A 57,127-nucleotide genomic window follows, 5' to 3' on the forward strand; every position below is an offset into this window, starting at 1 on the left:
GCTGACACGGCCGACCTGGGCGACGGCGACAACTGGGTCATCGGCGACAGTGGCGAGATCGTCCGGACGGATGCCGTGGACGTCTCGCTAACCACGACCTCACCGCAGATCGGAGGCGACGATGTCATCGATACCGGCACCGGTAACGACGTCATCATCGGCGGTGCCCGCAGCGACACCGTCCATGCCGGCGACGGTCAGGACGTTCTGCTCGGCGATGCCGGTGCCTATACACGCTCCGCCAGCGCCGATGGTGGCACGGTGGCCAGCGAGCAACTGACCTTCGGCGGCAATGACCGCCTCTTCGGCGGCGGCGGCAACGATCTGATCATCGGTGCTCTCGGCGACGACTATATCGATGTTGGAAACGGCGACGACGTAGCCCTTGGCGACGACGGCATCCTGACCTTCACCAATCAGACCGACCTGAAGACGCTGGAACTGACCAATCTCGAACTGGGCGGCAAGGATACGGTGACCGCGCTTGACGAGACGGGTGAGAACCTTCTGATCGGTCAGGCCGGTGACGACCTGCTGATCGGCGGCCTGTCGGACGACATCATGATCGGCGACCTCGTCACCATGTCACTCTACGACTATGGCAATCCGTACAACGCGCGCTCGGCCGTCGATCGTGTCACCGGGATGACCAGCATCAGGCCGGACATTCATGGCGACGACATTATGGAAGGCAGGTCCGGCAACGACACCCTGATCGGGGGCTTCGGCGCCGATACCCTGCGCGGCGGCGACGGCGCCGACATCCTGATCGGCGACACCATCATCTACTCGCGCATCTATGCCCTGACGACCGCGGCTCAGGTCAAGGGCACGATGAAGCTCGAGACCAACTTTGCCTTCACCACCGGCGGCTACGACCGGCTCTACGGCGACGACGGCGCCGATATCATGATCGGATCGCTGGGCAGCGACATCTTCTACGGCGACACCGCTTCCGACGTGCTGTTCTCCGACAGCTATGCCGGACTGTTCCGCAGGATATGGACGGATGACGGGTCGGTCAGCAAAACCGACCACTGGTATCTCATCCAGTCGAACTTCCCCGGCACCAATCCCGTGGATCTGGTCTCCACGGCCCAGCAGGGCGATGCGATCGGTGCCCCCCTGTGGCATCTTGAGGACGAAAAGCTCTCCAGCCTCGATCTGCAGTCGCCGCCGGTCGACCACCAGCCGCAATTCGATGCCGCCCCGAACCACGAGGTGCCGCTTGTCGACCGGCTGCTGTCGATCGTCAGCAGCGACAGCTTCGTTCAGACCGTGGCCCAGCTCGTGGCCATGCATGTTGATGAAGACATTCTGCGTACCTCCATCATCAACGCGATCAAGCAGGAACTTGGATCAGGAAACATGGAAACCCTGGCTGCAGAGCAGCTGATCCTTCTCATGACCGACCTGCTTGTCGACCGGGTTCTTTGCGAAACCCCCGCCTGCGTCAGCAAGCCCGAGGGTGGCGCCGCAGCGGACCTGTTCACCGAACTGCCGATGGCAGCCCAATAACCTCAACGGAAAAAGGCCAAACATGAGCACGAACGCAAACACAACTCCGATCTCCTCGCAGCAGGACCAGACACCGACGCAGACGATGAATGGCGTCAAGCTCAACTGGGACGACAGCGACATGGAAAGCCTCTATGCCAATATCGGCACAGCGACCGCCAACCGCGAGGAATTCTTCCTGCTGTTCGGGACCCACCAGCATTGGCGCGGATCGGTCAAGGACACGGCCGAGGTCAATGTCAAGCTCGCCAACCGCATCGTCATGAGCCCCTATGCGGCCAAGCGCCTCGCGGTCATTCTGAGCCAGTCCATCAAGGCTTACGAAGATCAGTTCGGAAAGATCGAAGTCTGACAGCACCATGCTTCGTCACTTGAGTGCACTCACCCGTCTCGCGCCGGGTGGGTCAACCCCCGATATTGTCTTCGGCACCCTGCCTCCCGGTCTCGACCTCCTGGCACTGGCCGAAGGCCTTTCCGACAAGCCGCTTCTGAAGCGCGCGGGCGAGCACCTCTTCGTGCTCGTTCCGCGGGGAAAGGCCGGCTGGATCGGCTGGCTTTTCGACACCGTGCCGCCGGTAACGGAATTGCCGGGTTTGCTGGAGATCCTCTCCGGCCTGTCTGCGGCCTTCGACAAGGGGGCGGCCGCGGCTTCCATGCCGCCGACCGCCACAGCCGCCGGGCAGGAGCGCATCGCGCGCGTGCTGGCGGACATGGCGGGCCTCGGTCCGCTGAAGAAGAAATCCCAGCTGCAGGTCCTGGCAAACAGCATCTTCAAGCAGGAGCTGGCGCGCGCGGCCGTCTTCGTTGAATGCAGGGCCCGGGGCGGCAGCTTCATCACCGCCTCCGACCGCAAGCTTGCAGCATCTGCCGACGAGTTTGTCCGTGTCAGCCAGCTGGAGCGTGCCGACGAGGACCGCATCATCCATCTGCGCGCTCAATCGATGGACGACGATCGACTGGAATCCGCACTTCTCGCCGAGTCGCTGGGAGCCGCAGGCATCGTCCTGGCGCTGCCGGCCAATGGCATACACGGCATGGCCCTCTTCCTTATCGATCCCGCGCCGAATATCGCAAATGAGATCGGGATGCTGTCCCACCTGGCGTCCATCGCCACACAATGCCGGGCCCACAAGGATGACAAGAATAACACGCTCTGGAAGGGTGCGGCCCTTGCGGCGGTCGTGGCCGCTGCAGTTGTCCTGGCCCTGCCCGCCGACCTCATCGTCACCGCCTCCGCGCTCAGCGCACCGCAACAGTCGGTGGTCGCCGCCCTGCCATTCGACAGCTTCCTGCAGAGCATGACGGCGGATGTCGGCGACACCGTCACCGCGGATACAGATCTTGCGACACTGTCCGCTCCCGATATCGAAGCCAAGCGTTCCCAGGCGCAATTGCAGATGTCGGTGCAGCAGATCACCGCGACCGCCGCCCTGGCGAAGAATGACTACGGCAACTACAAGCTCGCCACCCAGAGGATCGAAACCTACAAGGGCCAGGTCGATCGCTACGATCAACAGCTCGAGCAACTGCATCTGAAAAGCCCGGTTGCCGGTACGGTGATCAGGACCATCGGCCGTGACGGCCTGGGGCGCTTTGTCCCGGCTGGACAGGAGATCGCGGTGATCCAGTCGAATGACGAATTTGCGGTGACCCTGACCTTCTCCCGTGTCGATGCAACCCTGATCAGGCCGGGGCAGCCGGGCGAGGTCTATTTCCGTGGTCTCAATGGCCGTCCCTACGCCTTCGTCGTGGAGACCCCGATCTTTGAAGAGCGGGCGTCCCGCGACAGTGATGAAACACATCTCGTGGCGCGCGCGCGGATAGTCAAGGCCGGCAAGGGAGAGCTGATCGGCGGCCTTTCGGGCTTTGGCCGTGTGGAGGCAGGCAGGGCGCCGCGCATCTACGTCCTGTCACGCCATGCCCTCGAATATCTAAGGATCAAGGCATGGATCTACCTCGGCTTACACTTCTAAGGCAGGTCGAATTGCACGCGTCCTCGGAGGGCAGGCGTGCCCTGTTCCTGGCGCGGGACCGTTCGAACGGCAAGATCTTCACGATTCCCCGGGCGCTTGCAGCCGGCCTGTGCAAGGCCAAGGTGGCGATGGGCCAGCCGGGAGCACCTCCGGACCTGTCGAACGCGGGGGCCCGCGACATCTACGGCTTCCTGCACATGCTGGAGAGTGTGCGCAAAAGCGAGACGGCCGGGCACCGGAAATTCAATCCCGTCTTCATGTCCTTCTCTCTCCTGGACCTCAGCGCCTATCAGGCACGGCTAATGCCTCTGGCGCAATTGATCGTCGCGCCGGGCTTCCTGTTGTTCTTCCTCTGTCTCGCGATCTTCAGCGGCTATGTCGGCACCCAGAACGGCTGGCAGGCCCTCGAGAGCTTCAAGTCCGTCTTTTCGCTGGAGGCAATCCTCACCTTCGGCCTGTTCGCACCGCTCCTGAAGGTCATCCACGAGCTGGGCCACGTACTGGCCGCCACCAGATACGGGGTTCAGGTGCAGAACGCCGGCGTCAATCTGATTGCCTTCTACCCGATGCCTTTCGTCGATTGCACGGATGCCGATTTCAGTGCGCGGCGGCGGCATCGCGTCATCATCAGCCTTGCGGGCATCGGCGTCGATCTCACCATCGGCATGCTTGCCTTTATCGCCTGGCATTTTACCGAGGGCAGCTATGTCCAGACCCTGCTCGGCAATGTCTACGTCTTCTGCACGCTCAACTCGATCCTGTTCAACGGCAATCCGCTGGTCAAGCTCGACGGCTATTTTGCCTTCGCCGACGCGATTGGAAACCGCAATCTCTATACAAGTGCGCAGGCGCGCTTTTCCGGTCTGCTGAAATACCTCACAAGCTTCGGCGCCATCGGAACCCTGCCCGGCAGCGGCACGAATGCCTTCCTCGCCTGCTATGCCGCCGCCACGATCGTCTACCGCATCCACATGCTGACCAATATCGCCTGGGGTCTCGCCCCGCGGTATCTGGGCGGCGGCACTTTCCTCGTCGCCTGGGCCGCAATTGCCATGTTTCACACCCCTGTCGTCGCGCTAGCGCGAAATGCCATCCAGAAGCCCTTGCCGCAGGCCCGCAGCGTCTGGCTCAAGCGCGGCCTTGCCCTGGGCGCCGTGATCGCCTTCGCCCTGCTGGTCCCCCTCCCCTTCAACACCGTGGTGCCGGTGTCGATCGCGGCAGCCGAAAACTACTCCGTTACCGCGGCGAGCAATGGTTTCCTCGACTATGCTCGCGACAGCGGCAACGTCAGGGCCGGTGACCGCCTGTTCAGCCTGACGAGCCCGCAGCTGCAGGATGAGCATGCCGGCCTGGTGCTTGATGTTCGGGAGGCTTTGCTGGCATTCCAATCGCTGCGGGGCGACGATCAGAGCAAGGCACAGGCGGCCCTGCGTCAGATCTCCGACCTCAAGGCGCGGCTTGACATCGTCGAGACCTCGATCTCGCAGCTATCGATCCATGCAAGCCGGGACGGCATATTCGTGCGCACGACCAAGGCCAGCAAGGGTGAACAGCTGATAGCCGGCGCACCCCTCGGCCAGCTGCTGCCCGAACAGGGACACTCGGTCTTTGCCGGCGACTTTCCGGAACAGTATGTCGCCAAATTCCAGCAGGGTCTGACCGGCGCGGATCTGCGGCTCGACACGCGCCATAATGCCATCGACCCGGCGACGGTACATCTGCAACAGATCATGTCCTATGACCAGGCTTCCGGCACCCGCTCCTACCGCATCCAGTTCCCGCTTGCGATGGCGCCGGCGGCGATTGCAGGAGCGCCCGGCGATATCAGACTGAGCTTCGCCTCGGGCACACTCTTCGATCATGTCCGCTTCGCCTTCGACGCGCTGATTGCCAATTACCGACAGGCGCAGCTGTCCGATCAGCATAAATATCTGCAGGACTGAAGGTCGGCACGGCGCAGCCGGCCGTCCGGTTGACGCCGGCCCCGGCACCTTCGTGGCGAGCGTCAACGGCACGCGTTCAGAACCGCAAGCCAAGTGCCGCAACGATGGCGTTCCGGCTGGACCCGCCGCCGAACTGGCCGGCATAGGCCAGCCCCAGCGTTGCGTTGTTGCTGAGCGACAGATCGCCCCAGATCCGACGCCCCCTGTGTCGGTCGCGATCGGGGCGCTGACGACGGTGAAGTCGCTTCCGGCCCCAGAGCACGTCCGGTAAACACGAGCTCACCTGACCTTCTCTGGTTTGTTGTTTTTACGCCTGTCCGGACGGAAACCGCGACGACACTTTTCCTGGAAAGGCTCCAGTTCGGACGTCATGGAGATGGGAACGGGTCTCGACCCGTCTGGCTATTCCGCAAATCTGCCATATCGCGGAAGGCAGTGAGCCATGCGGACACGCGGGGGGGTGAAGTATCCGCATGGCTCACCAGGGGTGGCACGATACGCCGGAGCGTGTTGCCAGAACTCATCCCTACGCGGCTTCAAACAGACAGGCGACAGGGATATCGCCTGGGTTGCACACGGTGACAACAGGCCGGCACGCAAGGGTCGGAAAGCGGGTGTGAACGGCCTCAGGCAGCCGCTTTGACGTTCCGAAGGCCTCGCCGAGAGCAAAGCGGCCGGCGCATCCGGTGCCCTCGCAACAGCTGGGGCTATCGGTCATCAGCCTGTTGCGGCCGGCCCGCCAAGTTTGCGGACCACCTCGGCCTGTATGTCGAGGCACAGGCCGTGGAACATATGCACCATTTCGCCGGGTGGCCGCCGATGACGCCTCAGATTGTCGATGGTGATCGCAGCCAGCGCATATTGTTCGAAAAGTGCCGCAATCTCGCGGCCCTCGGCGTTGCGCAATTGCGCGCGGTGGCGCGGAAGACTGAGCGCCAGGCGGGCCCGTCCACTTTCGGCTAGCGACATGCGATCGCCTCCTGCCGCCCCTGCGCCGCGCAAGCCGGCATTACCGGGCCATGATCCTGGATGGGGAGGAGAAGACCCGCACCCCTTTTCGGCGTCGCTTCGGGTTCAAAGACCGGGGCAGGCCTGTTCAAGGCCACGACGGGTCGAAATTCACCCGGCACCGTCATAACGGCACCTGCATATGGCCATGCCGAACGCCACGAATCCGATACCGTTCGTCGAAATGAATCCGGACAGATAACATCGAAGACGTGGCGCTGAGAGTGAGGCTCATTCTGGCATCAGGCATTGGCTGAAATCAATTTTAGTATGCGATCATCTCCGCACGCGGTCCTGCCGATGGCAAGAACGGCACCTCGAACCCTGCACTCTCGGCCATGTATCCGACACGGAGTGACAAGGAAGGGCGAACGCATACGGTCTCTTATCGGTGTCCTCGCCATTTCGGACAGCGCCGGATATCGCGGCAGGGAGGCCGCTGCCCCGCCTCAGGCAAACAGGGAGGGCTTGTCGCGCATCAGTTCCTTGATGCTCTTGAACACCTCGCGCAGATGATGGCTCATATGATCGACGGCAACTTCGACATCGCCGGCCCCGATTGCCTCGCATATCGCCTCGTGCTGCACGTAAAGCTGGCTGACGTGACCGGGGTGGGGAAGGCTCAGATAGCGCACGCGATCCAGTTGGCCCTTGACGTTCTGGATGACCCGCCAGCCGCGCGGCAGGTTGCAAAAGTCCGACATGGCATGATGGAAGAGCTCGTCGAGCTGCATGAAATCGGCCAGCCGCTCGTCTGCCACCGCGGCCTTCTGCTGCGCAAGATTGGCAACAAGCCGCGACTTGAATGCCGAATCCGCCGTCTGCGCCGCCTTGCGAACGACCGCGGTCTCCAGCGCCTCGCGGATGAACTGCGCCTCGATCACCTCGGGCATGCGGATCGGCGATACATAGGTGCCGCGCTGGGGAAAGATGTCGACCAGCCCCTCGTCGGCAAGCTTGATCAGGGCTTCGCGGACCGGCGTACGGCTGATGCCGAATTTCAGCGACAATTCCTTCTCGCTCAGCGCCTCGTTCGGCTTCAGCTCCAGGGTCAAGATGGCGCGCTTGATCCAGGCATGCGCCTGAACCGCGATCGGAAGTTTCAGATCGATCGCCGACGTCCAGTCGGCCGTGTCCATATTTGCCACGTTCCTGTCCCCTTGCATCCTGCGAGCAACTCCCTTTCGGTCGAGCCGCCCGTTTCCGGCCATCACCCCATGCGCAAGCGTGATGCGCCTGCGCTCCTATCACACCCGGCATCCCTTGCCAGAGGCTAACATCAAATCCGTTTGACATGCTACCATGGTAGTGAAATAGATAGCAACCAAATGGATGTCCGGTGACGCGCAATGGCCCTTGTCGCGACGTTCATTGCGCAAACATCCCGGTCGGCCGCGAGGAGCCTGGCCACATCGGGGAAAGATAGCAAAACAGGGAGGAATACCGATGACATCACTCATGAAGACCTTGATGGCGGCAACCGTTGCCACCGCCATGTTCGGCCTCGCAACGGCCAATGCCGCCGACGTGACGCTGAAGCTTGGCCACCTCGCCAACGAGGACAATATCTGGAACAAAGCTTCGCTTTATTTCGGCGAGCAGGTGAAGAAGCTTTCCGATGGTCGCATCGAGGTTAAGGTCTATCCGAACGAGACACTCGGCAAGGAAATGGACCTGATCAACGGCATGCAGCTCGGCACCGTCGACATGACCATCACCGGCGAAAGCCTTCAGAACTGGGCACCGAAGGCGGCCCTGCTTGCGGTCCCCTACGCCTATTCCTCTCTCGAGCAGATGGACAAGGTCGCCTCCGGCGAGGTCGGCAAGGAGATCGAACAGCAGATCATCGAAAAGGCCCGCGTCCGCCCGATCGCCTATTTTGCCCGTGGCCCGCGCAACCTGACCTCCAACAAGCCGATCAAGACGCCAGACGACCTCAACGGCCTGAAGATGCGCGTGCCCAACGTGCCGCTGTTCGTGGATACCTGGCGTGCGCTCGGCGCCAATCCGGTACCGATGGCCTTCTCGGAAGTCTTTACCAGCTTGCAGAACGGCACCATCGACGGTCAGGAAAACCCGCTTGCCCTGATCAAGAGCGCCAGCTTCGCCGAAGTGCAGAAATACGTGAACCTGACCCAGCACGTTCGTTCCTGGATCTATCTGACGATCTCGGAAAAGACCTTTGAGGGCCTGTCCGAGGAAGATCAGAAGGCGGTGCTCGAAGCCGGCAAGATGACCCAGGCCTATGAGCGTGACCTGTTTACCAAGGATGAGGAACAGCTGCGCAAGGATCTCGAGGCTGCCGGCATGACCTTCGTCGATGTCGATCAGGCCGCCTTCAAGGAAAAGGCCAAGCCCGCCGTCCTGAAGAGCGTGCCTGAAGACCTTCGTCCGACCGTCGAAAAGCTGTTCGCCGAATAACGCCACCCCCCGGCAAGTCCGCATCCGGCCCTTCCCGAAGGGTTGGGTGCGGCGCCATATGAGGCACACCCGTGAAGCGCATACTTTCCGTTCTCGTCATCGTCTGCCGGCTGCTTGTGCTGGCCTCGATGCTCGTGCTGATGGGATCGGTAACGATCCAGATCCTGTCCCGCACATTCCTGCCGACATCGCCGATCTGGACCGAGGAGCTGACCCGCTATGCGCTGCTCTACATGGTATCCTTCGGCGTCGGCCTGGCGCTTCTCACCGGTGATCTGGTCAATGTCGATCTGGCACTGGAACTGCTCTCCGAACGCTGGCGGCGCTGGCTGACGGGGCTCAGCCTTCTGCTCACGGCGCTGTTCGCCGCTTTGGTGATCAAGCCCGCCTATGACTTCGCCGCGATCGGCGCCTGGCAGACATCGCCGTCCATGGGCATCAGCATGAGCTGGGTCTATTACACGATGCTCGTGCTGCTGGTTCTTCTCTGCATCTTCGCGCTGGTGGCGGCTGTTCGCATCATCCGCGGCGAGCAAGTGTCCCTTGGAAAGGCAGAGGACTGATCATGGCGACCATTCTCCTCTTCGTCACCTTCATCGCCTGCCTGATCGTCGGTGTGCCCGTGGCCGTGACGCTCGGCCTCTCCTCCTTCGTCTACATGGTGCTGAGCGGCATTCCGATCGTCGCCATCCCGCAGAAGATGTATGCCGGCATGGACGTCTTCGTCCTGCTCTGCATTCCCGGCTTCATCCTGGCCGGCAACCTGATGAACGGCGGCGGCATCACCGAACGCATCATCCGTTTTGCCAGTGCGCTGGTCGGCTGGATTCGCGGCGGGCTCGGCCTCACCAATATCGCCGGCTCCATGCTGTTTGCCGGCATTTCCGGCACGGCAGTCGCCGACGCCGCCTCGATCGGCAGCGTCATGATCCCCGGCATGAAGCGTGCCGGCTATAGCGGCGCCTTCGCGGCAGCCCTCACCGCTGCTGCCTCGACCGTTGGTCCGATCATTCCGCCGAGCGTGCCGATGATCATCGTCGGTTCGTTGACCGGCGTCTCGGTCGGGCGCATGTTCATGGCCGGAGCCATTCCGGGCCTGCTTCTCGGCATCGGGCTCATGGTGACCTGCTATGTCATGGCCCGCCGCAACAATTTCCCGCGCGAACCCTGGCGTGGCGCGCGAGAGCTGTGGTCGGCCTTTCTCGATGCCTTCTGGGCATTGCTGATGACCGCGCTCATCATCGGCGGCCTGCTGAGCGGTCTGGTCACCCCGACCGAAACGGCTATCGTCGCCTGCCTTTACGCCATTGTCGTCGGCCTTTTCATCTATCGCGGCCTGACGCTTTCCAGCATCGTCACCATCATCATCGACAGCTCGGTGAGCGCCGCGGGCATCCTTGTCCTGGTCGGCTTTGCCAATGTCTTCGGCTGGATTCTGGCCGCCGAGCAGATCCCCCAGGCAATCAGCTCGGCCGTACTTGCGATCACCGACAACCAGATCCTGATCATCCTGATGATCAACCTCCTGCTGCTGATCGTCGGCATGTTCATGGAGACGATCGCCGCGCTGATCATTCTGTTCCCGCCGCTGCTCGCTGTCGCGACCGCCTCGGGCATCGACCCGATCCACTTCGCCACCTTTGCCGTGTTGAACCTGATGATCGGCCTCACCACACCGCCGGTCGGCGTCTGCCTGTTCCTCTGCGCCAACATCGCCCGCGTACCGCTGTCGAAAGTCGTCGTGGCGATCGTGCCGTTCCTGTTGACCAATCTCTTCGTTCTGGCACTCGTCTCCTACATTCCCTTCCTGTCGACCTGGCTGCCCAATGCGGTCTTCGGTCATTGAGAGATGCGACCATGAACAATCCCCTGCAAAACGCCGTCTGCCGGCTGCATGCCGCCCATGATCTGCGCGTCGAACAGATAGCCGGCGACCGCCCCGGACCGCAGCAGGTGCTGCTGCGGATGCAGGCCGGCGGCATTTGCGGCTCCGACCTGCACTATTTCCTCGACGGCGGCTTCGGCCCCGTGCGCGTGCGCGAGCCGATCATCCTGGGTCATGAAGCCTCCGGCATCGTCGAGGCGCTGGGCGACGGGGTTTCGACCCTGGCGCTCGGGACCCTGGTCGCGGTCAACCCCAGCCAGCCCTGCGGCCATTGCCGCTTCTGCAACGAAGGCCTGCCGATCCATTGCCTGGAGATGCGCTTCATGGGCAGCGCCATGCGCCTGCCGCACGAACAGGGCATGTTCCGCGAGACGCTGGCCGTCAACGCGGCGCAATGCTACCCGATGGGCGATCTGGTCACCCCCGGTGAAGCAGCCTGCTGCGAACCGCTTTCGGTCTGCCTGCATGCGGTCAACCAGGCCGGAGACATCAGGGGCAAGCGCGTGCTGATCACCGGCGCCGGGCCGATCGGCGCCCTCACCGCCGCTGCCGCACGCCAAGCCGGTGCCGGTGAAATCATCGTCACCGACCTGCAGGATTTCGCCCTTGCGACCGCTATGGCCATGGGCGCCGACCGGGTCGTCAATGTCGGAAGCAATGGCGATGCACTGGCCGACCTGCAGATCGACAAGGGCATGATCGACGTCGCCTTCGAGTGCTCCGCCGCCCCTTCCGCCATCCGCAGCGCAATCGCTTGCGTCCGTCCACGCGGCACGATCATCCAGGTCGGTGTCGCAGGCGACACGTCGGTACCGCTGAATGCGATCGTCGGCAAGGAGATCACCTATCGCGGCACGCAGCGCTTCCACGCGGAATTCGCCGAGGCCGCCAGGCTGATATCGACGCGGACGGTCGATGTGCGGCCGATCATCTCCGGCGTCTATCCGCTGGAGAAGGCCGACGAAGCCTTTGCCATCGCCAGCGATCGCAGCCGTGCCTGCAAGGTGCAGCTGACACTCGGGCAGTGACGATCCCATCGTCGCACAGAACAACTATCTGGAATTTGGAAGTACCCTATGAGACAGACATGGCGCTGGTTCGGGCCAGTGGATCGGGTGACCGTCAAGGATGCGGCACAGGCAGGGGCCGAGGGCCTTGTCAGCGCGCTTCATCACGTGCCGACGGGCACCGCCTGGAGCGTCGATGAGATCGAGAAGCGCCAGCGGGAAGCCCGGGCCGGCGGCCTGGACTGGGAACTGGTCGAAAGCATCCCGATCTCCGAGGCGATCAAGACCGGTGGTGGCGAGGCACGCACCCATCTTGCTGCCTGGAAGCAGAGCCTCGAAAACCTCGCGCGCTGCGGCATCCACACCGTCTGCTACAATTTCATGCCGGTGCTCGACTGGACCCGGACGGACCTGCGCTGGGAAACACCTCTCGGTGCCCGCGCCATGCGATTCGATCTCATCGATTTCGTCGCCTTCGATCTGTTCGTCCTGAAGCGCGAGGGTGCGGCCAGCAATTATCCCGAGGCAGTTCTCGCAGCGGCCGAGAAGCGTCACCACGCGTTGGATGACGCGGCCCGTGCCACCATCGCGGCCAATGTCAGCGCCGGCCTGCCGGGCTCGACGGAGAGCTACACCGTCGATGACCTTCGCCGCCATATCGCCACCTATGCCGAAACGCCGGCGGCAACCCTGCGGCAGCGACTGATCGACTTCCTCGGCGAGGTCGCACCACTTGCCGAAAAGCTCGACATGCGTCTTTGCTGCCATCCCGACGATCCGCCATGGCCGCTGCTCGGCCTGCCGCGGATCATGTCGACGGAGAGCGACTACCGCGCCGTGCTGGACGCGGTCGACAGTCCCGCCAGCGGCATGACGCTGTGCACCGGTTCGCTCGGCGCGCGCGCCGACAACGACCTTCCCGGCATGATCGACCGCCTCGGCTCGCGCATTCATTTTGTCCACTTGCGCAATGTCACCCGCGAGGCCGACACCCTGCCCTGCTCCTTCTTCGAGGACGAGCACCTGGCCGGCGGCACGGACATGGTGGCGGTGATCGCGGCCCTGCTGCGCGAGGAAAAACGGCGCCGGTCGGCCGGTCGCGCTGATTGCGAGATCCCCATGCGGCCCGACCATGGCCAGGAGATCCTGGACGACATCACCCGCGGCGCCCAGCCGGGCTATCCGGCCATCGGCCGGCTGAAGGGGCTGGCCGAACTGCGCGGCATCCTGCAGGCGCTGAGCCACCCGACCTACGGCCAGCGCTGACACCGCATCCGAAGGCAACGCGACGCAGCAAGGGCCGCGCCCGGACCGGCGGAAGCCTCAGCCGATCCGTTGCGTCGTCTCGGGGTCGAAAACGACGGCCTTGTCGAGGTTGAGATTGAAGGCGAATTCCTCGCCGACCCTGACCGGCAATTCCGCCCGCACGCGGCCGGTAAAGGCCTGGCCGGCGAGGTCGGCCGCAACGAAGGTGTCCGACCCGGTCGGCTCGACCATGGTGATCTTCGCCTTGACCTCGGCGACCTTGCCGGCATGCGGATCGATCAGGCTGGCATCGGTGACGGCTTCCGGGCGCAGTCCGACCAGCACCGTCTTGCCTTCGGCAAGCGATGCCGCTTCCGGTAGCGCCACCTGCACGCTGTCGTTGAACAGCGCGATATGCGGATTCTCGCTGCCGCCGACCACCTTGCCTTCCAGCATGTTCATTGCGGGCGAGCCCATGAAGTCGGCGACGAACAAATTGGCCGGCCGGTTGTAGATTTCCGACGGCGTGCCGACCTGCTGAACCGTTCCGGCCTTCAGCACGACGATCTTGGTTGCCAGCGTCATCGCCTCGATCTGGTCATGGGTGACGTAGACGATGGTGGCGCCGGTGTTCTGATGCAGCGCCTTGATCTCGGCACGCACCTCGACGCGCAGCTTCGCATCGAGGTTGGACAGCGGCTCATCGAACAGGAAAACCCGCGGCTGGCGCACGAGCGCGCGTCCCATGGCGACGCGCTGGCGCTGGCCGCCCGAAAGCTGGCTCGGCCGGCGGTCGAGCAGGTGGTCGATCTGCAGGGTCTTGGCGACTTGCGCCACCGCCGTCTTGCGTTCTTCCTTCGAGACGCCGCGCATCTCCAGCGCAAAGGCGATGTTTTCCTCAACCGTCATGTTCGGATAGAGCGCATAGGACTGGAACACCATGGCGATATCGCGCTTCGACGGATGCAGGTCGTTGACCACCTGGTTGTCGATGATGACATCGCCCGAGGTGATCGGCAAAAGCCCGGCAATGGTGTTGAGCAGGGTGGACTTGCCGCAGCCGGAAGGCCCGACGAGCACGAGAAAGCCGCCTTTTTCCAGCTCGATATCGATGCCCTTCAGCACCTCGGTATTGCCGATCTTCTTAGTGAGTTTGTCGATCTTCAGAAAGCTCATGGGTCTTTGATCCTGCTTTGTCGCCCTTAGCCCTTCACGGCGCCGGCCATCAGGCCGCGCACGAAGTAGCGGCCGGCCACGACGTAGACGAAAAGGGTCGGAAGGGCGGCGAACACGGCGGCTGCCATGTCGACATTGTATTCCTTCACCCCGGTAGAGGAGGAAACGAGATTGTTGAGCGCCACCGTCATCGGCGAAGCCTCGCCGGACGAGAACGATACGCCGAAGAGAAAGTCGTTCCAGATATTGGTGAACTGGTAGATCACCGTCACCACGATGATCGGCCCGGAGGTCGGCAGCAGGATCCGCCAGAAGATGCGGAAGAAGCCTGCGCCATCCATCATCGCCGCCTTGATCAGCTCGTCCGGGAAGGCCTCGTAGTAGTTGCGGAAGAACAGCGTGGTGAAGCCGAGGCCGTAGCAGACATGGACAAAGACGAGACCCGTCGTGGTATTGGCGATGCCCATGATGCCGAGCATGCGGGCCATCGGGATCAGCACCGCCTGGAACGGAATGAAGCAGGCAAACAGCATCATGCCGAAGATAAGCTTGTGGCCGGGAAAGCGCCATTTCGTCAGGATGTAGCCGTTGAGCGCGCCGAGCACCGTGGAAATCAGCACGGCAGGCACGACCATCTTGATCGAGTTCCAGAAATAGCCCTTGATCCCCTCGCAGGTCACCCCGATGCAGGCCGTGCCCCAGGCCTTCGCCCAGGCATCGATCGAAGGCGCGGTCGGCAGCGCCAGCATGTCGCCGCCACGGATCTCGCCGAGCGACTTCAGGGAGGTCGTCAGCATCACATAGAGTGGCAGCAGATAGATCAGCGCCAGCACGATGAGGGCGCCGTAGATGACGTAGCGTGCGCCCTTGGCCTGGCCGGCGCTCACGGTATCGCTTGCAGTCGACATCAGCGCTTCTCCCTGAGTTCGGAATAGAGATAGGGAACGATGATCGCCGTGATCCCCATCAGCATCATCACGGCACTGGCCGAACCGACGGCCATCTGGCTGCGGGTGAAGGTATAGGAATACATGAAGGTCGAGGGCAGTTCGGTCGCATTGCCGGGGCCGCCGCCGGTGAGCGCGATCACCAGGTCATAGGACTTGATCGCCATGTGCGCCAGCACGATGAAGGCCGACAGAAAGACCGGGCGCAGCAAGGGAATGATGATCCGCCGGTAGGTCGCGACCGTCGTCGCCCCGTCGATCTGGGCGGCCTTGATGATCTCGCCGTCGATGCCGCGCAGCCCTGCCAGGAACATCGCCATGACGAAGCCGGAGGCCTGCCAGACGCCGGCGATCACCACCGTGTAGATCGCCATGTCGGGATTGACCAGCCAGTCGAACTTGAAATTGGTGAAGCCCCAGTGATGCACGGTATTTTCCAGACCGAGGCCGGGATTGAGGAACCACTTCCACGCCGTGCCGGTAACGACGAAGGACAGCGCCATCGGATAGAGGAAGATCGGCCGCAGCACGCCCTCGGCGCGGATGCGCTGATCCATCAGGATCGCCAGGAAAAGCCCGATGGCGATGCAGAAGCCGATATAGAGAATGCCGAAAATCGCCAGGTTCTCCATCGCCACATACCAGTTGGGTTGCGACCAGAGCCGGAAATAGGCATCGAAACCGCCCCATTTGTAGACCGGCAGGATGCGCGAGGTGGTGAACGACAGATAGACGGTCCACAGGATGAAACCGTAGACGAAGATCAGGGTGATGGCGAAGGACGGTGCCAGCACCATCTTGGGCAGCAGCGTGCGGACCCTGTCGGCGAAAGCTGGGCCGGGTCGCTCCGGTTCGACAAGCGGTGCGGGCTCGATATTCGTCATGGCGGAAGTCTCCGATCGTGGCGGCGGATCAAGGCTGATGCTCCGGCCGGCACACCGTCAGGCAAGGATGCGACCGGGAATGTCCCGGTCGCCTGGTTTTGCTTGGAGCAGATGGGCCGGGGCCCGTCTTACTGCGCGGCAGCGACGGCTTCCGGCAGACGCTTCAGCGCCTCGTCGGTGGTCAACTGGCCGTTCAGGTGCTGGGTCACGACGTCGAAGATCGCTTCCTTGACCGAAGACGGCTGGGCGTGACCATGGGCGAGCGAACCGGCCAGCTTGCCGCTTTCGGCCGCTTCCGCCAGATCCTTCATCCCCTTCTTGCCGCAATCGTCGAACTTTTCGTCCGAGACGTCGGTGCGGGCAGGGACCGAACCCTTGACGGTGTTGAAGGCGACCTGGAAGCCCGGATCCTCGACGGCCTTGGCCATCTTCATCTGGGCATCGTGCTGGTCGTCACCGACATCGAACATGACGAACTGGTCGGAGTTGAACAGCACCGAGCCCTGCGTGCCGGGGAAGCGGATGCAGACGAAGTCCTTACCCGGCACCTTGTCGGCGCGCAGGAATTCACCCTTGGCCCAATCGCCCATTTCCTGGGCGCCGGCCTTGCCTTCGATGACCATGGCCGATGCCAGGTTCCAGTCGCGGCCGGAGAAGTTGTCGTCGAAATAGCCACGCAGCTTGGTCATGTCGTCGAAGACCTTGCGCATGGTGTCGCCCGACAAGGCGTCCGTGTCGAGATCGATGATCGCCTTCTTGTAGAAGTCCATGCCACCTTCCGAAAGCACCACGGCTTCCCAGAGGGTGGTGTCTTCCCAGGGCTGACCGCCATGGGCGAGCGGGGTGATGCCCTGCTCCTTGAACTTGTCGAGCATGGTGAACAGCTCGTCCATGCTCTTCGGCGGCTCCATGCCGGCCTTGTCGAGGGCGGCCTTGTTGATCCACAGCCAGTTGGTCGAGTGGACGTTGACGGGTGCCGCGATCCAGTGGCCGTCATACTTGGAAAATTCCTGCAGGGCTGCCGGGATCACCTTGTCCCAGTTGCCTTCCTTGGCAACGTCGTCGAGATTGCCGACCACGCCCATTTCGGCCCAGTCCTTGATGTCGTAGCCGAGCATCTGCACGGCCGTCGGCGGATCGCCGGAGGTGACGCGCGCCCGCAGCGCGGTCATCGCCTGGACGCCGGAACCGCCGGCAACCGGCATGTCCTTCCAGTCGACGCCTTCCTTCTTGAGGTTGTCCTTCAGCACGTTGAGCGCCGCGGCTTCGCCGCCGGACGTCCACCAGTGCAGAACCTCGACCTGCTCTTCGGCCGCAGCCGAACCGGCCGTCAAACCGATAACGGCAACAGCCGTCGCCAAATGCGATGCAATACGAAATGCCATTGTAGCCTCCCTGTCAAAAACCGGCTCTCCTACCGGCTGTGCCCATTTATAACGTTATACATGGGAGCGCTGTCAAGCACGTCGATTGCCACCCAAAGAAAATGCTACCGCCTTAAGTCAATGAAATAACGCGCCTTTCGGAAAAGCCGAGTTTGGCTCGCGCCTCTCAGTGACCTTGCAAGATTAGCGGATTGAATTTATAACGTTTTAAATCAGCGACTTGCAAAGCGCTGCCGGACAAGGAGGAGTTGTCCGCTGGAGAACCGACATGAACGATGAGCAGCCTCGCGGTTTGCCGCCGGAGCACGCCCCCGCCCGCAAAGCTGGCGGCGCGGCAAGCGCAAAGCCGACACTGAAGACCATCGCCGAAATCACCGGCTTTGCCGTCACCACGGTGTCGCGGGCGCTGGCAGACGCACCACAGATCGCGCTGGAAACGCGGCGCAAGGTGCGGGCCGCTGCCGATGCCATCGGCTACCTGCCGGACCGTGCCGCACAGCGTCTTCGCACCGGCCGCACCAATGTGATCAGTCTGGTTCTCGATCCGCATGAGGAAATCCTCGGCTATGCCACCTCGGTCATATCCGGCCTGTCCTCGGCGTTGCGCGGCACGGCCTATCACCTGGTCATAACACCGCATTTTTCCGACACGCCGGACGCCGATCCGGTGCGCCATATCCTGCGCAACCGCATGGCCGACGGCATGGTCTTCAGCCGCACCGAACCCCAAGACGAACGCATCAAGCTGCTGAACGAAAACGGCTTTCCCTTCGTCTGCCATGGCCGCACCGAGCTTGCCTCGCCGCATCCTTACGTCGACTACGACAATTTCGGCTTTGCCTATCAGGCGGTGAAAAAGCTGATTGCCGCCGGCTGCAACCGGCTCTGGACCCTGCTGCCGCCGGAACGCTTCACCTTCTGCCATCACATGCGCCACGGCTTCATGACCGCGGTGCGCGAGGAGGGCGTGGCCTTCGAGATCGCAAGCGGCATCACGCTGGACAACAGCCCGCACGAGATCCAGTCCTGGCTGCTGCAACGCCTGGGCCAGGATGACCGTCCCGACGGACTGCTCTGCGGCGGTGAGACCTCCGCCATGGCGGCGATCGCCGCGGTCCACGATCGGGGACTGACGCTCGGCCGGGATATCCACCTCGTCGCCAAGCAGACATCCGGGATTTTCGACCAGATCCGCCCGGCCGTGCCGGTTGTCTACGAGGACCTGGAAGCCGCGGGGCGCCTGATGGGCGAAATTCTTCTCAAGCGCATCTCAGGCGTCACCGACATGACCGAATTGCAGGTCGTGCAGCCGGCGGTCTGAGCAAGCGGCGGCCGCGGCGGGCACGTGCCGACCGCGCCGCACTTCGCTATTCACCTGGACATCCGGCTCAATTCGTCAGCGGCTCGGAATTGGGATCGACAAACAGCGTATCCTTTATCTCGGCGGGTTTCGCCTTGGGTCTACCGGCCGCACTGATGATCTCGACCGGCGCACTGACGGTCGCCGCCGCAACGGTGCCGATGCCGTTGGCGGTGCCGGCGATGACGGCAGTGATTCCGTCGCCGAGCGTGATATCCTGATCGGTCAGCGTTTGTCCGGTCACCAACCGCTTACCGATCAACTGCACGATCTCGGGGCTTTCGGCGAACTTTCCATGGTTGAGGCTGTCTTCCGTGCGGACCTGCGTCAGGTCGATCGCGGTGATGCCCGCCTGCTCCAGTTGCGACCGATAGGGCTCGGTTGCCGGATTGATCGCGCCGACCCTGAGCACATTGCCGGAAATCAGCCTTGATGCCGCGAGCGCCTTGTCGTCCTGGGATACGAAGATGGTGAACTTCGGCTTCGGCGAGCCCATCTCGACATACTGCTTGGCGAAGACGTCGATATCGATATCGGGCGAGGCAAGCACGACATTGTGGATCTTCAGATGCACATGCCCTTCCCGGATGCCCATCTGCCGCAGGGATTCCATCGTCAGCCAGGTGCCCATGGAATGGGCCAGAATGGTGATGTCCTTCACATCGGGGTCGTCCCCCAGCACCCGCAGCGTCCGCTCCAGCGCCGTGCGGGAATAGTTCGTGCTTTCCTTGTCGTAATTATAGGCCAACAGTTCGGCCCGCGACGGCCAGGTAAACAGGATCGGCGTCGCCTCGGCCTTGGAATCGTGGACGATCTGCGCAAGGCGGAAGACCGAGTCTTCGTAGGTATTGTTGAAGCCGTGGACGAAGACGAGCGCGTGACCGCCGGCGATGTGCTGGCGAAACCATTGCCGCCCCTCGGTTGGCGTATGGATCTGCGCGACCTTGGTCACGGCAAAATCTGTGGCGGGGTTGGGCGGCAACCGTTTCGGCCACTGCACGGTGCCGCTCTGGCGCGCCGTCTCGGGCGGGATCGAAATGTCGATGGCGGTGAAATAGGGCATGGCGCTGCGCTCACCGGCAAACAGTGTCGCCGGATCCCCCGACGGGGTGCGGGTGGTGGCAACGAGCATGCCGACCTTGGACGCAGCAGGCGGCGGGGCGGCGGCGACCGGCACCATGACGCCTTTGGGTCGCCCGGCGCATCCGGCAACGAGAGCGACGACGACGAGCAGGGAGAAAGCCCGGCTGACCAGGGGGACACGAAGTATTTCAGGGAGAAAATGCACCATATGACCCTCGGCCGACTTCAACGATCCCCACATCGACACATGGCTTGCGACAGAAGCATACTGCCTGCCCCAGCCGGCACATGCCGCAACCTGCAATAATGCGTCAGCCGGACAGAAACCTGCTGACCGACCGGGCAAGGCCTAGACGACGCGGGCAGGACCAGACCAACCAGTCCCGCCTGAGCCGTACCCCGGCGCCCCGCGTTAAACCACAGGCTGCCGTCTCGATCGCCTTGCTCTTCAGCTGGCATTCGACATCTCTAAGACCAGCCGTCGCGATGCCCGGCCTCATCAGGTGCCTTGGCAATCTACCAAAGGTTGCTGATCGATCATAGGTGTATTCTTGGTCGATCTGTTGTGCCGACGGATCGGCGTAGCCTTGCGCTTGTCCTATTGACGGCGTGCAGCGTCGCGTCGATCGGCCGGCGATCGATGATCCGCGCAACGGGTCGTCTTGCCTTGGACCAGCCCGGCAGCGCGATCCCGGTTGGCCACGGACGCGTCCATGCGCTATGACGTCATCGACGGCCACGCGGGCGGACCCGGCACTATGCCGTTTACCGCAACGTGGCGACCTCGTGCTGACCGCAGATCCCTATGGCCCCTTTGCAAGACATCAGCCTCATTGCCCTGCGCTATTTCGTGTCGGTCGCGGAGGAGAAGAATTTCACCCGCGCGGCCCAGCGGATGCACATCGCCCAACCGGCGCTGAGCCGGCAGATTTCCAAGCTGGAAGCGGCGCTGCAGACACCGCTTTTCCTGCGCTCCTCGCGCGGCGTGGACCTGACGGAGGCAGGCGAGGTGCTGCTGACTCGGGCCTACACGATCTTCAATCAGATCGAGCAGACGGTCAACGACGTCACCAGTCAGTCGCATTCCCCGCGCGGCGTGGTGACGGTCGGCCTGCCGCCGACGCCCGGTGAACTGATCGCGCCGCCGCTGCTCGACTACATCAGGAAGAACTATCCGGATATCGAGTTGCGTTTCCGCGAGGGCTTCAGCGGCGACCTGTTGCGCATGCTGAAGCAAAACGAGATCGGTGTCGCCGTCATGCATGATGCGCCGCCGGAGGACATGTTTATCAGCACTAATCTTCTGCGCGAGCATCTTTGGGTGATCGGCAAGGCCGGCACCATCGACCGGCCGAGCTACACCCTTGCCGAAGCGGTCAAACTGCCGCTGGTCATGCCGAGCCGCCCGAATTTTCTGCGTTTCCTGATCGACCGCCATGCCGAGCAGCATAATCTCCAACTCAACGTGATCCATCGTTCCGACGGCATCTGGATCACCAAGGCGCTGGTGCGCTACGGGCTCGGCTACACCATCCTGACCTATGGTGGGGTCCTGTCGGAGATGCAGCATGGAACGGTAGATGCCGTGCCGATCACCGATCCGCAGATCAACTGGACGCTGTGCACCACGATCCACCGGGACCAGGCAAACAAGCCCGCACCGCAACTGGTTATCCGGGCGATCAAGACGATTGTCGACGATCTGGTGGCACGCGAAATCTGGAAGTAGCCATGCCGAAACGGTATCGCGACCATGCCCAATTGATATTTGCGGCATTGGCGTAATTGCGTTTAGCTGCTGGCACCCTGAGGAGGGGCCAGAATTATCTAGCAAGGGAGGATTACCTTGATGGCTTTGAAAAAGCATCTCGCCGGTGCCGTATTTGCCGTTGTCGGCGCAACGGCCGCGTTCGCCACCGCCACACAGGCCGAAACCTACAAATGGATCACCTTCAAGCCGCAGGGCGCAGGCGACGCCCAGGCGCGCTCGACGCAGTGGTATGTCGACGAATTCAAGAAGCGGACGGGCGGCAAGGACGAGATCCAGGTCTTCTGGGGCGGCAGCGTCGCCAAGACCGGAGAGATCCCGGATGCGCTCGGCGCCGGTCTCGGCGATTTCGGCGACATCATCACCCCTTATTTTCCTGACCGTTTCCCGCTCAACAATGCCGTCGGCTTCTTCATCCCGCAGCCAAACGGCCCGCTCAAGATCGCCGAACTGATGGCGGAATGGCATGAGAAATATCCGCAATTCGAAGAGGAGCTTGCCAAGGCCAATATCAAGGCCGTCGGCTACCGACCGCTCGAAAGCTACGGTCTGCTCTGCACCAAGCCGGTGAAGACGGTGGAAGACCTGAAGGGCCTGCGCATCCGCAGCTACGGCTTTGCCTATCCGGCCCTGTTCGAGGCGCTCGGTGCATCGCCGGTTTCGATCAACACGGCCGAAGCCTATGACGCGCTTTCGCGCAACATCATCGACTGCACGCCCATCGGCCCGGCGCTCGCGCGTGGCTGGAAGTATGACGAAGTCGCCAAATACTATATCGAGCTGCCGCTCGGTGCCTCCTTCGGCCACCTGATCGGCATGAATCTCGACACCTACAACAACATGGACGAGGCGACCCGCAAGGTGGTCGACCAGCTGAACCACGACTACTCCGTCACCTACAACAAGATGCTCGAAGACGACATCAACGCGGTGCGCGAAGCCTGGAAGAAGGACGGCGTGACCGTCATCGACTTCGACAAGAACGCACTCGACGACGTGGTCAAGTCCGATGCCGTGCAGGCCGTGCGTCAACAGTGGATCAAGCGGGCGGAAGCGGCCGGCGTCGAGCCTGACGAGATCGTCAAGCAACTGCAGCCGTAAGCTCCACCGAACCTCAAGAAGGGATGCCGGCCCCCTGCGCCGGCACCCCGCTGCTGCGTCGACTGTCCATCGATCCTGGGGAGGATGTCATGTCCTATCTGCTTCGCTTTCGTGCGCTCTACGGGCGCCTTCTTTTCGCCTGCGGCGTGGCTGCCGGCATCACGACCTTCCTGATGATGGTGCTGGTGGTCGCCAATGTCGCCGGGCGCTATCTCTTCAACGCCCCGATCGACGGCACGCTCGAACTCACCGAGTCGATGCTGACTGTGCTGATCACGCTGTCCTTCGCGCTGACCCAATATGAAGGCGGTCACATCCAGGTGGTCCTGCTGACCAAGAATTTCTCGCCCCTCTGGCGCCAGGTCGCGTCGACGCTCGCGATGCTTCTCGGCTTCATCTTCTTTGCGTGGTGCACCTATGCGGTCTTCCAGTTCGCGATGAAGTCCTACGCCTTCGACGAGCACGAATGGGGCAGCATCCAGTTCCCGCTCTACCCCGTGAAAATGGTCTGCGCGTTCGGCGTGCTGCTGATCACCATCCAGTTCGCCATCGACACCGTGTTGACCGCCGCCGGCGTCGACCTGCCGGGCCACGATATCGACGGCGTTTCGCCGGAGGAAGCAATCTGATGACCGGACTTGAATTTGGACTGATCGGCGCCGTCCTGCTGTTTGCCGCGATCCTGCTCGGCGTCAATGTCATGGTGTCGCTGGGACTGATCGGTGTTGCCGGTCTTGCCGCGATCGCCGGTGTGGCGCCGGCCACCTCGATCCTGAGCACCGTCTTCTACGACACCACCCACAGCTTCCATTTCAGCGTCATCCCGCTCTTCCTGCTGATGGGCTATTTCGCCATGCAGGCGGGGCTCGGAGAAGACCTGTTCGAGGCGACCACCAAGTGGCTGGGCAACCTGCCGGGCGGCCTTGCGATCTCCACAACGATCGGGGCGGCAGCCTTCGGTGCCGCATCGGGTTCCAGCGTCGGCACGGCCACCGTCTTCACCAAGCTCGCTCTGCCGCAAATGCTCGATCGCGGGTATGACAAGGGACTGGCATCCGCCTCGATCGCGATCGCCGGCACGCTGGCCGTGATGATCCCGCCAAGCTCGCTGGTGGTGGTCTACGGCATCCTCACCAATTCCAGCATCAGCGGACTGCTGATCGCCGGCATCATTCCCGGCCTGGTGTTCGCGCTGCTGCTCTGCATCGCCATCTACATCACCGTCAAGCGCCACCCGGAAAAGGCGCCGGTCGAAATCGCCCATTACAGCTGGAAGGAAAAGCTCTATTCCCTGCGGCTCGCCGGTCCCCTGGTGCTGGTCATCGTGGTGATCATTTCCGGCCTCTATATCGGCGTCTTCACCCCGACCGAAGCCGGCGGCATCGGCGCCATGCTCACCTTCGTCCTGGCAATCATCCGCCGCCGCGGCATCCGCAATATCGACCTGATGAATGTGCTGCTCGATACGGTGCGCACCTCTGCGATGATCTTCGGCATCATCATCTGCGCGCTGATCTTCTCGAAATTCCTTGCCTTGAGTGGCGTTGCCAATGCCGCCGGAGGCTTCCTGACCGGCCTCGACGTCAATCGCTGGATCATCGTGCTGATCATCGTCGGCATCTATCTGGCGCTCGGCATGATGATGGACGCTCCGGCCCTTCTGGCAATTACGCTGCCGATCACCCATCCGGTGATGATGAAGCTCGGCTTTGATCCCATCTGGTTCGGCGTCTTCGTCGTGCTGCTGGTGGAAATCGGCGCGGTGACGCCACCCGTCGGGATCAACTGCTTCGTGGTGCAGGCATCCTCCAACGGACGACTGCAGTTGGAGGACGTGTTCAAGGGCCTGGTTCCCTTCGTCCTGGCCGGTTTCGTCATGCTGGTCCTGCTCTGCCTCTTCCCGCAGCTGGCACTTTTCCTGCCGCAATCGATGAACTGAACGGAAACGCTGGAATGACCGAATTGCACCGTGGGCACCTCCCGCCGGAAACGGCGGGCATGATCCTCCGCACGACCCTGACCTCGCCCTTCGGCCGCAAGACGCGGATCGCCGCCAGGCTGCTCGGGCTGGAACGGATGATCACCATCCTGCCCGCCGACACGCTCGACGAGGATGACAGCCTGCGCCGGCAAAACCCGCTAGGCAAGATGCCGACCCTGATCCTGGCCGATGGACGGATCCTGTTCGACAGCCGGGTGATCCTTGACTATTTCGACAGCCTAGCGCCGGCGCACCGTCTGGCACCGGCGGACGGGCTCGATCGCTATCTGGCGCTGACCGCGGCAACCATGGCCGACGGCATCGCCGATGCCGGATTGCTGATGGTCTACGAGGGGCGCTTTCGCGAGGCGGAGAAAATCTCCGAGCGCTGGCTCGCGCATCAGCGCAGCAAGATCTTCCGCGCCCTCGAGGTCTTCGTCCGCGAGCTGCCGGATCCCGCCCGCACCGACCTCGTCACGATCAGCCTTGCCTGTGCACTCGGCTATCTCGACTGGCGCAAGCCCGTGGCCTGGCGCGATGCCTACCCGGAGATCGCCGCCTGGCTCGATGCCTTTGCCGACCACGAACCCGCCTTCAATGCCACCGCCAGACCGGAGGACACGTGACATGGCCCGCCTTTCCCCGCCCGACTTCGACAATCTGAGCGAGGCCCAGCAATCCGTCTATGAGCAGATCGTCTCGGGTCCGCGGGGTCGCGTGCGCGGCCCCCTGGCGATCTGGCTGCACCGGCCGGACCTTGCCGATCGGTCCCAGGCGCTCGGCCGGTATTGTCGCTATGACACCCTGCTGCCGCCGATCCTGTCCGAGCTTGCGATCCTGGTGACGGCACGCGTGTGGAACTCCGAATTCGAATGGCAGGCGCACAAACTGATCGGCCTGAAGGCCGGCCTGTCCCCCGAGATCGTCGACGCGATCCGCGATCGCCGGCAACCGCAATTCGACGCCGACGACCAGGCCGTGGTCTATGATTTCGCCCTTGCCGTCCAGCGCGACCGCAAGGTCAGCCAGATCGTCTACGAGCGGGCGATCGCTATCCTGGGCGCCGAGGCCGTGGTCGATCTGACCGGCTTGCTTGGCTATTACGGCCTGATTTCCATGACCATCAACGTGTTCGAGGTCGACCCGCTCGATCCGGATGCCTGCGAGATGAACTGAGACAGATCAGAGGAATGATTTCATGACGACAGGCGCGCAGACCTATGTCGACACCCCGTCGAAACCGGCCATCAAGCTTCCCGCTGGAGCTTGCGACACCCATTGCCACGTCTTCGGTCCGCTCGACCGCTTTCCCTATGCGCCCGAGAGCAAGTTCAAGCCCGGCGCGGCGCCGAAGGAAAGACTGTTCGCACTCCACGACATGGCCGGCATCGAGCGCTGCGTCGTCGTGCAGTCGGGATGCCACGGCTTCGACAATGCCGTCACCGCCGATGCGATCGCGGCGCGGCCGGGTCGCTATCTGGGTGTTGCGCTTCTGCGGCCCGACGTCTCCGACGCGGAGATCCGCCGTCATGACGCGCAGGGCTTTCGGGCGATCCGTTTCAATTACATGGGCCATCTGGCACCGGGTGCCACCATCGACGAGCTCAGCGCGCTGGCCGCTCGTCTCGGCGATTTCGGCTGGCATCTGCAGATCCATATGGAAGCCGGGCTGATCGCCGAAATGGCGCCGGTGCTGGCATCGCTGCCGGTGCCGGTAGTGATCGACCATATGGGTCGGGTCGATGCCTCCCTCGGCCTGGATCAGGCACCGTTCACGGCGCTGATGCAGCTGCTCGAAAACGATCATGTCTGGGTCAAGGTCAGCGGCTGCGAGCGATCGTCGCGTCAGGATGCGCCCTATGCGGACGCCCTGCCTTACGCGCGCAAGCTCGTCGAAACCTATTCGGAGCGGGTCCTCTGGGGCACCGACTGGCCACACCCCAATTTCCGCGCCGATCCGCCGGATGACGGCGTGCTGTTCGACCTTTTGCAGGCGATCGCGCCGACGCCCGCCCTGCTGCAGGCGCTGATGGTCGACAATCCGATGCGGCTCTACAAATTCACGGCATAAGGAGGAACGGCCATGTCAGCACGGCTTCAGGATCGTATCGCCATCATCACCGGTGCCGGTTGTGTCGGGCCCGGCTGGGGCAATGGCCGCGCGGCAGCGGTGCGCTTTGCGCAAGAGGGCGCCAGGATCTTCGCGGTCGACATCAGCAAGGACGCCTTGCAGGAGACGATCGAGCGGACCCGGGCAGCGGGCGGCGAGATCGTCGGCCATATCTGCGACATCACCGACACCAATTCGGTCAAGGCGATGGCCGATGCCTGCGTCGAAACCTTCGGCGGCATCGACATCCTCGTCAACAATGTCGGCGGATCGGCCAAGGGCGGCCCGGAGGCGATGGACGAGGAGACCTGGGAGCGCCAGGTGCGCTTCAACCTGACCAGCGTCTACTATACCTGCCGGCATGTGCTGCCGCATATGCGCGCGCGCAAAAAAGGCGCCATCGTCAACACATCCTCGACCTCCGGCATGCGCTGGACGGGCGCTGCCCAGTCGGCCTATGCGGCGACCAAGGCCGGGGTCATCCAGTTCTCCCGGGTCGTGGCGGTCGAATATGCGCCGCATGGCATCCGGGTGAATACCGTCGTTCCCGGACAGCTCCACACGCCGATGGTCGAAACCAGACTTGCGGGCCAGCGGGCCGGGGGCGATGTCGAAAAACTGCTGTCCGAACGCCTGGCCCGCATTCCGCTCGGCTTCATGGGCGACGGCCGCGACACGGCCAATGCCGCCCTCTTCCTCGCCTCCGACGACGCCCGCTTCATCACCGGCACCGAACTCGTCGTCGACGGCGGCATGACCGCGCGCTGCGACTGACCTTTTCGGGCTCCGCCACCGCACCATGTACATGCGCCTTTTCTTCTTTGCTCACGGTTCGCATTGAAAAGAACCGTCAACAGATCCGCAAAGATCCCTTGCGCGTCGTCAAATACAACTTCGCAGCGACCGAAAACCCCACAAAGTTGCGCCTGGTTCAATCGATCACCTCCGATATTTGCGCGCGCTGCCATCACACCATCAGCAAGTTGCCCGACTTCGCCAGATATCAAAGGTGATTGGCCTGGTAATCCCCCCGTTCTTAACGGGGCTCGGCAGTAGAATTCACGCGGCCATTTTCAGTTTCTGCGCGGGTGTGATGCCGCCGGTCGCAGGCGTGGGCGGGAAGTGGCAGGCGTGAGCGGAGCGGATGTCGGCTTTGCGGTGGGCTTGGGGCATGCTCGACTTCCTCTTCTCATCGTCCCAGACGGGCAAGATCATCCCAGAGCATCAAAGTGTAGTTTTAACTCGGCCAGCACTTCGCGTGCGTTGTCAGGTGTGATCGACCATCGCTCGCATGTCAGCCTCCCAAATGACGGCGCAGTTTCTCGGTAATCTCGCTGAGGTTGGAAGGCGTAACGTTCCAGCGCGCAGGATTGTCGTATTCGAAGTCGACGTTGTATCCATTGCTCGACCGATTGAACTGGACGAGCATTTTGATGAGCGCCTTGTCGTTTTCCCGCTTCAGCCAATCGCGATAGGCAGCAGCCTCCTCGCGAACAAGCCGGGGGCGAATAGCGATGGCTTCCCAATCGCCGTTGGCATCATAGGAATATCCGTAGGTCTCGCTCACTCTGTCATCCTCGAAAGCGATCACAAGTGAGAATTCTTCCCAATTCTGCGGCTCAACCTCGTCAGAAGTGATTATCGCGGCAACCAAGGTCCCAACGAATTCTGTTTTCTCGGACATACATTACTCCACGCTTCTAAACGGCACGCGGCTCAACATCTGACCAGCTTGGTTTTTGAAATCCGGCCGGGACGAAGACACCCACAGATCTGGCCGCCATAGAGGTTGCACCAAGGCACGATAGTTATTCGGAATTGGGGGATGCTCTCAGGGTCAACTCTCCGCGCCTATTGTGGGGTCAGATCCCTTGCCGAAACACAGTTTAAAAGGCAGTATTGTCCTGATGCTCGAAAAACTCGAAGCTGGAACCGTCGTAGCGGAACGCATGACGGTTGGTCGCAATCCAGAGCACGTCATCAGAAAAGCTGTCGAGGCAGATGATAGGACTACGCTCGTTCAGCTTGCCGCTGGTGATCAACTGTGGCCGCCCGTTCGCGAACACATAGAGCCCATGCGTCGTGCCGAAATAGACCTTGCCCTGGAACACGCGCACCGACCAGATGTAGTTCTCCGGAAAAAACTCCCCCAGGCTCTGGAAGCCAGACCGCACATTGCCGCGAAGGACGGCTCCGTATTGTCCGACGACCCAGACTTCATCCTCCGACACGCAATGAATGCCTGTCAGCACGCCGTCGGTGCCGGTCTCGATCTTGCTCCACGATACACCGTCGAAGTGGAAGAGATTGCCGCCCAACCCGCACACGTATACGTCGTCTTCGCTGGTGCCATCGATCTCGATGAAATTCGGCGCCTCGCGCATCGACTGGGTGAATTGCCGAAGGATGTCATCGGTGAGGGTGGCTTCGTCCGGTAGCGGCAGGTCTTGCACACTGCGTCCAAGCGCCACCAACTCTTCATCGATCGCAGTCCAGCCACTCGCATCACGTCGATAGACCTGGCCATAGTCGCCACAGACAAAGAGGGTCGTGCCGATCTCGCGGATACAGGTCACGTTGCCAAGTTCGCGTCCATCGGTGAGGCCGACACCTGGAATCTGTTCGAATTTGTCCCCGAGTGAATTGGCAATGCGTACCCAGCCTTTTTCAGATAGTGCACACGATGCTCGCGGTCTCTCCGCAGTAGCCTTCCGGACACAAATCGACACCGCTTGATGGCCTGGCCAGTCGCGATAGGACCAGAGATCCTGACCATTTGGCGAAAGAAAATATATCCGGGTGTAATCGGCCTCTTCTTCGAGACCATCTGGGATTGTGGATATGATGAAAACATCATCGGCACCAGCGCATGCTGCAACAAAACTGACCGGAACAACCATTTTTTCTATCCTCAGAACGGATCCACATTCGGATTATTGCCAGAGCCGCTGCCAACTGCGCTAGGGTCGACGGAAGTCGTTCCGCTCGGGTCGGCGCGAAAGAGGGTGGAGCCTGAAAGCTTGCGTTCGTTGCGGTGATAGTTCCGCAACTGACGTAATAGGTCGGCTGGATCGCAACCAGTAACAACCGCTGCTGATACGACGCCTACTTTTTCAAGATTTTCAAGCTTTGCCGTGCCTGGTGGCTCGCCCGCGGCACCGAGCTTTTTCTCACCGTCGTTGTAGATACTGTGAATGACACCATGCTCATTGAGTTTTGGCCCTTTAAAGACGGGTGTCCCGCCGTCGACGCAGATGCAGTATCCATCGGCATGCGGAACCCCGCCCTTGTAGAGGGCCCCATTTTTACCCGGCGCTCGAAACGCGCGATCCGCCACAACATGATGCGGCGTCGAGTAGGGTGCCGCGTCCGCGCATCCCTTCTTATAAGGTCTCAGCCTGCAATTTCGGCGGCGTCGCCGTCTATCCTTGGTAGACACATTGTTCGGCGTCCGCCCTGCGGGTTCCGGCGGCGGTGTGAGTGTGTCAAGCTCCGTCTGTTTCTCCTTGGTGGCCTGATCGACCATATATTGCAACTGAAGACGTTCCTCAGCAGATGGATCTGCCGCTATCTCATTAGCGTAGTCTGTTATCGTGCCCGGATACCAGCGGCCTAAGTCGGTATTCTTGAAATTGGAATTGACGTTCGAAGCAATAGCCTCCGGCGTGCGTCCCTGGTTTACGAGATCTTGGTGATGGGCCTCCTCCAAACGCTTCGGCATTCCGGCTAGCCGATGAAAAGCCTCCTCTATCAGGGCAATTTCGGTCATCAGTCCGATCTTCCACCAGCGTCGCCACCCGCTCCCCGGCTCCGTCGCGGGAGGCTTGGGTTCCGTCGGCGGCTTGACCTGGGGCGGCTTGACGTCGGGTGGGGGGAGCGGCGCCGGGGGCTTCGTTGTCGGGCTGGATCCGGGTCCGGTAAAGCGGCCGTTCTGGTCCAGGTATGCATATTGCTGGCCGGATTGGAATGCGAAGGGAGTGGCATCGCTCATCACGAGACGCTGGCTGGAAGAGGTAGATGCCTCCGTCGGCTTTTCCTTCAGAGGCGGCGTCGGTTCGAATGTCAGATGGTGCTTCGGCCAGCTGAGCTTTCCCACCGTGTTCTTGTTGTTCATCCACCATTCGTCGTCATGACGCGTCGCCCACTCTCCCTCGATTCGCACGGTCTGGGAGTGCGTCTTGCGCTGGCAGATGGAGGAGACCGTTCCCGATTTGACCCCGAGCCCTGTTCCGGGCTCGTCGCCCATCGATCTCGTCACAAGCGAATTCTGCTTGTGGGCGCGTTGCCCGGTCAAAAATACGGACGAGGCCGTATTCGCATCGTCGTTCTGATAGGCAATGATCGTATATGGCACAGGCGCCACTGGAGAACGGCATACGTCAGGGTATTTCGAGATGATAATACCTTCGGGCGTTGCCCGGCTGCCTTCGCGTGGCGGTGGCAGGCTCATGGCGGACGCCCCTTGGCCTCTTCGTATAAGGCCGAGATCGACGAACCCAGTCTCGCCATCAAAATGCGACTAAAACCTTCCATTCCCTCATTGAATGTCAGTTCGATTACGCGCGCGTTCTCCAGGAAGAACGATACTCTTCTGTCACCGGCTGCGATCGCGGAGGGACTTCCGCGTGCAATATTGTCAGTCAACTTTGTGACTACGCTATCAAGTGTCTCGCCCTGCGGATCGAGTGAGAAGGGCATTGATGCCGCGGCGTCACCCGTGGCGCGCTGGAGCACGATATCCTCGGGAATGCCCGCGCCCGTCCGCGGCAAGATTTCGAATGTCAAAACCCATCCATGCGATCTGATTGCACCCCGACCGTTGCGAATGTCATCTACGGCGGGAGGGACTTGCTTGAGGAAATTCTGCAACCTATCAATCCATGCTTCATTGCCGCATGTCCCGATCCGTTCAAAGAGTTCATCGCCAAAAGACATTACGTCACCGCCGATCACCCGTTGCCTGGATAGCGAACCCGGTCCCAGCTCTTGCCATCGAAACGAACGATCTCCTTGTGGCCGACGGCGAGCAGCATATCCTCGGTGGCGCTGAGCCAGGAAAGGCCACCGATCTCGCGGTCGAGACTGGTCTCGACCCGGGCGAGGCGGCCATTGTCGCAGACAAAGAGCCCGCCGCTACCGCCGCTGGCGGCGAGGTAGACCTTTCCGGCAAGAACCGCCATGCGGCGGAAGGTCAGGTCGGACGGCAGCCGGGCTGCGGGCCGAAAGCCGTCGCGATGATTGCCGATCAGCAGGACCTGCTCACCGCAAACCAGGATCCGGTCCTCGTCCAGCACGGCGATGTCGAGCAGCCGGGCTTCGGTCTCGAGCGGCAGGCGCCGAAAGCCGCCCTCGTCTGTACGAACCGCCAGAAGTCCGTCCTTTCCGCATACATATACCTCATTTTGATGCGGCCCGTTGATGCCGTAGATCAGATCGTCGCGATAGACTTCGGTGAGACGCTCCGCCCATCTATCCGTAATGTCAGGATGTTCTGCCAGATAGTCTGTTACAGAATAGCCCTTTGCGATCCAGTCAGCCGGAATGAATTCCAATTGCCAGTTCGGGTCGATTTCCGGCCGGAAGAAAGCCGGGTCGAGCGGTTCCCAGGCGCCCTTGGCGCGGCGGTAGGTCTGGCCGCCTTCGCCGGCCGCATAAAGCTCGTCACCGATCTGACGCAGCCGTGTCAGCCGGCCGAGCCGCAGCCCCTGCTGCCATGACCGCCCGGCATCGACCAACGGCTCGTCGGCAAAATCCGGATCGGCGGATGCCACCAGGCCCGGTTCATCGAGCACTCAGAGGATCCGTGCATCGACCTTGTCCCAGAAAAACAGGCTCATGTCGCTGACGACAAAGGGATACTCGTCAAAAGCCCAGTCACGCCCCTCGCGTTGCTGACCTCGGGCATATTGCAGCACTGCCGAGAAGGGTGCGAAGGGCTCGGCGTCGTCACGGCAGCCACAGACATAAAACACGTCCCAGGATACGGCCTGGCAGCAGGTAAAACTCAGTTTCATCGTTCTGCCATGTTGTTGAAGGGTCAGGCTTGCAACCTGCTCCGGACGGTGCGGCATCCCGAGTAGCTCGGCAGGATTACGCGCCACCGACGGCTCAGTTGGCGTCCGCTCAGCGGCGGCTTTGCACCAAGACCCTTGCTCTCCAGTCAGTTGGTTCGTTGCTACACTTTCCGGCGTGACGCTATTGCGGCCCGAGAAGGCGTTTGGGAACCGGTCTGCGCAGCGGATTGTCGGAATTGTTGGGATCCTTCTGCCAGTCTCTCAGCGTGGCGGGCCCAAGTTGCAGGTGGAACAGAAGGTGCTCGACGAGACCCACCTTGCGCATGTCTTCCGGATAGCCTTCCCCACCCATCTGGCGAGACGGGAAGAAGCCGAAGATCTCGCCGGGTTCCAGCAGGCCAAACCGGTTGGATGCCGAGGAAAAAAGGGCATAATCCGAGTAATCGTCGTGCATGTCACGGCTAAGGGAATATCCTTTGACGCGGATAGCGTGGCCGAGGGCGAAATCTGGGCTCATTTCATTTCCCCAGCCGTCGAGAATGGGCCCTTCTGGCTCAGCCGACACGGTTCTCTCAAACCCGGCTAAATCTATGTATGTCAAATGGTATTTAGGGCTCCAAGCCATAATCCGACCGTCATAAAAGTACGCACAACAATCAAAATCATCGGCAGAGAATTCCGGGTCACCCTCGAACACCGCCTCCAGCACGGGCTTGAGCAGATCGGGATCACAAATCCAGAGGTAGCCCTTAAGCAGCGCACCGCGCCCATGCTGCAGCCAGAACTGGATCATACCGTCAGGCAGCCGACCTCGGTATTTCTCAACCTCAGCTTCAGTAAGAGGCGTGACATGGGTCATCGGCCCAAGAATATCGGCAATATCGTGAAATGGTCGTTCCCGATCCGTGAGCGGAACGTCATGAAGCTGTTCGTAAGTGAATTCGACCTTGTCACTCATAAAGGCGCTCCTGTCGCATCTGAGCCCCGACCGGGGCAAACCCTCAGTCGCGCATTCATCACCGGGCATCCATTGGCTTGAAGCCTTGCGGCATGCGCGTCAAGTCTTTGCAAACGATCGCCGCCCTTCACCCCTCGGCCCTGAGACCACTGGGCACCGATGATGCCGTTTTCTGCACCCGCAGCTTTTCCATCCGCTCGTTGGCGGACACGTCGAGCGCCCGGCTCGGATATTCGTAGAGCTCGCGCTTTGTCGCATCCGGCATCTGCACCAGCGACGGCGTCATCGTGCCGGGCACCATGTTCGGCGTCTCGAAGTTCCAGTCGGCCCCTGCCCGCTGGCCCGGCACGTAGCTGAAGCGCTTCATCCATTCGGTGATGGGGTTGCGGTCGGAAGAGCCTTGCGAGCAACCTTGTGCAAGTTCACGCGTGCTCGGCATCCCGCCGAAGGACCTGATCGGTCTCGAGCTCATCACCCTGTCTCAGGATCGCAAAATCCGGCGCATCTGATTCAACGAATGTCAGTGCCAGCGTGAATGCCTGATCTTTTGCAGCATCCCCCGGCAAAGCCTGAAAAACCAGATTGTATTGCCCGGTCGGAACGCGGATGTCGCGCATGGCGCCGATCGTGCCGACCTTCAGCGGCTTGGCGTCAACAACGAACGGTACCTGTATCGCCCAATAGGCCGAGGAGGCCACTTCGACGGCTTGCGCGCTATCCACCATGACAAGGCATTCGCCGTCATGATCCGGCACGCCGAAACTCACGATACCCTCAGACCATGCAAAGCCCTGGGCGACATGCTCGTCATCCCAGAGCAGGCCCGGGCGTGGCAGGTCTGCCAGATGCACGACGACCTGGGTATAGAGAACGGTCAACGGAAATTCAGCAATCATGTCATGGTCCTACGGTCATCGTGATCTTGCAGCCCTCCGTTGCGCCGGTCAATTGCGCGGCGATCTGGCCACCGGCGCTACGGTTGTCGCTACGTGGAATATGGCGCACGCTGGCGCCGGCGCCACCCTCGGCAAAGGTGGCCGGGGGATATTCGTCGCGGTCCATGCCGGGCTTTGTCGGAATGCCTCTCAGCGATGCTGCTCGCCTGGCGGTCGTGCCCGGTCGATCGAGCGTCAGCACCGAGGGATATCCGGACGCCTGGGCGTCGGCGATATGCTGTGCGGCCTGCGGAGAGGCTGTCCGGGAGATAACGACGCTACGTGCGCACGGACAGGTCTGGCAGGTATCGGTATCGGCCTTGGCGTCCGCCTGGTCGGCCGCCTCGTTGCCAAACAACCAGTCCCGCGCGTCATCGATCTTCTGATTGACATAGCGACCCGCATCCGTGTCGTCGACCCAGGCCCCGGCGCTGGTTCCGGCCGCATAGCCGCCGGCAGCCCCGACGCCGGCGCCAGCTACGCCGCCGGTGACCGCACCAATTCCGCCACCGACAACTGCCCCACCGGCAGCGCCAGGTACAGCGCCTACGCCTCCGGCAAGTGCGCCGCCTGCCGCCCCGACGCCGGCCCCGATCGCGCCTTCGACGGCAGCACCGGCCGCAGCCCCTTCCACGGCCCCGACCGCTCCACCGCCGACGAGACCCAGACCGCCGAGCAGATTCTCGAAAAAGCCGCCGTCACTCATGCGGCACCACTGGCGGTCTGTCGTGCCATGGCCCCGGCAATACCCGACATGAAGGCCCTCATCTGATCGTCAGGCGACTTGCCCTCACGCGCGATGAAACGCAGCGCCTCGCGATTGTGGAGCACCCTGCCGCCCGTCTTGCACATGACGAAGGCCCAGCGGCAATGGGCGCCTTCGGAGACAAGTCCGAGCCGCGTGCCGCTGACCTCGCTGACACGGATGTGTTCGCGCAACTGGTCCTCGCTCACATCTTGCGTTTCGGACGGACAGGTCTGCCGCAGATAGTCCACACGTCTTGTCAGGTTGGCCGCACGCCTTGCCTCCTCAATGCCCTCCACCTGGCGGATGTCCAGCCTGAAGGGTCCCGGTGCCGGGGATACCGCGCTTCCCGGGTGGCGGATCCGCTTCAGGCCGCCGCCCCATTCCGGCTCCGGCGCGAAGAACAGCAGCGCCGCCGGCCCGAGCAGCCGCGCGACCTGCTCCGGCTCCAGCGCCGGCACCACCTGTATCATCACATTGGGATCGGCGTGGCGGAAGATGACCCGCTCATAGGCATGGGCCATGGCCACACCACCCGGACGCCTCACCGTTCGCGGCGCGTCCTTGCGGGCGACCAGCATCTGGTTGATCCGGCGCAGATGGCGGGAAAGCGTCTCGGCGGTGACGGATCTGTCCGTGACCCAGAAAACGGCGCCGGGACGGTCGTCGATGACATCCAAAATCTGCCGCAGCCGTTCGGCCACCCGATCGGGATCATCGATGATATCCGAGGGGAGAACCCCGCCACCTGTTTCGCCGCCGACCGCGACATGGGCGGCCATCTCCGCCGCCATCGCCGCCGCCTTCGCCTCCAGCGCTTCGTCGGAAAGATCTTCGTCCTCACCGTCGGCTGCGGTTTCCTGAGGCGCGCGTGAAACCAGATAGGGATCGACAAGCCATGGCCCGCCGAGCACCGTCTCCGCGTTGCCCGGCACCTGCCGGTAGAGCGGGCGAAAGGACATGCCGGCCGCGTTCAGCCGCGCCGGCAGGGCCGCATAACGCGCGCCATCCATCACCACATAGATGCGGTGGGCGCCGCCCTCGACCAAATCGTAAAATTGTCGTTCCAGGGCATCCCGGACATCCTCGGGCCGCCGCTCGGCACGCTGGGTCAGGGCCATTGCGTCACCCTCGCACGCCGGGCGTGGAACTGGCAGCCATCGCCTTCTGGCACGGCGTGCCGCTGGTCGACGCACCCGCGCCGCCGGCACCGCCCCCTGCACCATCATCGCCGATATAGACATTGGAGGAGCCCGTCTCGGCTGACCCGCCGCAATCGATCGCGTCACCGATCCGGCCGGCAGCCTTGCCGTTGATGAAAACCGTCGCCGATCCCGCGGCCAACGCCCGCGGATGCGGACCCGCATGGCCAGCCACGCAGGCATGCGCCGCATAGGCATCGCCCACCCGCATCAGTGGACGACCATTCACATAGACATCCGGACTGCCGCCGGTCGCAGGCGTGGGCGGGAAGTGGCAGGCGTGGGCTGAGCCGATGTCGGCTTTGCGGTGGGCTGGGGGCATGCTCGACTTCCTTCGAGAGATTATAACCATTCACAACAGAACTTGACGCCCATACTTACACAAGGTTCGCGCAAGTCAATATATCGGACACCTGCAAGAATTTTATATACTAAACTGCAAAAAACAGCATATACATGGTCAAATATTCCAAAAATAATCATCCTTATCGCACCAAAGATCGATCAAACCAACGATGAAAATTCCGCTCCGTAATTGTCAATATTCTCATAAAACAAAGACACGGGAGTACCTATACTATTTGGAGAATAGATATATTTTTTTATACAATTCATCCGCTCCAATAAAGGACGATTTTCGTACAAAGCATCACGGTATCGAGACGGAAAATTGAATATTTGCTTTGCGACGATAAATTTATACCTAACATTATCTATCAACGACGCATAAATAAATGGGTCCAAATTCATGAGGATCTTGTCAATAGCAAATCCCTCCTCAGACCTCTCGTCGACATCAGAGTATCTCTGCTTCAGGTTGTCGACTGCATTCGCTATCTCCTTCTCTCTCTTCCGTCCATCAGGCCCAAACAGCATATTGCTGGAAACAGCCTCCTCCTTCACTTGGATAAATAAATGGAAGAATGGATGCTGAGCCATGCCTCGTTCGACCGATTTCTCATAGGTGGCCTCCCAGGACGAACGCATCAAACCGGTGATAGCCTCGTCCATAGTCTCTTCACCTTCAATACAGCGAATTAGAAAGGCGTACTGATTCATAATTGCCTCAAAAGAAGCGTAAAATCCGGGTGTGGCGTCACCATAGAAACTGTCAATCTTGATTGCCTCTTCATCCCACCTGACAACATCCTCACGGGTCGAATAAACTTCATGGACAAAATCGTCGTAGGAGCGAAAAGGTATATGAATCGGTGAGCCAGCCTTAGACATAGACATTCCTTTTTTGTTGGAGGCAGCATAATGAAGGTGTTACTACGGGGACTTCGTCACCCATTGATCGTAGAAGTCAACGATATCTGAAAAGTTCTTATAAGAACGCCCATATTTTAAACTTTCATCCAACAGGATATCTTCCCAGCCTGTTTTAAGTGTAGTTGATCTGCCGATATCGGCCTCATTTCCACGAATTGCCTCTCGCCATGGGACTTTCGGACGTGTGCTATCCAGCGAAATAGCGGGTTTCATGTCATCCGGCACATATAGCTGTTGCCCGCCACCTCTATATTGAAAACTGCTCGATTTGGTTGTCCAATCATCGCCTGCGTCCGCCGCCCTAGCACCTGTTCCGAGCAAACCATGAGCGTCTTCGGTGAAACTGACGCTAGTGCCCTCTCGACCATAAGGCGCGATACCCAAGCCGTGCGGGTCACCTGCGTTTGTTGGATCAACCCAATTGCCTGGAGGCCGCCCTTCTCCATTCCACTGAAACATCTTCTCATTCGCGGATATGGGACGAACTCGGATGGGCTGGCTAAGATTGAAAGATGTCCCCCCCGTCAAGTTGTCGGTGTCACCGTGGTAAGCTTCGGAATATGCGGTGACCATTTTTCGTCTTGCGGCGATATGCGCTGGAGTCTTCCCCGACTCCCCAGCCAAAGCAATGTCCGCGTCGCTGACACCCCTACTATTAAGCTCTTTGCGCCAATCAAGCCGACTTATCGGTTTGGCCAATCGTTTGGGATCGGTATCAGCATGCCCGTGATCGCGATCCTTAGTCGTGTTGCCCATATTATCGGATCCGAGAACTCGCTTCTCTGCATCCGTTAGTTCAGCATCAACATCAAGTGCCCGGTAGAAATCTTCTTGGACGTCAGCCTTGCCTAAACCTGCCTCAACGACACGTTTTTTCATAATATTTCTGGAGGCTTTGACGGTTATTTTGACCAGTCTGGATCCTTTTGCGGTCACCCTGGCGACGATTTTGAGAAACATCGCCGCGCCAGCCATTCCCATTGCGGTAAGAGCCGCCGCCACCCCAGTCTCAATGATAGAGAAGCCTGCGTCTACCGATGCTTTACAAAGTGCAACTTTCCAGGTTCCATTCTGAAAGGCTGCGATAATGCTGTTATATGTATCCTTTAGCGAGGCCCAAAGGTTCGACCAAAAGTCTTTGAAACTCTGGTGCATAAGCGCTGTGCGTTGAGCTTGAGCCTGCTCAAAGGCTTGGGCCGTCGAGTTTTTTGCGAGCAACGCTTCTTGTGCAGCGCCTGAATTCTGCCCGTGTAAAATGCTTGCGAGCTCAAACTCGTGCTGAGCCTTCTCCATCTCGCTACGGGTACGCTCTTCCTCATCAGTGGCTTTGCGCAAATCCGTGGGAATGCCGAGTTCATCGATCATCCGCTTGACGAGGGCCCTCGCTGCGGTGACGTCATCGCTTGATCCAACTCCGGCAAGAAGCCCTATAAACCTTACCGTTGCCGCGTATTCATACGCCTTGTCTGTCGCATACACGACGCAGGATGAACCATCTGTGTGCGTGTCATCCGTTTGAACATCTGTGAATGCGGCAGCGCTACCCATGGATCAGTTCCTCAAAGCCCGCTCAACTTTGTCGAGAAAAAGTTCTGGTCCAGAGATCGGGTACTCATCCGCTGGAAGTTGATACGCTTCCCCGGAGCAGGCCCAAACCCATCGACATTCACGCCCATGACCAAGCTTTGAATCTCTTTGTGGGCGAGTTCAAGCGCATCCGAATTTGCCTCGAGAGACGGCAACGACTTGGCTATCAATCGGGATACCGCCTCGAACTGTACCACCGAATTAGGTTCAAACTCGAAAGGATCGCTCAGCCTAGTGGCGCCCAGACCAGCAAAAAATTTATCTCTATATTGATCTCGCAACTTTCTGCGTTCGGGTTCATTCTTGATGAACTCACCGTCGTCATATCTTCTTGTCAAAGGTATTTCCTCACGGATTTAAGTCGATTTTCCCGGCTTTCAGAACAATGCCCACATCGGCTTCGAATGTTATCGTGCCCTCTTCCCTCATCGTGATCTTGGTTTTCCCACACACAATTTCGAATGTCTTTCCCACGACCACAGTCTTGTTCTGACCAACTTCTTCATAGGCCCCCATTTGAATAGACTTATTTTCAATGCCTCCAACGGATAATTGATAGCCTCCACCAACCGCCAGAACCTTGGCGCCACCGACTATCTCACTCGAGCTTAGCATCACCGTCTCGGCTTTATTCTTGCCAACTCCGACGACCATGTTGCCCTCCCCCATGTTCAGGGCATTCAAGAAGCCGAGCTTGTCCGTGAAGCTACCAAGCTTGTCGGTCAGCAAATTGCCCATCTTATCCCGGAGGATGCCCATCGCCGAAACAACGCCACGCTGCAGAACATTCGGCCCCACCATCAGCGTCATATTGCCGCCGATCACCTCGTGGTGGTTGTTGCCCACTTCGATCGTCTTGTTGTGACCGATCGACTCGGCCTGATTGTTGTCCACGCGCTTGGAGCGTGAGTTTTCAACATGAAGGCGATGGTCCCGCTGGGCATGAAGGTAGATCTCTTCAGCTCCTGTAGCATCTTCGAACGTCAGCTCATTAAAGCCCTCGCTCTTGTAGCTGTCCGTCCGGAACACGCTCTTCGTCTTGTTATCGGGAAGCGTATACGGCACCTTCTGCTTCGGGTTTGGCACTACCCCCGTCACCAGTGGCCGGTCCGGGTCGCCGTCGATGAAGGCGACCATGACTTCCATGCCGATGCGCGGGATCACCTGGCCGCCCCAGCCGGCGCCCGCCCAGTTCTGCGCCACGCGGATCCAGCAGGTGTCGGACCCGTCCTTCTTCGCCTTGCGGTCCCAGGGAAACCAGACCTTGATGCGGCCATACTGGTCGGGATGGATCTCCTCGCCTTGCGGACCCGCGACGATCGCCACCTGCGTGCCCTCGATCCGCGGGCGGTGCGTGGCCCGGTGCGGGGTCATCGGCACGCGCGACGGGATCGCCTCGAAGCTGTTTAAATATTCCGGATTGTTGTCGCTGGTCTCATAGGAACGATCGACCACCTGGTGGCGGATCACCGAGATGATGTGCTCCTCGTAGTCGTGGTCGGGGTGGGCGACCTCGTACGGGGTGAAGCGCCGGCCGGCCTCGAGGATCCGGCTCGTCGACTTGCCGAAGATCCGCTCGTGGTCGGCCTCGCTTGCCTGCACCCGCAGCTTTTCCATCCGCTCGTTGGCGGACACGTCGAGCGCGCGGCTCGGATATTCGTAGAGCTCGCGCTTTGTCGCATCCGGCATCTGCACCAGCGACGGCGTCATCGTGCCGGGCACCATGTTCGGCGTCTCGAAATTCCAGTCGGCGCCTGCGCGCTGGCCCGGCACGTAGCTGAAACGCTTCATCCATTCGGTGATGTGGTTGCGGTCGGAAGAGCCCTGCGCCAGCCGCACCCGCCCCTCGCCCTCGGCACTGTCGGAGGGACCCGACCAGCTGTTGGCACTGTCGGCCACCACCAGCTTGTGGCTGCCCTCCTTGTGCTCGAACCACCAGAACAGCCCGTCTTCCTCGAAGCGACGCAGCAGGAAGTCGAGATCGCTCTCGTTCCACTGGACCGAATAGTGCTGGGCGGGCGGCATGGACACCACGCCGGAGGTGTCGGGGGCGGGAATGCCATGTTCGGAAAACAGCGTCTCGACGATCTCGACCGAGGTCTTGTCCATCCAGATGCGGCAGTCGGTGCGGCGCGACAACAGCCACATCTGCGGGCGCAGCGTCAGCTGGTAGGACCGCAGTCCGCGGCTGGCCGGCGGCCCCTCGAAGAGATCCGTCACCAGCCCGTTGAACGGCCGGCGCACCGCATCGTCATCCTCGCCCTGGCGCACCTCGAGCGACACATCCGTCAGCCGGCCGATCAGTTCTTCCGGCTTGACCGCCTCCTTCTTGGCACGCACCGCGACCGTCATCTCGAACAGGCGGTTGACGCCCTCCTCGATCTCCATCCGCTCCGGCAGCAGCTGGTCCTGCCCAAGCGGCGAGGACACCCGCAGCACACGGCTTGCCTGGACGAAGTCTTCGGCGGAGGGTTGGTCGTTCATGAGCGATCATCCTTGGATGCAACCGGATCTTTGCGGGCTGCCTATTTCAGCTCGCCGACGAGATAGGCGTAGCGGAACTTTGTGGAGCTGTTGGGCGGGATGGCATCGGCCTTGGGGCCGTACATGAATTGCGCGGTCAGGACCTCGCCGCTGTCGGCCGCCGTCGGCACGGTTCCGGCAAGAAAGGCATTGCGTGGAAAATAGCTGCGCGTCTCGGCGAAATTGTTTTCCGAATAGTTGAACTGCACGACGAAGGCGCGGTGCCCCTTGGCCATCATCGCCTCGAGGATCTTGCCCTGGTTGTTCTCCAGCCACTTTTCCAGCCAGTGATGCAGGGAATAGCTGTTGAAGGCTTCCGCCGCCATCCGCAGGCCGGCAGCCGCCGCCCCTCCGCGCGCATTGCGGGCACCGACATCGCGCGGTCCGGGCGCATAGGTGATATAGTCGAGGCTCGGGCCCCGGCCCATGCGTGTCATCGCCTTCGACTGATCGTCCGGATTGGCGATCCTCATCTTGAGCCGATCCGACTCCACGTTGAAATCCGGCATGTCCCCTCCAAAAAATCCTAAAGGCTCGGCGCTGCTGCGCGATAATCCGTCGGTCCGGTGGCCGTTGAGGCAGCGGACCGATATCCAAGGGAGGAACCGGCGCTTGGCGGCGCGCCGGCTCCAAAAGGCGACCTGACGATCAGGCGGCCTTTGTGGTCGACAGATCGTAGGATGCGATCATCGGCGACTTCGGCGAGTTGTCCTCGTCGTAAGGCGTGTACTTCACTTCCATCTTGGTGAAGTTCAGGCGGATCGTCTCGACCGGGCGGTCACCCGAGGAATCGACCGAGTAGCTGGCGATCAGCGTGTTGGTCAGCAGGTATTCGATATAGGTGTTACCCGGATTGCCGGTGGTCACCAGATGCACGACGGCCTGCTTGCCGGTGCGGCCGGCGCAGGCTTCCTGGAAGAGCTTGGTCGAGGAGCTGTCGCTGACCTTGGTCAGGATGACTTCCGACACGGTCGGCTCGGAGGCTTCGCGGTTGGCCGTGGAGCCTGCGGAGGTGTTCATGCTGCGGGCCACGTTCCAGTGCAGGGCCTCGATATCCATCCACTTCTTGTGTTCCTCGTGGGTGGCATCGCCCTGAATACCGTCGATCTGAAGATAAATCGGCATATTCTTTGCTCTCCTGTCTAGCTTCTGTTCGCCTTATGGCGGTTTACATTTGGTCCGAATTCAGCCGCCCTCGCCGGTCGTCCCGGCCAAATCGGCATCTGCATTCCAGGCGCGCCCGTTAAGAGACGGCAGGGAATTTCTTGGTCGCCGCGTCGCGAAACGCGGCGATGACGAAGTGGTCGTCCTTCAGGGTGACCTCCACCGAGGTCACCTTTTCGCCAGCCGCAACGCGGTCGAGGAAATAGCTTGCAAGCGGCGGCAGCAGATCGCGACCGATCATGATCTCGATGGCCCGGGCACCGATCTCGCTGCCGGCGGCGCGAGCCACCAGCGCGTCGCGCACCGCCTCGTCGATATGGAATTCGTGGCCATAAGCGGCGAGCACCCGCTCGCGGATGCGCTCCAGCTGGATGTCGACGATCTTCGCCAGCGCATCCTTGCCGAGCGGCATGAACGGCAGGATGACCGTGCGGCCGAGAAAGGCCGGCTTGAACTGCTTTTGCAGCTCCGGCATCAGCAGGGCTTCCAGCGCTTCGCCGGTCGGCATGGTGTCCGGATCTTCCGCCAGCGTCGCCAGCAGATCCGAGCCGGTATTGGCGGTCATGAAGATCGTGGTGTTCTTGAAATCCACGTCACGGCCTTCGCCGTCGCGCAGCGAGCCCTTGTCGAACACCTGGTAGAAGATGTCCTGGACACCCGGATGGGCCTTGTCGATCTCGTCGAGCAGTAGCACGCCGAACGGACGGCGGCGCACCGCTTCCGTCAGGACGCCGCCCTCGCCGTAACCGACATAGCCGGGCGGCGAGCCGAGCAGCATGGAAACCTTATGCTCTTCCTTGAACTCGGACATGTTAATCGTCGTCAGCTGCCCGTTGTCGCCATAGAGCAGGTCGGCCAGCGACAGCGCCGTCTCCGTCTTGCCCGTACCGGACATGCCGACCAGCAGGAAAACGGCAGGCGGGCGGCGCGGATCGGTCAGTCCGGCGCGGGCGGCCCGCATGGCGTCGGCGATCCTTCCGATCGCATCCTGCTGGCCGATGACCCGTTCCTGGAGCTGCACATCGAGTGCACGGGCGGCCGAAATCTGATCGGTCAGGAGCTTGCCGAGCGGAATTCCGGTCCAGCGCGAGACGATGGCGGCAATCACATGGCGATCGACAACCCGGGGGATCAGCCGCTCCTCGCCACTGGCCGTCAGCGGCAGCGCGCGCCGCCTGCCGAGCTTGTTTTCGCCGCGCAGCGGTCGGACATTTTCCGCAAGCTCCGCGGGCACGTCAGGCACGGCATGACCGGCATCTTCCGCGCTTGCGTCCTCGGCCTCGAGCGCTGCCAGTTCACGCTGGAAACGCTCATCCAGCGTGTCGACCTCGCGCTGCAGCCGCGCCTGCTCGGCGGCCAGGGCCAGCTTGCGCTCGGCGCTCTCCTCAGAGGCCGGTTCGCGCTGGAGCCATTCAGCCTCGACGGCCAGCATCTCCAGCTCTTTGCCAAGCATGACCAGCTGTTCCGGCGCGGTCTGCCGCGCCAGCGACACGGATGCGGCCGCCGTGTCGATCAGGCTGACGGCCTTGTCGGGCAATTGGCGCGCCGGCATGAACCGGACGGACAGTTGCACCGCCGCGACGATGGCTTCATCGAGAATCTTGACTTCGTGGTGCTTCATGAAGGTGTCGGCGACACCGCGCAGCATGCGCACGGCCGTTTCCTCATCCGGCTCCCGCACATAGATCGGCTGGAAGCGCCGTGTCAGGGCCGCATCCTTTTCGAAATAGCGCTTGTATTCGCTCCAGGTGGTGGCGGCGATGGTGCGGACCTCGCCCCGCGCAAGCGCCGGCTTGAGAATGTTTGCCGCATCCCCCTGCCCCTGGCCGCCGCCCGCACCGATCAGGCCATGCGCCTCGTCGATGAACAGGATGATTGGCTCCGGCGAGCGCTTGACGGCGTCGATGACGCCGTTCAGGCGGCGTTCGAACTCCCCCTTGACGCCGGCCCCCGCCTGCAAAAGGGTGAGATCGAGCATCAGCAGGCGCACGGATTTCAGCTTGTCCGGCACGGCGCCCGCATGGATCTCGAGCGCCAGCGCTTCGGCCACGGCCGTCTTGCCGACCCCGGCTTCGCCGACGAGAATCGGGTTGTTCTGGCGGCGGCGCGTCAGGATATCGACCATCTGGCGCAGTTCGGCGTCGCGCCCGATCACGGGGTCGATGCGCCCCTCTGCAGCGTCGCGGGTCATGTCATGGGTGTAGAGATCGAGAAATTCCTCGGTCGACCCCCTGGACGCCAGGGCGGCCGGCGCAGAGGCACCGTCTTCGGCAACAGCTTCGGCGTCTTCGGCAAGCTTTTCGTCCAACAGCGAGCGATTGAGGCTCTTCAGTGCGGGAAACAGCCCGCGCACCAGGCTGCGCAGCGCGACCTCCTGGTCGAGTGCCGCAATCAGATCGTAAGGGGTGACGGACTGACGGCCCGCCTGCAGGGTAGCCGTCAGCCAGGCCTCGCGGCAAAGCGCGATCAGGTTGGGTGAGAGCGTCAGATCCTGGCCGGAGCCGATCCGGCCGTCGTCGAGTGCCCGCTCGGCCTCCCGCTGCAGCATGATCGGGTCGATGGCAACGGCTGAAAAGGCGGCTGCCGTCGCATCGTCGCGGGCGAGCACGGACAGCCAGTGGGCGATGTCGACCTGATCGTGCGGCCGTGCGGCGGCGACCGAAGCTGCCTGTTCCAGCGCGACCCGTAGCGCCGGTTGCAGCCTGTGGATCAACCGCTGGACGTCGATCTGCGGCATGCCTCACCCTCTCTCATAGCGTGTATTTCAAAGCGGAACGCCGAAACCGGGAATTGGTTTCGTTGATTAGGTCGAGTAAATATCAATTTTGTCCAAAAGGTGTTCATCTTACCCAAAGCTTAACAAAAACGAGTCGCGCCTCTCTTTCGCCGCATTTTGGAAAGTCATATGCGGCTCTAGCTCTAAGGAGCGTCTATCTATGTGACAATTTTTTGAAGGATATGCTGCAGTGCTCGTGACCACGCTCACAAAACCACTAGATTTAGGGGGTAATTGTGGAATTAATATTCGTCACGACGAAGCCACACGTGAGCTATACTATAAGCTTAAGGATGAAAGAAATCAGGCCCGCGCAGAAGAGAGATCCACTCAACCAGGTGAAGCTTTCAGGTTGTCCCAGCAATGGTCCAATGTCCACAATCAAGGATTGCACCTGCTTACTTCGGTAACACGCGATATCGAAGTATTCGCTTGGCTAGCAGAGTCTAATCTTCGACTATTTGGAATTGCTGGATTAGGCGAGGTCTATGAGGCAACAGCGCGTATACTTAGTAATTTTTGGGAGGACGTCCATTCGATCGAAGCGGACGACCTAGAGGAGAGAGTGGCGCCGCTTGCCGGGCTGAACGGCATGGGCGCTGAAGGCACCATCATCCAGCCGATCCGGCTGACGTCCCTGATCCCGGGCGAGCGCTTCGGCCATCTTTCGCTCTGGGACTACGAGCTTGCCCAACGCCCCGGCGAGACCGCCAGACGCGAGTCCCTGGAAAAAGCCGCAACCGAAGCGGGAACAGATGCGCTTACGGCGCATTTGGCAGATGTGACCACGTGTCTGCAGGCGTTCGAGAGGTTGAACGATGTGCTGTCCCAGAATTGCGGCGAACTGGCCCCCGGCAGTTCCAACACCCGGAATGTCCTGCTCCAATTTGCCGCCGCCTTGCGCGCGCTCGGGGCGCGGGACGCAACCGGCATCGAACCCGACAAAGGCATACCGTCTCCAGTCCAGGCAGACGGTCAACCCCACCCCCATCCGACCGAAGGCCAACTCACCGCAGCGCCCTCTCCCGCCCAGCAGGTGTCGCCCGAAGGCATCCGCTCCCGCGAGGAGGCCTTGGAGTTGCTGAAGACCGTGGCCCGCTATTTCCGCAGAACCGAACCTCATTCGCCGATCTCGATGGCGATCGAGACACTGGTCCTCAGGGGGCGGATGGATTTCGCCGAACTGCTCGCCGAACTCCTGCCGGAACAGCAGGCCAGGATGTCGGTGCTGACGGCCGCTGGCATAAGACCGATGCAGGACAAGCCGGACAAGACCCAGAGCTGACAATTCATGCGGGGCTGATGGCCCCCGACATCATTCAACCGAACAAGACAAGACGAAGGAGAGATGCCAATGGCAAGCGTTCACGAAAAGCTGGAGCGCGTGCGGAAACCGCGGGTTCACATCAAGTACGAGGTGGAGACCGAAGGCGCGATGGTGGTGAAGGAATTGCCCTTCGTCGTCGGCGTTCTCGGCGATTTCTCGGGCAATCCGACGGAGCCGCTCAGACCCTTCGGCGAGCGCAAGTTCGTGCAGGTCGATCGCGACAATTTCGACGATGTAATGCGCCGCATGACACCGGGCCTGGAAATGTCGGTGGCCAACACGCTCGCCGATGACGGTTCCGATATCCGCCTGAACCTGAAATTCGAGAGCATGGACGACTTCCTGCCGGGTTCCGTGGTGCAGCAGGTTCCGGCTCTCAAGGCCCTGCTCGACGCCCGCAACGAACTGCGCGACCTGCTGAGCAAGGCGGACCGGTCGGAGGATCTCGAGCGTTTGCTGGAAGAGATCCTGCAGAACAAGACGGACCTTTCGAAGCTGATCGCGGAACTCCAGGACCGCCCCAGCGAGGCCAGCAGTCAGTAACGTCGCAAGGCGCGACGACGGCCTGAGCGAGGGAGACCTCGCAGGCCCGCCCCAATTTGGAAGGAAAAGCACATGAGTGCCGAAAGCATGCTGAAAAGCGAAGGATCGGCAGCGGTCTCTGAAAACGAGAACCTGCTGACCAAGGTCATCGCGGCCACCAAGCAGACCGAGCCCGACCGCGCGCACAACCTGCTGCGCACGTTGACGGACCAGGCCCTGAAGGGAACGGTCAAGTATGACCGCAACCTGACGGTTACCATCAACAACGCGATCGACGAACTCGACCGCACGATCTCCCGGCAACTGGCCGCAATCATGCAGGCGCCGGAATTCACCAAGCTGGAGGGCACCTGGCGTGGCCTGCACTACCTGGTGAAGAACAGCGAAACCAGCGCCAATCTGAAGATCCGCGTGTTGAACGCCACCAAGCGCGAACTGTCGCGCGATCTGGCCAAGGCGGTGGAATTCGACCAGTCCCGGCTGTTCAAGTCGATCTACGAGGAAGAGTTCGGCACGCCGGGCGGCGAGCCGATGGGCGCGCTGATCGGCGACTATGAATTCGACAGTTCGTTCGACGACATCCAGCTGCTGCAGGGCACCTCGTCGATCGCGGCTGCTGCCTTTGCCCCGTTCATCTCGGCCGCAAGCCCGCAGATGTTCGGCTTCGAGGACTATCGCGGCCTGTCGCGTCCGCGCGATCTGGAGAAGATCTTCGAGACGGTGGAATACGCCAAATGGCGCAGCTTCCGCGAATCGGAAGATTCGCGCTTCGTCACGCTTGCCTTGCCGCGCGTTCTGGCCCGCATGCCCTACGGCCCGCAGACCAATCCGATCGACGAATTCGTCTATGACGAAACGGTCGATGCCAAGAACGGCGAACTCGCTCACAACGACTATACCTGGATGAACGCCGCCTATGTCATGGGCACGCGGCTGACCGAAGCCTTCGCCAAGAGCGGCTGGTGCACGGCGATCCGGGGCGCCGAAAACGGCGGCAAGGTGGAAAACCTGCCGATGCACGTATTCCGCTCCGACGATGGCGACCTTGACCTCAAATGCCCGACCGAAGTCGGCATCACCGACCGTCGCGATGCCGAACTCGGCAAGCTCGGCTTCCTGCCGCTCTGCCACTACAAGCATACCGACTATGCCGTATTCTTCGGCGCCCAGACGACGCACAAGCCGAAGCTTTACGACAAGCCAGAAGCGACCGCCAACGCGGCCGTCTCGGCGCGCCTGCCCTACATGATGGCCACGTCGCGCTTTGCCCACTACCTGAAGGTCATGGGTCGCGACAAGATCGGCTCGTTCATGGAGGCGAAGGATTGCGAAGTCTGGCTGAACCGCTGGATTGCAAGCTATGTCAACGCCAATGACGATGCCGGCGAGGAATCCCGCGCCCGCTATCCTTTGCGCGACGCCAAGGTCACCGTGCAGGAAATCCCGGGCAAGCCGGGTTCCTACAATGCGGTCGCCTGGATGCGCCCCTGGCTGCAGATGGAGGAATTGACCACATCGCTGCGCATGGTCGCCCGGATCCCGTCGAAGACCTGATCATCGCAACATGAGCATTCGCAGACGGCCGTTACAGGCGGTCTGCGAATGCTTTCTGGGGGTAATTCCAAATGACAACCGGCACCCATGCATCGGCTCGTGGCGATATCGACCGTCTGATTGCGCTGATCGATCGCAAGATCAATCGGCAGGTCAATGCTGTCCTCCACCATCCGGAATTCCAGGCGATGGAAGCGCGCTGGCGCGGCCTGGCCATGCTGGTGCGTGCCTCTTCCAGCGCCAGCGACGTCAAGATCAAGGTGCTGAGCGTCAGCTGGCACGAGCTTGCCCGCAGCATGGAGCGGGCCACCGATTTCGACCAGAGCCACCTGTTCGAGCTCGTCTACAACCGGGAGTTCGGCATGCCCGGCGGCGAGCCGATCGGCATGATGATCGGCGACTACGAATTCGAGACCAAGGCCGACAGCGGCGTCGATCCGATCGGCACCCTGACCCAGGTGGCCATGGTGGCGGCCGCCGCCTTCTGCCCGTTTGTCGGCGCCGCCTCGCCGCGGGTGCTCGGCCTTGCCGACTACGGCGAACTGGCGCGCGTGCAGGATCTGCTCGGCGTGCGCCAGGATAAATCCTATCTGCGCTGGCTCAGCCTCAGGAACCGCGACGATGCCCGCTTCATCGGCCTTGTCGCGCCGCGCGTCCTGATGCGGCCGCCGCACGAGGCCTATTCCCGCCACCGCCAGGACGGCTTTCCGTTTCGCGAGGAAATCGGCGAAAAGGGCGATACGCTTCTCTGGGGCAACGGCGCCTTTGCCTTTGCGCTCGTGGTCATCCGCAATTTCCTCGAAAGCGGCTGGTTTGCCGATATCCGCGGCGTCACCCAGGACGAGATCGATGGCGGCATGCTGTCCACCGACGAATTGCCGCCGCTCGATTTCGGCATCGAGAGCGAGGGCCTGTCCAGCCAGCCGCCGGTCGAAGCCCGGCTGACGAAGCGGCAGGAAGAGCAGTTCTCCGAACTCGGCGTCATCCCGGTCTCCTCCACCTATATGTCCTCCTCGGCGATCTTCAACGCCAACCAGTCGCTGCACGCGCCGGCCCACTACGCGACCGAAAGTGCCCGCCAGAACGCCCGGCTGGCCGCGATGCTGCAATATGTGCTCTGCGCCTCCCGCTTCTCGCATTATCTGAAGGTGATCATGCGCGACGACATCGGCCAGCTGTCGACCGCCCCGCAGATCCAGCGAAAGCTGGAAGACTGGCTGTCGAAATACACCCTCGGCAACGAGGACGCCGAGATATCGCTGAGAGCGCGCTATCCGCTGCGCTCTGCCGGCGTCAGCGTCTTCGAGGCGCCCGGCAAGCCCGGCACCTACAATTGTACCGTCCGCCTGCAACCGCATTTCCAGCTGGACGATGTTTCCACGAGCTTCCACCTGATCGCCGAGACGCCCGCCAATGGCGGCGCGGCAGACGCGGGTGGAGCCGACCGCAAGAGGATATCCGCATGACCGACGCCCCCACCCCCGCCGAACTGCTGGAAAACGATGCCCTGCCCGAAGCGCTGGCGCTCGCCCAGGAGCGCGTCAAGCTGAAGCCGGGCGACAGGGACGCCCGCAATCTCTATATCGACCTGCTGATCCTGTCGGGCGATTTCGCCCGCGCCGACACGCAGTGCAATCTCGCCTCCACCTTTTCGCCGGAGGATGTCGTCGGCTTCGGCATGATGCGCCGGCAACTGCGCGGCATCGCGGCACGCGAGGCGTGGTTTGCAGAGGCCGCCGTGCCGGCCTTTCCGGGCGGCCCCTCCGAACTGGACCAGCTGGCGATCAGGATAGGCATCGCCCTGCAGAGCGGCGATGGCGCAGAGACGAGGGCGCTGATCGAGGAGCTGGACGAGAGGCGCGGCGAACAGCCGATGGTGTGGAACGGCAATCCCGTTGGCGATATCCGCGACCTCGACGACCGCATCCCGCATGCGCTTGAAGTGTTGACGAACGGCGGCGCCTATCTGTGGATCGACTATGCCAAGATCGCAGCGCTGAGCCTTGCGCCGATGCGCCGGCCGCGCGACCTCGCCTTCCGGGAAGCGGAACTCAGCCTGCTTGACGGCTCCTCCGCCACGGTTCTGATCCCGGCACTCTATCCCGCGCGCAAGGACGACACGCCGAGCCTGCGCCTCGGTCGCGAGACCGACTTCAGCGAGGCTCCCGGCGGTCTGACGATCGGCCACGGCCAGCGCTGCCTGCTGGCGGGCGACGACGCCATGCCCTTCCACGAACTGACCAGCCTTGCCTGCGCCGATGCAAAGGCTGCGGCCGGGGGTGGCAGGAAGGCCGCCAATGGTTGATCCGCTCGACCGGTTCCGCCCGCGCGAACGGGTCGTCTCGCGCTCGGTCCTCGACCGGCTGCTCGACGATTCGCCCGATCTCGACGCCGATCCGCAGCTGCCGCTGTCTGAGCAGGTGCGCGAGATGCGCGAGATCATTCGCCGCGACATCGAGGCCCTGTTGAACACGAGGCGGCGGCCGGTTGCACCGCCCAAGGCCTATGCCGACCTGAGCGATGCGCTGGTCTCCTACGGCGTCGACGGCTTCGTCGCGGCCAGTCTCGTGTCGGACGAATCCAAGCAGCGCCTCGCCCGCAACATCGAGCGCCGCATCGCCCTGTTCGAGACCCGGCTTCGCGACGTCCAGGTGTCGATCCTAAAGAACAACGGCCAGGGCGAACGGTCGCTGCGGATGCGCATCCGCGGCAGCTTCCGGCTGCATGAGGGCATGCCGCCGGTCAGCTTCGAATCGCGCATCGACCCGTCGACCCAGTCCTTCCTGGTGGAGGCATCCGATGGCTGAGGGTTTTCTCGAGCGCTATAACGAGGAACTGCATGCGCTGCGCCGCCGCGCGACGCGGTTTGCAGAGGCCTTCCCCAAGATCGCCGGGCGGCTGCGGATGTCCGGCGCCGAGGCCGACGATCCGCATGTCGAGCGGCTGGTGCAGAGCTTTGCCTATTCCGCCGCGCGCATCCGCCAGAAGCTGGACGACGAATTCCCCGAGCTCACCGACAGCCTGCTCGAAACCCTCTATCCGCATTTTCTGGCGCCACTGCCGTCGATGAGCATCGTCCGCTTCACGCCGAGCGCCCAGCTGGCGGCCGTCCAGACGGTGCCGCGTCACAGCGAGATCCTCGCCGAGCCGGTCAACGGCGAGACCTGCCGGTTCCGCACCACGCAGGCGACCGAGGTCTCGCCGATCGAGATTGCGTCAGCCGCCCTCGCCTCGCAGCCGATCGATGCGCCGCTGCTGCCCGGGGGCGGCGTTGCCAGCTGCCTCAGGGTGTCGCTTCGACTGTCGGCGATACGCCCGCAGAGTTTCTCCGATATCGGGCTGAAAAGCCTGAAATTCTTCATCGGTTCCAGCTGGCAGCAGGCGACCGCGCTGCATGAGCTGTTGACCAATCATTGCGTCGGACTGGCCCTTGCCCGCCACGCGCAGGATGCCAACGCGGTCTTCCTGCCGGCAGCCTGCCTGAAGGCCAGCGGCTTTGCCAATGACGAGGCCATGCTGCCCTATCCGCCGACAAGCTTCGAGGGTTACCGGCTGCTCACCGAATTCTTCGCGCTGCCGCAGAAATTCCTGTTTCTCGATATCGACGGGCTCGACCGCTGGCCCGGTGGCGACTGCGAACTCTACATCTACCTAGACGAGAGCAATGCCAAGCTTGAACGCAGCGTCTCGGCCAGTGACTTCGTGCTCAACGCAACGCCGGTGATCAACCTGTTCCGGCAGACCTGCGAACCGATCTCGATCGACGGCAGCAGCACCGAATACCGTCTGGTCCCCGATGGCCGCCGCCATCAGACCCGCGAGGTGCATCGCATCGAGACGGTCCGCCTGACGACCCGAAACGGCCGCGAGGAACTGGCGCAGCCGTTTTTCGGCCGCCCGTCGATTGCCGGCGGCAAGGTCCAGTGGCAGGGGCAGCGCCGGTTCGACGATGACGACGGCACCTCCGACACGAACATCGCCTTTGTCGATCGCGAGCGCGGCCCGCTCGGTCCCCTCGACATGGTCGCCAGCGTCGACACGCTCTGCCTCAACCGCAACCTGCCGGAACAGCTGCCCTTCGGCGGCGGCCATCCGCGCCTGCAACTGGCCTCTGGAAGCGATGCGGTCGACACTCTCGTGGCTCTCATTCCGCCGACGCCGTCGGTCCGGCTCAACCAGCGCAGCCACCGCGAATGGCGTCTCGTATCGCATCTGCTGCTCAACCACCTGTCGCTGTTCGACAATGGCGGCAATGCCTTCAAGGACCTGATGGCCCTCTACGCGTTCCGCGACGCGCCCGAGACGCGACGGCTCACCGAGGCGATCAGCCGGATCGAGGCAAAGGCGTCCCATGCCCTGATCGGTCAGGCCATGGTGCCGGGCACCGATGTCACGATGGAATTCGACCCCGCCGTGATCGATCGGCCCGCGGCCTATCTGTTCGGCAGCGTGCTCGATCATTTCCTCGGGCTCTATACCTCGATCAACACCTTCACCCGGCTGACCGTGACCATGCGCGGCCAGTCCAGCGCCGTGCTGCGGCGGCCCGCAAGAGCGGCCCGCCGGCCGCTCGTATGAAGGGGGAGAGACGATGAAACATGAAGATCTCTCGGGCGAAGCAGCGCTTGCAAGCCTGTTGGCGGAGGATCCGGGCCGGTTCGAGCCGACCACCGCCTACCGGATCGCCCAGACGCTGGCAGGCGACGACGCGCTGCAGAGAATGCCGCATATCGACGTGCGCCCGGCCGCCCTCCCCGTCAGCGGCTTCCGCCGCCGTGGCGACAAGGTCGAGCTACGCTCCACCTTTTCCGCCCTTGTCGGCGCGCTCGGCTCGCTGCCGCCGGGCTACAACGATCTGATCCTGAAGGAAGAACGCAACCGTTCCCACGGCCTGTCGAGCTTCATTGCCCTGTTTGCCGAACGCTTTGCCGACCTGTTCGTCGCCGCCGGCGAGAAATACCGGATTGCCAGACGCATCCGCTGGCAGCCGCGCGCGCAGGGAAACACGTTTGCCAGGGTCCTCCTGTCGCTGACGGGCTTCGGCACGGCCAACCTGACCGAGACAAGCAATGTCGAGGAAGAGACGCTGCTTCGCTATGCCGGTCACTTTGCCAACCGCACCCGCAATGCCGTCAACCTGGAGGCACTGCTTTCGGATTTCACCGGCTTGCCGATCGCGGTCTCGATGTTCCAGCCCCGCTGGATCACCATTCCCGAGCGTGAACGCAGCCGCATGGGCGGGCTCGGCGCCCCGAGGCTCGGCGTCGACAGCGTCGCCGGTCAGGCCGTTCGCGATCTTGGCAGCGGCTTTCGCCTCGTCGTCGGACCGGTCGGCTACGACGATTATCTGACGCTCTCGCCCGGGACCGAACGCATGCGCGAGATCTGCGCCCTGGCGCGGCTGTTCGTCGGGTCGGGCCTGCAGTTCGATGTGCAGGTCGTGCTGCGCAAGACAGAGATTCCGCTGAGCCGGATGTCCGGGCCGCAATCGACGCGGCTCGGCTGGAACAGCTGGGCACGCGTGGCACCGGCCGCCGAGGACAGCGGCGAAGCCGTGGTCCGCGAGAGCCAGGCGCTGGCGGTGGTTGGATGACGGGAGGGACGGCATGAAACTCGAACTCCGCTACCAGGACGAGACCGGTGCGAGGGGGCCCGCGCCCTTCGTGCTGGAACACGGCAAGCGTACGCTCGGCCGCTCCCGGGACTGCGACTGGCAGGTCGATGTCGACGACCGTCGGATTTCCAAGGTCCATTGCGTGATCCAGCGGGTGCGCGACGGCTACGAGCTTGTCGACAGGAGTGCCAACGGCACCCGCATAGACGGCCGCATACTTGAGGAGGGTCAGGGCGCCCGGCTGACCGACGGCTGCACGATCGCGCTCGGTGCACGCAACCTGACGGCGCGGATCTCCGGCGAACAGTCGGAAGAGATGCCGGATCCCGCGCCGTCGCTGCGTGTCTCCGACGAAACGCTGACGATTTCCTCCATCCTGGCGGACGTCGCGCCGGGCGGCCAGATGGCCCGCGGCATTCTCGGCCGCAAGGATGGCGACGACAGTCCGGGCGGCGTCAGGGACACCGGCCGCAAGCGTGGCGGCATTTCGCGCCAGGTCCAGGTCGGCTGGGACAGCCCGCCGGTCCCCGGCGCCGGCGATGCCGTGCTGCCCGAAAACTGGTTCGAGGACGAGGACGCCGGCAGCCGCACCGAACATGTCGAGGCCACCCGCGCCTCCGTTGCGATAGCCCGCCCCGCCGGGCGGAAGAAGGCCGTGCTAGACGACTTCGAGGATGTGTTCCCCGACGAGCCGGAGCCGCAGGCATCCCCGGCCGCGGCTGTCACGGGCCCCACCTCCGCGGCAACTGCCGCCCAAGTTGCGGCACCGGACCTCGGGCGCCTGAAGGTCGCCGTTTCGGCCCTGGAGCGCGCAAGCGAGGATGTCTTCGCCCTGCTGTCGATGGAACGGTCCGAAGACAGGCAGTCCGGCGCGCAGTCGGCCGAGGATCGGCTGGCCGCACGGATCGAGACCCTCACGCGTGATCAGCAGGCCTTTGCCGGCCTGCTCGAGACGATGCTGCGCGAGGCTACACGACGGCTGGAACCGCGCATCATCGAGGCGCGGCTGGAGGCCTCCGGCAATCCGCTGAAGCGCCTGTTCAGGCCGAACCACTGGGACTCCTACAAGGCCCAGTTCGACAGCGCCGGCGAGACGATGAACGTCACACGATTTCTACAGCAGGCAGCCCATGGCGCGCTTCCCGATCCCGAGGAAGCCGACCGGCGGGCGCAATCCGACATGACAGGGAAAAAATCCTCCGATGAAACATGAGAACCGTGTGGCCTGGAGCGAGGGCATGTTCCTCCGGGTCCAGCATTTCCAGCAGGCAGACCGTTGGACCGAGCGCCTGGTCGGCGCAACGGCGCGGGCACTGACCCCCTATCCCTGGGGCGTCGCCGAATTCGGCATCGACCGCAGCGCGCTTGCCATCGGCAAGTTCGGCCTGACCAGCCTGCAGGGATTGCTGCCCGACGGCACGGTGATCGACGCCCCGGAAGGCGCCGACCTGCCGGCCGCGATCGATCTGGAGGAAAGCGTCAAGAATGCCACCGTCTACCTCGCCCTTCCCGCGCGGCGGCCGGGCAAGGCCGACATCGCCATGGAAGCGGCCAATGCCGGTCGCGGCGCGCGCATGCTGGCGGCCGAATACGAAGCGCCCGACGCCAATGTCGATACCGACTTCATGGCGCAGATCTCGGTCGGCCGGCTCAATCTGAAGCTGCTGACCTCGGGCGATGATCTGAGCGGCTACGAGCTGATCGCCGTCGCCCGGATCGTCGAGGTACGATCCGACCGCGCCGTGGTGATCGACGAGAACTTCATCGCCCCGTCGCTCAATTGCGCGGCAAGCCGCCGGCTTGCCGAACTGCTGACCGAGCTGCTCGGCATCGTGCGCCACCGCGCCGATGCGGTCGCCCAGCGGATCGGCGACCCTTCGATCCGCGGCACCGCCGAGGTCGGCGACTATCTGCTGCTGCAGATCCTCAATCGTGCCGATCCGCTGCTGCACCATCTGTCGGCCAATGCGACCCGCATCCACCCGATCGTGTTCTACGAGCACTGCCTGCAGCTTGCAGGGGAACTGGCGACCTTTACCGACGACACCAAGCGGCCTGACCCGTTTCCCGCCTACCAGCATGACGACCTGAAGGCGACGTTTGCCGCGGTATTCGACA

At 62.1% G+C, this 57,127-nt stretch carries 53 protein-coding genes and 1 pseudogene (1 of these 54 cut by a window edge); 28 read left to right on the top strand and 26 right to left on the bottom strand.

All coding sequences use genetic code 11. The annotated features are described in order from the left end of the window. From J2Z17_RS24060 to J2Z17_RS24075, 4 genes are all read left to right on the top strand, one after another. Positions 1–1,518, top strand: a 1,518-nt coding sequence (locus J2Z17_RS24060) for a calcium-binding protein (RefSeq protein WP_280923405.1), incomplete at its 5' end; no start/stop codon positions are given. Between the two features lie 22 nt (positions 1,519–1,540). Continuing rightward, positions 1,541–1,870: a DUF3467 domain-containing protein gene (locus J2Z17_RS24065; protein ID WP_209949211.1), complete on the top strand. Its 330-nt coding sequence runs from the start codon at positions 1,541–1,543 to the stop codon at positions 1,868–1,870. Between the two features lie 19 nt (positions 1,871–1,889). Beyond that, the gene (locus J2Z17_RS24070) at positions 1,890–3,491 is read left to right on the top strand and encodes an efflux RND transporter periplasmic adaptor subunit (RefSeq protein WP_209949213.1); all 1,602 of its coding nucleotides are present in this window, start codon (positions 1,890–1,892) and stop codon (positions 3,489–3,491) included. Further along, complete coding sequence (locus J2Z17_RS24075; protein ID WP_209949215.1) at positions 3,464–5,434, top strand: site-2 protease family protein; 1,971 nt, start codon at positions 3,464–3,466, stop codon at positions 5,432–5,434. The genes J2Z17_RS24070 and J2Z17_RS24075 overlap by 28 nt, the downstream gene beginning before the upstream one ends. 717 nt (positions 5,435–6,151) lie before the next feature. Here the strand turns inward: J2Z17_RS24075 and J2Z17_RS24080 are convergent. Then, entirely contained in the window at positions 6,152–6,403 is a 252-nt protein-coding gene (locus J2Z17_RS24080) for a hypothetical protein (RefSeq protein WP_209949217.1), read from the bottom strand. A 488-nt stretch (positions 6,404–6,891) separates the two neighbouring features. Then, positions 6,892–7,581, bottom strand: coding sequence for a GntR family transcriptional regulator (locus tag J2Z17_RS24085; protein ID WP_209949337.1), 690 nt, complete (start codon positions 7,579–7,581; stop codon positions 6,892–6,894). A 307-nt stretch (positions 7,582–7,888) separates the two neighbouring features. Here J2Z17_RS24085 and J2Z17_RS24090 point away from each other — a divergent pair, with 307 nt between their 5' ends. The 5 genes from J2Z17_RS24090 (at position 7,889) to uxuA (ending at position 13,021) form a co-directional block, all read left to right on the top strand. Beyond that, positions 7,889–8,863, top strand: coding sequence for a TRAP transporter substrate-binding protein (locus J2Z17_RS24090; RefSeq protein WP_209949219.1), 975 nt, complete (start codon positions 7,889–7,891; stop codon positions 8,861–8,863). 71 nt (positions 8,864–8,934) lie between these two features. Beyond that, positions 8,935–9,426, top strand: coding sequence for a TRAP transporter small permease (locus tag J2Z17_RS24095; protein ID WP_209949221.1), 492 nt, complete (start codon positions 8,935–8,937; stop codon positions 9,424–9,426). Positions 9,427–9,428: 2 nt separating this feature from the next. Then, positions 9,429–10,709, top strand: a complete 1,281-nt coding sequence (locus J2Z17_RS24100) for a TRAP transporter large permease (RefSeq protein ID WP_209949223.1) — start codon at positions 9,429–9,431, stop codon at positions 10,707–10,709. An 11-nt stretch (positions 10,710–10,720) separates the two neighbouring features. Continuing rightward, positions 10,721–11,776 carry an L-idonate 5-dehydrogenase gene (locus J2Z17_RS24105; protein WP_245224332.1) on the top strand — a complete coding sequence of 352 codons (1,056 nt, stop codon included), beginning with the start codon at positions 10,721–10,723 and terminating at the stop codon, positions 11,774–11,776. 48 nt (positions 11,777–11,824) lie between these two features. Continuing rightward, entirely contained in the window at positions 11,825–13,021 is a 1,197-nt protein-coding gene (gene uxuA, locus J2Z17_RS24110; protein ID WP_209949225.1) for a mannonate dehydratase, read from the top strand. 57 nt (positions 13,022–13,078) lie between these two features. On the opposite strand, the gene J2Z17_RS24115 is transcribed toward uxuA, so the two are convergent. The 4 genes from J2Z17_RS24115 to J2Z17_RS24130 form a co-directional block, all read right to left on the bottom strand. Beyond that, positions 13,079–14,176 carry an ABC transporter ATP-binding protein gene (locus tag J2Z17_RS24115; protein ID WP_209949226.1) on the bottom strand — a complete coding sequence of 366 codons (1,098 nt, stop codon included), beginning with the start codon at positions 14,174–14,176 and terminating at the stop codon, positions 13,079–13,081. Between the two features lie 26 nt (positions 14,177–14,202). Further along, on the bottom strand, positions 14,203–15,084 hold the full coding sequence (locus tag J2Z17_RS24120; RefSeq protein WP_209949227.1) for a carbohydrate ABC transporter permease: 882 nt from the start codon (positions 15,082–15,084) through the stop codon (positions 14,203–14,205). After that, the gene (locus tag J2Z17_RS24125; protein WP_209949229.1) at positions 15,084–16,007 is read right to left on the bottom strand and encodes a carbohydrate ABC transporter permease; all 924 of its coding nucleotides are present in this window, start codon (positions 16,005–16,007) and stop codon (positions 15,084–15,086) included. Before J2Z17_RS24125 ends, J2Z17_RS24120 begins: the two co-directional genes overlap by 1 nt. 128 nt (positions 16,008–16,135) lie before the next feature. After that, positions 16,136–17,392, bottom strand: coding sequence for an ABC transporter substrate-binding protein (locus J2Z17_RS24130; protein ID WP_209949231.1), 1,257 nt, complete (start codon positions 17,390–17,392; stop codon positions 16,136–16,138). 268 nt (positions 17,393–17,660) lie between these two features. Here J2Z17_RS24130 and J2Z17_RS24135 point away from each other — a divergent pair, with 268 nt between their 5' ends. Further along, a complete protein-coding gene (locus J2Z17_RS24135) occupies positions 17,661–18,713 on the top strand; it encodes a LacI family transcriptional regulator (RefSeq protein ID WP_209949233.1) in 1,053 nt (350 codons plus the stop codon). 67 nt (positions 18,714–18,780) lie between these two features. On the opposite strand, the gene J2Z17_RS24140 is transcribed toward J2Z17_RS24135, so the two are convergent. Next, positions 18,781–20,043: an alpha/beta hydrolase gene (locus J2Z17_RS24140; RefSeq protein ID WP_209949235.1), complete on the bottom strand. Its 1,263-nt coding sequence runs from the start codon at positions 20,041–20,043 to the stop codon at positions 18,781–18,783. A 597-nt stretch (positions 20,044–20,640) separates the two neighbouring features. Here J2Z17_RS24140 and J2Z17_RS24145 point away from each other — a divergent pair. From J2Z17_RS24145 to J2Z17_RS24180, 8 genes are all read left to right on the top strand, one after another. Further along, positions 20,641–21,564 carry a LysR family transcriptional regulator gene (locus J2Z17_RS24145; RefSeq protein ID WP_209949237.1) on the top strand — a complete coding sequence of 308 codons (924 nt, stop codon included), beginning with the start codon at positions 20,641–20,643 and terminating at the stop codon, positions 21,562–21,564. Between the two features lie 120 nt (positions 21,565–21,684). Beyond that, positions 21,685–22,704, top strand: a complete 1,020-nt coding sequence (locus tag J2Z17_RS24150; RefSeq protein WP_209949240.1) for a C4-dicarboxylate TRAP transporter substrate-binding protein — start codon at positions 21,685–21,687, stop codon at positions 22,702–22,704. Between the two features lie 89 nt (positions 22,705–22,793). Then, positions 22,794–23,333 carry a TRAP transporter small permease subunit gene (locus tag J2Z17_RS24155; protein WP_209949242.1) on the top strand — a complete coding sequence of 180 codons (540 nt, stop codon included), beginning with the start codon at positions 22,794–22,796 and terminating at the stop codon, positions 23,331–23,333. Further along, positions 23,333–24,643 (top strand): TRAP transporter large permease, encoded by a 1,311-nt coding sequence (locus J2Z17_RS24160; RefSeq protein ID WP_209949244.1) that lies wholly within the window; start codon positions 23,333–23,335, stop codon positions 24,641–24,643. The genes J2Z17_RS24155 and J2Z17_RS24160 overlap by 1 nt, the downstream gene beginning before the upstream one ends. Positions 24,644–24,702: 59 nt before the next feature. After that, positions 24,703–25,311 carry a glutathione S-transferase family protein gene (locus tag J2Z17_RS24165; RefSeq protein WP_209949246.1) on the top strand — a complete coding sequence of 203 codons (609 nt, stop codon included), beginning with the start codon at positions 24,703–24,705 and terminating at the stop codon, positions 25,309–25,311. 1 nt (position 25,312) lies between these two features. Further along, complete coding sequence (locus J2Z17_RS24170) at positions 25,313–25,861, top strand: carboxymuconolactone decarboxylase family protein (protein ID WP_209949248.1); 549 nt, start codon at positions 25,313–25,315, stop codon at positions 25,859–25,861. A gap of 22 nt (positions 25,862–25,883) precedes the next feature. Continuing rightward, positions 25,884–26,756, top strand: a complete 873-nt coding sequence (locus J2Z17_RS24175; protein ID WP_209949250.1) for an amidohydrolase family protein — start codon at positions 25,884–25,886, stop codon at positions 26,754–26,756. A gap of 12 nt (positions 26,757–26,768) precedes the next feature. Next, positions 26,769–27,569 (top strand): SDR family NAD(P)-dependent oxidoreductase, encoded by an 801-nt coding sequence (locus tag J2Z17_RS24180; RefSeq protein ID WP_209949252.1) that lies wholly within the window; start codon positions 26,769–26,771, stop codon positions 27,567–27,569. A gap of 520 nt (positions 27,570–28,089) precedes the next feature. Here J2Z17_RS24180 and J2Z17_RS24185 read toward each other — a convergent pair. The 19 genes and pseudogenes from J2Z17_RS24185 to tssH all read right to left on the bottom strand — a co-directional run bounded on the left by J2Z17_RS24185 (position 28,090) and on the right by tssH (position 45,932). Continuing rightward, positions 28,090–28,479, bottom strand: a complete 390-nt coding sequence (locus tag J2Z17_RS24185) for a hypothetical protein (protein ID WP_209949254.1) — start codon at positions 28,477–28,479, stop codon at positions 28,090–28,092. 202 nt (positions 28,480–28,681) lie between these two features. Next, positions 28,682–29,695, bottom strand: coding sequence for a beta propeller repeat protein (locus tag J2Z17_RS24190; protein ID WP_209949256.1), 1,014 nt, complete (start codon positions 29,693–29,695; stop codon positions 28,682–28,684). 11 nt (positions 29,696–29,706) lie between these two features. After that, complete coding sequence (locus J2Z17_RS24195) at positions 29,707–31,245, bottom strand: DUF4150 domain-containing protein (protein WP_209949258.1); 1,539 nt, start codon at positions 31,243–31,245, stop codon at positions 29,707–29,709. After that, positions 31,242–31,730, bottom strand: coding sequence for a hypothetical protein (locus tag J2Z17_RS24200; protein WP_209949260.1), 489 nt, complete (start codon positions 31,728–31,730; stop codon positions 31,242–31,244). Before J2Z17_RS24200 ends, J2Z17_RS24195 begins: the two co-directional genes overlap by 4 nt. A 14-nt stretch (positions 31,731–31,744) precedes the next feature. Next, the gene (locus tag J2Z17_RS24205) at positions 31,745–32,587 is read right to left on the bottom strand and encodes a hypothetical protein (protein ID WP_209949262.1); all 843 of its coding nucleotides are present in this window, start codon (positions 32,585–32,587) and stop codon (positions 31,745–31,747) included. Then, on the bottom strand, positions 32,588–32,896 hold the full coding sequence (locus J2Z17_RS24210; protein ID WP_209949264.1) for a hypothetical protein: 309 nt from the start codon (positions 32,894–32,896) through the stop codon (positions 32,588–32,590). Between the two features lie 94 nt (positions 32,897–32,990). After that, the gene (locus J2Z17_RS24215) at positions 32,991–33,767 is read right to left on the bottom strand and encodes a GAD-like domain-containing protein (RefSeq protein ID WP_209949266.1); all 777 of its coding nucleotides are present in this window, start codon (positions 33,765–33,767) and stop codon (positions 32,991–32,993) included. 172 nt (positions 33,768–33,939) lie between these two features. Further along, positions 33,940–34,173: pseudogene (locus J2Z17_RS24220) on the bottom strand (contractile injection system protein, VgrG/Pvc8 family); the annotation flags it as partial. Positions 34,174–34,189: 16 nt separating this feature from the next. After that, on the bottom strand, positions 34,190–34,663 hold the full coding sequence (gene comJ, locus J2Z17_RS24225) for a competence protein ComJ (protein WP_209949268.1): 474 nt from the start codon (positions 34,661–34,663) through the stop codon (positions 34,190–34,192). A gap of 1 nt (position 34,664) precedes the next feature. Then, entirely contained in the window at positions 34,665–35,408 is a 744-nt protein-coding gene (locus J2Z17_RS24230) for a NucA/NucB deoxyribonuclease domain-containing protein (RefSeq protein WP_209949270.1), read from the bottom strand. Beyond that, a complete protein-coding gene (locus J2Z17_RS24235; protein ID WP_209949272.1) occupies positions 35,405–36,568 on the bottom strand; it encodes a hypothetical protein in 1,164 nt (387 codons plus the stop codon). The genes J2Z17_RS24230 and J2Z17_RS24235 overlap by 4 nt, the downstream gene beginning before the upstream one ends. Positions 36,569–36,572: 4 nt before the next feature. Continuing rightward, positions 36,573–36,971 (bottom strand): PAAR domain-containing protein, encoded by a 399-nt coding sequence (locus tag J2Z17_RS24240; RefSeq protein ID WP_209949274.1) that lies wholly within the window; start codon positions 36,969–36,971, stop codon positions 36,573–36,575. Positions 36,972–37,153: 182 nt separating this feature from the next. Next, positions 37,154–37,879, bottom strand: coding sequence for a hypothetical protein (locus J2Z17_RS24245; RefSeq protein WP_209949275.1), 726 nt, complete (start codon positions 37,877–37,879; stop codon positions 37,154–37,156). A gap of 42 nt (positions 37,880–37,921) precedes the next feature. Continuing rightward, positions 37,922–39,469 (bottom strand): polymorphic toxin type 46 domain-containing protein, encoded by a 1,548-nt coding sequence (locus tag J2Z17_RS24250; protein WP_209949277.1) that lies wholly within the window; start codon positions 39,467–39,469, stop codon positions 37,922–37,924. Between the two features lie 11 nt (positions 39,470–39,480). Continuing rightward, positions 39,481–39,846, bottom strand: coding sequence for a hypothetical protein (locus J2Z17_RS24255; protein ID WP_209949279.1), 366 nt, complete (start codon positions 39,844–39,846; stop codon positions 39,481–39,483). A gap of 10 nt (positions 39,847–39,856) precedes the next feature. Beyond that, positions 39,857–41,992 (bottom strand): type VI secretion system tip protein TssI/VgrG, encoded by a 2,136-nt coding sequence (gene tssI, locus J2Z17_RS24260; RefSeq protein ID WP_209949281.1) that lies wholly within the window; start codon positions 41,990–41,992, stop codon positions 39,857–39,859. Between the two features lie 41 nt (positions 41,993–42,033). After that, positions 42,034–42,540 (bottom strand): hypothetical protein, encoded by a 507-nt coding sequence (locus tag J2Z17_RS24265; protein ID WP_209949283.1) that lies wholly within the window; start codon positions 42,538–42,540, stop codon positions 42,034–42,036. Positions 42,541–42,679: 139 nt separating this feature from the next. Next, positions 42,680–43,156, bottom strand: coding sequence for an Hcp family type VI secretion system effector (locus tag J2Z17_RS24270; RefSeq protein ID WP_209949285.1), 477 nt, complete (start codon positions 43,154–43,156; stop codon positions 42,680–42,682). Positions 43,157–43,274: 118 nt separating this feature from the next. Beyond that, positions 43,275–45,932, bottom strand: coding sequence for a type VI secretion system ATPase TssH (gene tssH, locus J2Z17_RS24275; RefSeq protein ID WP_209949288.1), 2,658 nt, complete (start codon positions 45,930–45,932; stop codon positions 43,275–43,277). Positions 45,933–46,161: 229 nt separating this feature from the next. Here tssH and tssA point away from each other — a divergent pair, with 229 nt between their 5' ends. The 10 genes from tssA to tssK form a co-directional block, all read left to right on the top strand. Then, on the top strand, positions 46,162–47,256 hold the full coding sequence (tssA, locus tag J2Z17_RS24280) for a type VI secretion system protein TssA (protein ID WP_342454459.1): 1,095 nt from the start codon (positions 46,162–46,164) through the stop codon (positions 47,254–47,256). A 69-nt stretch (positions 47,257–47,325) separates the two neighbouring features. After that, on the top strand, positions 47,326–47,841 hold the full coding sequence (tssB, locus tag J2Z17_RS24285) for a type VI secretion system contractile sheath small subunit (protein WP_209949290.1): 516 nt from the start codon (positions 47,326–47,328) through the stop codon (positions 47,839–47,841). A 72-nt stretch (positions 47,842–47,913) separates the two neighbouring features. Continuing rightward, the gene (gene tssC / locus J2Z17_RS24290; RefSeq protein ID WP_209949292.1) at positions 47,914–49,395 is read left to right on the top strand and encodes a type VI secretion system contractile sheath large subunit; all 1,482 of its coding nucleotides are present in this window, start codon (positions 47,914–47,916) and stop codon (positions 49,393–49,395) included. Between the two features lie 71 nt (positions 49,396–49,466). Continuing rightward, positions 49,467–50,861, top strand: coding sequence for a type VI secretion system contractile sheath large subunit (tssC, locus tag J2Z17_RS24295; protein ID WP_209949294.1), 1,395 nt, complete (start codon positions 49,467–49,469; stop codon positions 50,859–50,861). After that, the gene (locus J2Z17_RS24300; protein WP_209949296.1) at positions 50,858–51,700 is read left to right on the top strand and encodes a type VI secretion system accessory protein TagJ; all 843 of its coding nucleotides are present in this window, start codon (positions 50,858–50,860) and stop codon (positions 51,698–51,700) included. Before tssC (J2Z17_RS24295) ends, J2Z17_RS24300 begins: the two co-directional genes overlap by 4 nt. Then, positions 51,693–52,202, top strand: coding sequence for a type VI secretion system baseplate subunit TssE (gene tssE, locus J2Z17_RS24305; protein WP_209949299.1), 510 nt, complete (start codon positions 51,693–51,695; stop codon positions 52,200–52,202). The genes J2Z17_RS24300 and tssE overlap by 8 nt, the downstream gene beginning before the upstream one ends. Then, entirely contained in the window at positions 52,195–53,973 is a 1,779-nt protein-coding gene (tssF, locus tag J2Z17_RS24310) for a type VI secretion system baseplate subunit TssF (RefSeq protein WP_209949301.1), read from the top strand. The genes tssE and tssF overlap by 8 nt, the downstream gene beginning before the upstream one ends. A gap of 13 nt (positions 53,974–53,986) precedes the next feature. Continuing rightward, a complete protein-coding gene (tssG, locus tag J2Z17_RS24315) occupies positions 53,987–54,988 on the top strand; it encodes a type VI secretion system baseplate subunit TssG (RefSeq protein WP_209949303.1) in 1,002 nt (333 codons plus the stop codon). A gap of 13 nt (positions 54,989–55,001) precedes the next feature. Further along, entirely contained in the window at positions 55,002–56,222 is a 1,221-nt protein-coding gene (locus J2Z17_RS24320) for an FHA domain-containing protein (protein WP_209949305.1), read from the top strand. Continuing rightward, positions 56,212–57,127, top strand: the 5' portion of a protein-coding gene (gene tssK / locus J2Z17_RS24325) for a type VI secretion system baseplate subunit TssK (protein ID WP_209949307.1). It continues 425 nt past the right edge of the window; only the first 916 of its 1,341 coding nucleotides appear in the window; its start codon is at positions 56,212–56,214; the stop codon falls past the right edge of the window. The genes J2Z17_RS24320 and tssK overlap by 11 nt, the downstream gene beginning before the upstream one ends.

The organism is Heterorhizobium halophytocola (genome assembly GCF_017873095.1).
In the GTDB taxonomy this organism is placed as follows: Bacteria; Pseudomonadota; Alphaproteobacteria; order Rhizobiales; family Rhizobiaceae; genus Allorhizobium; species Allorhizobium halophytocola.

What these genes read in the sequence shown, in the direction of transcription:
- J2Z17_RS24065 (WP_209949211.1), top strand. Translation starts at nt 1,541, where the DNA reads ATGAGCACGAACGCAAACACAACTCCGATCTCCTCGCAGCAGGACCAG.
- J2Z17_RS24075 (WP_209949215.1), top strand. Translation starts at nt 3,464, where the DNA reads ATGGATCTACCTCGGCTTACACTTCTAAGGCAGGTCGAATTGCACGCG.
- J2Z17_RS24080 (WP_209949217.1), bottom strand. Translation starts at nt 6,403, where the DNA reads ATGTCGCTAGCCGAAAGTGGACGGGCCCGCCTGGCGCTCAGTCTTCCG.
- J2Z17_RS24085 (WP_209949337.1), bottom strand. Translation starts at nt 7,581, where the DNA reads ATGGACACGGCCGACTGGACGTCGGCGATCGATCTGAAACTTCCGATC.
- J2Z17_RS24090 (WP_209949219.1), top strand. Translation starts at nt 7,889, where the DNA reads ATGACATCACTCATGAAGACCTTGATGGCGGCAACCGTTGCCACCGCC.
- J2Z17_RS24100 (WP_209949223.1), top strand. Translation starts at nt 9,429, where the DNA reads ATGGCGACCATTCTCCTCTTCGTCACCTTCATCGCCTGCCTGATCGTC.
- J2Z17_RS24105 (WP_245224332.1), top strand. Translation starts at nt 10,721, where the DNA reads ATGAACAATCCCCTGCAAAACGCCGTCTGCCGGCTGCATGCCGCCCAT.
- uxuA (WP_209949225.1), top strand. Translation starts at nt 11,825, where the DNA reads ATGAGACAGACATGGCGCTGGTTCGGGCCAGTGGATCGGGTGACCGTC.
- J2Z17_RS24115 (WP_209949226.1), bottom strand. Translation starts at nt 14,176, where the DNA reads ATGAGCTTTCTGAAGATCGACAAACTCACTAAGAAGATCGGCAATACC.
- J2Z17_RS24120 (WP_209949227.1), bottom strand. Translation starts at nt 15,084, where the DNA reads ATGTCGACTGCAAGCGATACCGTGAGCGCCGGCCAGGCCAAGGGCGCA.
- J2Z17_RS24125 (WP_209949229.1), bottom strand. Translation starts at nt 16,007, where the DNA reads ATGACGAATATCGAGCCCGCACCGCTTGTCGAACCGGAGCGACCCGGC.
- J2Z17_RS24130 (WP_209949231.1), bottom strand. Translation starts at nt 17,392, where the DNA reads ATGGCATTTCGTATTGCATCGCATTTGGCGACGGCTGTTGCCGTTATC.
- J2Z17_RS24135 (WP_209949233.1), top strand. Translation starts at nt 17,661, where the DNA reads ATGAACGATGAGCAGCCTCGCGGTTTGCCGCCGGAGCACGCCCCCGCC.
- J2Z17_RS24140 (WP_209949235.1), bottom strand. Translation starts at nt 20,043, where the DNA reads ATGGTGCATTTTCTCCCTGAAATACTTCGTGTCCCCCTGGTCAGCCGG.
- J2Z17_RS24145 (WP_209949237.1), top strand. Translation starts at nt 20,641, where the DNA reads ATGGCCCCTTTGCAAGACATCAGCCTCATTGCCCTGCGCTATTTCGTG.
- J2Z17_RS24150 (WP_209949240.1), top strand. Translation starts at nt 21,685, where the DNA reads ATGGCTTTGAAAAAGCATCTCGCCGGTGCCGTATTTGCCGTTGTCGGC.
- J2Z17_RS24155 (WP_209949242.1), top strand. Translation starts at nt 22,794, where the DNA reads ATGTCCTATCTGCTTCGCTTTCGTGCGCTCTACGGGCGCCTTCTTTTC.
- J2Z17_RS24160 (WP_209949244.1), top strand. Translation starts at nt 23,333, where the DNA reads ATGACCGGACTTGAATTTGGACTGATCGGCGCCGTCCTGCTGTTTGCC.
- J2Z17_RS24165 (WP_209949246.1), top strand. Translation starts at nt 24,703, where the DNA reads ATGATCCTCCGCACGACCCTGACCTCGCCCTTCGGCCGCAAGACGCGG.
- J2Z17_RS24170 (WP_209949248.1), top strand. Translation starts at nt 25,313, where the DNA reads ATGGCCCGCCTTTCCCCGCCCGACTTCGACAATCTGAGCGAGGCCCAG.
- J2Z17_RS24175 (WP_209949250.1), top strand. Translation starts at nt 25,884, where the DNA reads ATGACGACAGGCGCGCAGACCTATGTCGACACCCCGTCGAAACCGGCC.
- J2Z17_RS24180 (WP_209949252.1), top strand. Translation starts at nt 26,769, where the DNA reads ATGTCAGCACGGCTTCAGGATCGTATCGCCATCATCACCGGTGCCGGT.
- J2Z17_RS24185 (WP_209949254.1), bottom strand. Translation starts at nt 28,479, where the DNA reads ATGTCCGAGAAAACAGAATTCGTTGGGACCTTGGTTGCCGCGATAATC.
- J2Z17_RS24190 (WP_209949256.1), bottom strand. Translation starts at nt 29,695, where the DNA reads ATGGTTGTTCCGGTCAGTTTTGTTGCAGCATGCGCTGGTGCCGATGAT.
- J2Z17_RS24195 (WP_209949258.1), bottom strand. Translation starts at nt 31,245, where the DNA reads ATGAGCCTGCCACCGCCACGCGAAGGCAGCCGGGCAACGCCCGAAGGT.
- J2Z17_RS24200 (WP_209949260.1), bottom strand. Translation starts at nt 31,730, where the DNA reads ATGTCTTTTGGCGATGAACTCTTTGAACGGATCGGGACATGCGGCAAT.
- J2Z17_RS24215 (WP_209949266.1), bottom strand. Translation starts at nt 33,767, where the DNA reads ATGAGTGACAAGGTCGAATTCACTTACGAACAGCTTCATGACGTTCCG.
- comJ (WP_209949268.1), bottom strand. Translation starts at nt 34,663, where the DNA reads ATGATTGCTGAATTTCCGTTGACCGTTCTCTATACCCAGGTCGTCGTG.
- J2Z17_RS24230 (WP_209949270.1), bottom strand. Translation starts at nt 35,408, where the DNA reads ATGAGTGACGGCGGCTTTTTCGAGAATCTGCTCGGCGGTCTGGGTCTC.
- J2Z17_RS24235 (WP_209949272.1), bottom strand. Translation starts at nt 36,568, where the DNA reads ATGGCCCTGACCCAGCGTGCCGAGCGGCGGCCCGAGGATGTCCGGGAT.
- J2Z17_RS24240 (WP_209949274.1), bottom strand. Translation starts at nt 36,971, where the DNA reads ATGCCCCCAGCCCACCGCAAAGCCGACATCGGCTCAGCCCACGCCTGC.
- J2Z17_RS24245 (WP_209949275.1), bottom strand. Translation starts at nt 37,879, where the DNA reads ATGTCTAAGGCTGGCTCACCGATTCATATACCTTTTCGCTCCTACGAC.
- J2Z17_RS24250 (WP_209949277.1), bottom strand. Translation starts at nt 39,469, where the DNA reads ATGGGTAGCGCTGCCGCATTCACAGATGTTCAAACGGATGACACGCAC.
- tssI (WP_209949281.1), bottom strand. Translation starts at nt 41,992, where the DNA reads ATGAACGACCAACCCTCCGCCGAAGACTTCGTCCAGGCAAGCCGTGTG.
- J2Z17_RS24265 (WP_209949283.1), bottom strand. Translation starts at nt 42,540, where the DNA reads ATGCCGGATTTCAACGTGGAGTCGGATCGGCTCAAGATGAGGATCGCC.
- J2Z17_RS24270 (WP_209949285.1), bottom strand. Translation starts at nt 43,156, where the DNA reads ATGCCGATTTATCTTCAGATCGACGGTATTCAGGGCGATGCCACCCAC.
- tssH (WP_209949288.1), bottom strand. Translation starts at nt 45,932, where the DNA reads ATGCCGCAGATCGACGTCCAGCGGTTGATCCACAGGCTGCAACCGGCG.
- tssB (WP_209949290.1), top strand. Translation starts at nt 47,326, where the DNA reads ATGGCAAGCGTTCACGAAAAGCTGGAGCGCGTGCGGAAACCGCGGGTT.
- tssC (WP_209949292.1), top strand. Translation starts at nt 47,914, where the DNA reads ATGAGTGCCGAAAGCATGCTGAAAAGCGAAGGATCGGCAGCGGTCTCT.
- tssC (WP_209949294.1), top strand. Translation starts at nt 49,467, where the DNA reads ATGACAACCGGCACCCATGCATCGGCTCGTGGCGATATCGACCGTCTG.
- J2Z17_RS24300 (WP_209949296.1), top strand. Translation starts at nt 50,858, where the DNA reads ATGACCGACGCCCCCACCCCCGCCGAACTGCTGGAAAACGATGCCCTG.
- tssE (WP_209949299.1), top strand. Translation starts at nt 51,693, where the DNA reads ATGGTTGATCCGCTCGACCGGTTCCGCCCGCGCGAACGGGTCGTCTCG.
- tssF (WP_209949301.1), top strand. Translation starts at nt 52,195, where the DNA reads ATGGCTGAGGGTTTTCTCGAGCGCTATAACGAGGAACTGCATGCGCTG.
- tssG (WP_209949303.1), top strand. Translation starts at nt 53,987, where the DNA reads ATGAAACATGAAGATCTCTCGGGCGAAGCAGCGCTTGCAAGCCTGTTG.
- J2Z17_RS24320 (WP_209949305.1), top strand. Translation starts at nt 55,002, where the DNA reads ATGAAACTCGAACTCCGCTACCAGGACGAGACCGGTGCGAGGGGGCCC.